At 45.6% G+C, this 55,684-nt stretch carries 52 protein-coding genes, 1 tRNA gene and 3 pseudogenes; 29 read left to right on the plus strand and 27 right to left on the minus strand.

Annotated features, from left to right (window positions below; all coding sequences use genetic code 11):
- Nucleotides 1-169 precede the first annotated feature (169 nt).
- Together QUB61_RS15170 and QUB61_RS15175 are read right to left on the minus strand one after the other, a co-directional pair.
- Nucleotides 170-256, minus strand: a tRNA-Ser gene (locus tag QUB61_RS15170).
- Between the two features lie 37 nt (nt 257-293).
- Complete coding sequence (locus QUB61_RS15175) at nt 294-1,211, minus strand: TIGR04168 family protein (protein ID WP_333129566.1); 918 nt, start codon at nt 1,209-1,211, stop codon at nt 294-296.
- Nucleotides 1,212-1,777: 566 nt separating this feature from the next.
- On the opposite strand from QUB61_RS15175, the gene nadA reads away from it, so the two are divergent.
- From nadA to QUB61_RS15240, 13 genes and pseudogenes are all read left to right on the plus strand, one after another.
- A complete protein-coding gene (gene nadA, locus QUB61_RS15180; protein ID WP_333129568.1) occupies nt 1,778-2,746 on the plus strand; it encodes a quinolinate synthase NadA in 969 nt (322 codons plus the stop codon).
- Between the two features lie 185 nt (nt 2,747-2,931).
- Entirely contained in the window at nt 2,932-3,546 is a 615-nt protein-coding gene (locus QUB61_RS15185) for a TIGR04282 family arsenosugar biosynthesis glycosyltransferase (RefSeq protein ID WP_333129570.1), read from the plus strand.
- A gap of 436 nt (nt 3,547-3,982) precedes the next feature.
- Nucleotides 3,983-4,699, plus strand: a complete 717-nt coding sequence (locus QUB61_RS15190; RefSeq protein ID WP_333129571.1) for a TIGR04283 family arsenosugar biosynthesis glycosyltransferase — start codon at nt 3,983-3,985, stop codon at nt 4,697-4,699.
- A 114-nt stretch (nt 4,700-4,813) separates the two neighbouring features.
- Nucleotides 4,814-5,323 (plus strand): photosystem I reaction center protein subunit XI, encoded by a 510-nt coding sequence (locus tag QUB61_RS15195; RefSeq protein WP_333129663.1) that lies wholly within the window; start codon nt 4,814-4,816, stop codon nt 5,321-5,323.
- A 57-nt stretch (nt 5,324-5,380) separates the two neighbouring features.
- Nucleotides 5,381-5,497 (plus strand): photosystem I reaction center subunit VIII, encoded by a 117-nt coding sequence (locus QUB61_RS15200; protein WP_333129573.1) that lies wholly within the window; start codon nt 5,381-5,383, stop codon nt 5,495-5,497.
- A 339-nt stretch (nt 5,498-5,836) separates the two neighbouring features.
- Nucleotides 5,837-6,391: a hypothetical protein gene (locus QUB61_RS15205; protein WP_333129576.1), complete on the plus strand. Its 555-nt coding sequence runs from the start codon at nt 5,837-5,839 to the stop codon at nt 6,389-6,391.
- Between the two features lie 136 nt (nt 6,392-6,527).
- Nucleotides 6,528-7,415 (plus strand): hypothetical protein, encoded by an 888-nt coding sequence (locus tag QUB61_RS15210; RefSeq protein WP_333129578.1) that lies wholly within the window; start codon nt 6,528-6,530, stop codon nt 7,413-7,415.
- A gap of 184 nt (nt 7,416-7,599) precedes the next feature.
- Nucleotides 7,600-8,316 carry a DUF2996 domain-containing protein gene (locus QUB61_RS15215; RefSeq protein WP_333129579.1) on the plus strand — a complete coding sequence of 239 codons (717 nt, stop codon included), beginning with the start codon at nt 7,600-7,602 and terminating at the stop codon, nt 8,314-8,316.
- Nucleotides 8,317-8,601: 285 nt separating this feature from the next.
- Nucleotides 8,602-8,754, plus strand: a pseudogene (locus QUB61_RS15220) (IS701 family transposase); the annotation flags it as partial.
- A 411-nt stretch (nt 8,755-9,165) separates the two neighbouring features.
- Nucleotides 9,166-9,987: a sigma-70 family RNA polymerase sigma factor gene (locus QUB61_RS15225; protein WP_333129581.1), complete on the plus strand. Its 822-nt coding sequence runs from the start codon at nt 9,166-9,168 to the stop codon at nt 9,985-9,987.
- Nucleotides 9,988-10,258: 271 nt separating this feature from the next.
- Nucleotides 10,259-10,666, plus strand: a complete 408-nt coding sequence (locus QUB61_RS15230) for a hypothetical protein (RefSeq protein ID WP_333129583.1) — start codon at nt 10,259-10,261, stop codon at nt 10,664-10,666.
- A gap of 327 nt (nt 10,667-10,993) precedes the next feature.
- Entirely contained in the window at nt 10,994-12,589 is a 1,596-nt protein-coding gene (locus QUB61_RS15235) for a tetratricopeptide repeat protein (RefSeq protein WP_333129585.1), read from the plus strand.
- Between the two features lie 993 nt (nt 12,590-13,582).
- A complete protein-coding gene (locus QUB61_RS15240) occupies nt 13,583-14,428 on the plus strand; it encodes a hypothetical protein (RefSeq protein WP_333129588.1) in 846 nt (281 codons plus the stop codon).
- A gap of 131 nt (nt 14,429-14,559) precedes the next feature.
- Here the strand turns inward: QUB61_RS15240 and QUB61_RS15245 are convergent.
- Nucleotides 14,560-15,662: pseudogene (locus QUB61_RS15245) on the minus strand (IS630 family transposase).
- 556 nt (nt 15,663-16,218) lie between these two features.
- On the opposite strand from QUB61_RS15245, the gene QUB61_RS15250 reads away from it, so the two are divergent.
- Nucleotides 16,219-16,536, plus strand: a complete 318-nt coding sequence (locus QUB61_RS15250) for a hypothetical protein (protein WP_333129590.1) — start codon at nt 16,219-16,221, stop codon at nt 16,534-16,536.
- Nucleotides 16,537-16,960: 424 nt separating this feature from the next.
- Here the strand turns inward: QUB61_RS15250 and QUB61_RS15255 are convergent, their stop codons facing one another.
- From QUB61_RS15255 to QUB61_RS39915, 4 genes are all read right to left on the minus strand, one after another.
- Nucleotides 16,961-17,581 carry a hypothetical protein gene (locus tag QUB61_RS15255; protein ID WP_333129592.1) on the minus strand — a complete coding sequence of 207 codons (621 nt, stop codon included), beginning with the start codon at nt 17,579-17,581 and terminating at the stop codon, nt 16,961-16,963.
- 208 nt (nt 17,582-17,789) lie between these two features.
- Nucleotides 17,790-18,599 (minus strand): alpha/beta hydrolase, encoded by an 810-nt coding sequence (locus tag QUB61_RS15260; RefSeq protein ID WP_333129594.1) that lies wholly within the window; start codon nt 18,597-18,599, stop codon nt 17,790-17,792.
- Nucleotides 18,600-18,768: 169 nt separating this feature from the next.
- Complete coding sequence (locus QUB61_RS15265) at nt 18,769-19,494, minus strand: lysophospholipid acyltransferase family protein (protein WP_333129596.1); 726 nt, start codon at nt 19,492-19,494, stop codon at nt 18,769-18,771.
- A 468-nt stretch (nt 19,495-19,962) separates the two neighbouring features.
- A complete protein-coding gene (locus QUB61_RS39915; RefSeq protein WP_445300202.1) occupies nt 19,963-20,190 on the minus strand; it encodes a zinc ribbon domain-containing protein in 228 nt (75 codons plus the stop codon).
- Between the two features lie 270 nt (nt 20,191-20,460).
- Between QUB61_RS39915 and QUB61_RS15275 the strand changes: the two genes are divergently transcribed.
- The 4 genes from QUB61_RS15275 to QUB61_RS15290 all read left to right on the plus strand — a co-directional run bounded on the left by QUB61_RS15275 (nt 20,461) and on the right by QUB61_RS15290 (nt 23,770).
- Nucleotides 20,461-20,775, plus strand: a complete 315-nt coding sequence (locus QUB61_RS15275) for a hypothetical protein (protein ID WP_006633212.1) — start codon at nt 20,461-20,463, stop codon at nt 20,773-20,775.
- A 129-nt stretch (nt 20,776-20,904) separates the two neighbouring features.
- Nucleotides 20,905-22,632, plus strand: a complete 1,728-nt coding sequence (locus QUB61_RS15280; RefSeq protein WP_333129598.1) for a succinate dehydrogenase/fumarate reductase flavoprotein subunit — start codon at nt 20,905-20,907, stop codon at nt 22,630-22,632.
- Between the two features lie 341 nt (nt 22,633-22,973).
- Nucleotides 22,974-23,333 carry a type II toxin-antitoxin system RelE/ParE family toxin gene (locus QUB61_RS15285; RefSeq protein WP_193971556.1) on the plus strand — a complete coding sequence of 120 codons (360 nt, stop codon included), beginning with the start codon at nt 22,974-22,976 and terminating at the stop codon, nt 23,331-23,333.
- Nucleotides 23,334-23,449: 116 nt separating this feature from the next.
- Nucleotides 23,450-23,770 (plus strand): helix-turn-helix transcriptional regulator, encoded by a 321-nt coding sequence (locus QUB61_RS15290; RefSeq protein WP_333081469.1) that lies wholly within the window; start codon nt 23,450-23,452, stop codon nt 23,768-23,770.
- A gap of 67 nt (nt 23,771-23,837) precedes the next feature.
- Here the strand turns inward: QUB61_RS15290 and QUB61_RS15295 are convergent.
- A pseudogene (locus QUB61_RS15295) lies at nt 23,838-23,945 on the minus strand (Uma2 family endonuclease); the annotation flags it as partial.
- A 441-nt stretch (nt 23,946-24,386) separates the two neighbouring features.
- Between QUB61_RS15295 and QUB61_RS15300 the strand changes: the two are divergent.
- Both QUB61_RS15300 and QUB61_RS15305 read left to right on the plus strand, forming a co-directional pair.
- Nucleotides 24,387-24,611, plus strand: coding sequence for a hypothetical protein (locus QUB61_RS15300; RefSeq protein WP_096831014.1), 225 nt, complete (start codon nt 24,387-24,389; stop codon nt 24,609-24,611).
- A complete protein-coding gene (locus tag QUB61_RS15305; RefSeq protein ID WP_333129601.1) occupies nt 24,611-24,892 on the plus strand; it encodes a type II toxin-antitoxin system mRNA interferase toxin, RelE/StbE family in 282 nt (93 codons plus the stop codon). The genes QUB61_RS15300 and QUB61_RS15305 overlap by 1 nt, the downstream gene beginning before the upstream one ends.
- Nucleotides 24,893-24,929: 37 nt before the next feature.
- Here the strand turns inward: QUB61_RS15305 and QUB61_RS15310 are convergent, their stop codons facing one another.
- The 3 genes from QUB61_RS15310 to QUB61_RS15320 all read right to left on the minus strand — a co-directional run bounded on the left by QUB61_RS15310 (nt 24,930) and on the right by QUB61_RS15320 (nt 27,728).
- Nucleotides 24,930-25,511: a hypothetical protein gene (locus tag QUB61_RS15310; RefSeq protein ID WP_333129603.1), complete on the minus strand. Its 582-nt coding sequence runs from the start codon at nt 25,509-25,511 to the stop codon at nt 24,930-24,932.
- A 181-nt stretch (nt 25,512-25,692) separates the two neighbouring features.
- On the minus strand, nt 25,693-26,562 hold the full coding sequence (locus QUB61_RS15315; protein ID WP_333129605.1) for a Uma2 family endonuclease: 870 nt from the start codon (nt 26,560-26,562) through the stop codon (nt 25,693-25,695).
- Nucleotides 26,563-26,819: 257 nt separating this feature from the next.
- Nucleotides 26,820-27,728: a tetratricopeptide repeat protein gene (locus tag QUB61_RS15320; protein WP_333129607.1), complete on the minus strand. Its 909-nt coding sequence runs from the start codon at nt 27,726-27,728 to the stop codon at nt 26,820-26,822.
- A 585-nt stretch (nt 27,729-28,313) separates the two neighbouring features.
- Between QUB61_RS15320 and QUB61_RS15325 the strand changes: the two genes are divergently transcribed.
- Nucleotides 28,314-29,561, plus strand: coding sequence for a hypothetical protein (locus tag QUB61_RS15325; protein ID WP_333129609.1), 1,248 nt, complete (start codon nt 28,314-28,316; stop codon nt 29,559-29,561).
- 59 nt (nt 29,562-29,620) lie between these two features.
- On the opposite strand, the gene QUB61_RS15330 is transcribed toward QUB61_RS15325, so the two are convergent.
- From QUB61_RS15330 to QUB61_RS15345, 4 genes are all read right to left on the minus strand, one after another.
- Nucleotides 29,621-30,745 (minus strand): DNA cytosine methyltransferase, encoded by a 1,125-nt coding sequence (locus QUB61_RS15330; protein ID WP_333129611.1) that lies wholly within the window; start codon nt 30,743-30,745, stop codon nt 29,621-29,623.
- Nucleotides 30,742-31,467, minus strand: a complete 726-nt coding sequence (locus tag QUB61_RS15335) for an MAE_28990/MAE_18760 family HEPN-like nuclease (RefSeq protein ID WP_333129613.1) — start codon at nt 31,465-31,467, stop codon at nt 30,742-30,744. The genes QUB61_RS15330 and QUB61_RS15335 overlap by 4 nt, the downstream gene beginning before the upstream one ends.
- Nucleotides 31,468-31,469: 2 nt before the next feature.
- The gene (locus QUB61_RS15340; protein WP_333129615.1) at nt 31,470-32,540 is read right to left on the minus strand and encodes a DUF262 domain-containing protein; all 1,071 of its coding nucleotides are present in this window, start codon (nt 32,538-32,540) and stop codon (nt 31,470-31,472) included.
- 61 nt (nt 32,541-32,601) lie between these two features.
- Entirely contained in the window at nt 32,602-33,777 is a 1,176-nt protein-coding gene (locus QUB61_RS15345; protein ID WP_333129617.1) for a homocysteine biosynthesis protein, read from the minus strand.
- A gap of 199 nt (nt 33,778-33,976) precedes the next feature.
- Between QUB61_RS15345 and QUB61_RS15350 the strand changes: the two genes are divergently transcribed.
- The gene (locus QUB61_RS15350; protein WP_333129620.1) at nt 33,977-34,627 is read left to right on the plus strand and encodes a Uma2 family endonuclease; all 651 of its coding nucleotides are present in this window, start codon (nt 33,977-33,979) and stop codon (nt 34,625-34,627) included.
- A gap of 97 nt (nt 34,628-34,724) precedes the next feature.
- Here QUB61_RS15350 and QUB61_RS15355 read toward each other — a convergent pair whose 3' ends face one another.
- The 4 genes from QUB61_RS15355 to QUB61_RS15370 form a co-directional block, all read right to left on the minus strand.
- Nucleotides 34,725-35,897: an AI-2E family transporter gene (locus QUB61_RS15355; RefSeq protein ID WP_333129622.1), complete on the minus strand. Its 1,173-nt coding sequence runs from the start codon at nt 35,895-35,897 to the stop codon at nt 34,725-34,727.
- A 172-nt stretch (nt 35,898-36,069) separates the two neighbouring features.
- Nucleotides 36,070-36,687, minus strand: a complete 618-nt coding sequence (locus QUB61_RS15360) for a Uma2 family endonuclease (RefSeq protein ID WP_333129625.1) — start codon at nt 36,685-36,687, stop codon at nt 36,070-36,072.
- A gap of 164 nt (nt 36,688-36,851) precedes the next feature.
- Complete coding sequence (locus QUB61_RS15365) at nt 36,852-39,005, minus strand: O-linked N-acetylglucosamine transferase family protein (RefSeq protein ID WP_333129629.1); 2,154 nt, start codon at nt 39,003-39,005, stop codon at nt 36,852-36,854.
- A 77-nt stretch (nt 39,006-39,082) separates the two neighbouring features.
- Nucleotides 39,083-39,337, minus strand: coding sequence for a hypothetical protein (locus tag QUB61_RS15370; RefSeq protein ID WP_333129631.1), 255 nt, complete (start codon nt 39,335-39,337; stop codon nt 39,083-39,085).
- 33 nt (nt 39,338-39,370) lie between these two features.
- On the opposite strand from QUB61_RS15370, the gene QUB61_RS15375 reads away from it, so the two are divergent.
- The 3 genes from QUB61_RS15375 (at nt 39,371) to QUB61_RS15385 (ending at nt 43,673) form a co-directional block, all read left to right on the plus strand.
- On the plus strand, nt 39,371-40,687 hold the full coding sequence (locus QUB61_RS15375; protein ID WP_333129633.1) for a methyltransferase domain-containing protein: 1,317 nt from the start codon (nt 39,371-39,373) through the stop codon (nt 40,685-40,687).
- 113 nt (nt 40,688-40,800) lie between these two features.
- Nucleotides 40,801-41,328, plus strand: a complete 528-nt coding sequence (locus QUB61_RS15380) for a type IV pilin-like G/H family protein (protein ID WP_333129635.1) — start codon at nt 40,801-40,803, stop codon at nt 41,326-41,328.
- Between the two features lie 101 nt (nt 41,329-41,429).
- Entirely contained in the window at nt 41,430-43,673 is a 2,244-nt protein-coding gene (locus QUB61_RS15385) for an O-linked N-acetylglucosamine transferase family protein (RefSeq protein WP_333129638.1), read from the plus strand.
- A 60-nt stretch (nt 43,674-43,733) separates the two neighbouring features.
- On the opposite strand, the gene QUB61_RS15390 is transcribed toward QUB61_RS15385, so the two are convergent.
- From QUB61_RS15390 to QUB61_RS15400, 3 genes are all read right to left on the minus strand, one after another.
- Entirely contained in the window at nt 43,734-47,177 is a 3,444-nt protein-coding gene (locus tag QUB61_RS15390; RefSeq protein ID WP_333129640.1) for a CmcI family methyltransferase, read from the minus strand.
- A 76-nt stretch (nt 47,178-47,253) separates the two neighbouring features.
- On the minus strand, nt 47,254-47,646 hold the full coding sequence (locus tag QUB61_RS15395; RefSeq protein WP_333129643.1) for a tetratricopeptide repeat protein: 393 nt from the start codon (nt 47,644-47,646) through the stop codon (nt 47,254-47,256).
- The gene (locus tag QUB61_RS15400) at nt 47,621-47,770 is read right to left on the minus strand and encodes a hypothetical protein (protein WP_333190011.1); all 150 of its coding nucleotides are present in this window, start codon (nt 47,768-47,770) and stop codon (nt 47,621-47,623) included. The genes QUB61_RS15395 and QUB61_RS15400 overlap by 26 nt, the downstream gene beginning before the upstream one ends.
- Nucleotides 47,771-47,940: 170 nt before the next feature.
- On the opposite strand from QUB61_RS15400, the gene QUB61_RS15405 reads away from it, so the two are divergent.
- Entirely contained in the window at nt 47,941-48,171 is a 231-nt protein-coding gene (locus QUB61_RS15405; protein ID WP_333129647.1) for a hypothetical protein, read from the plus strand.
- Nucleotides 48,164-48,598 (plus strand): hypothetical protein, encoded by a 435-nt coding sequence (locus QUB61_RS15410; RefSeq protein WP_333129648.1) that lies wholly within the window; start codon nt 48,164-48,166, stop codon nt 48,596-48,598. Before QUB61_RS15405 ends, QUB61_RS15410 begins: the two co-directional genes overlap by 8 nt.
- 119 nt (nt 48,599-48,717) lie before the next feature.
- Here QUB61_RS15410 and QUB61_RS15415 read toward each other — a convergent pair whose 3' ends face one another.
- The 5 genes from QUB61_RS15415 to QUB61_RS15435 all read right to left on the minus strand — a co-directional run bounded on the left by QUB61_RS15415 (nt 48,718) and on the right by QUB61_RS15435 (nt 53,313).
- Nucleotides 48,718-49,317, minus strand: coding sequence for a Uma2 family endonuclease (locus QUB61_RS15415; protein WP_333129650.1), 600 nt, complete (start codon nt 49,315-49,317; stop codon nt 48,718-48,720).
- A 124-nt stretch (nt 49,318-49,441) separates the two neighbouring features.
- Nucleotides 49,442-50,239, minus strand: a complete 798-nt coding sequence (locus tag QUB61_RS15420) for a Uma2 family endonuclease (protein ID WP_333129653.1) — start codon at nt 50,237-50,239, stop codon at nt 49,442-49,444.
- Nucleotides 50,240-50,422: 183 nt separating this feature from the next.
- Nucleotides 50,423-51,913, minus strand: coding sequence for an MlaD family protein (locus QUB61_RS15425; protein WP_333129655.1), 1,491 nt, complete (start codon nt 51,911-51,913; stop codon nt 50,423-50,425).
- 125 nt (nt 51,914-52,038) lie between these two features.
- Nucleotides 52,039-52,419 (minus strand): four helix bundle protein, encoded by a 381-nt coding sequence (locus QUB61_RS15430; protein ID WP_333129657.1) that lies wholly within the window; start codon nt 52,417-52,419, stop codon nt 52,039-52,041.
- Between the two features lie 111 nt (nt 52,420-52,530).
- Nucleotides 52,531-53,313: an ATP-binding cassette domain-containing protein gene (locus QUB61_RS15435; RefSeq protein ID WP_333129659.1), complete on the minus strand. Its 783-nt coding sequence runs from the start codon at nt 53,311-53,313 to the stop codon at nt 52,531-52,533.
- Between the two features lie 171 nt (nt 53,314-53,484).
- Here QUB61_RS15435 and QUB61_RS15440 point away from each other — a divergent pair, with 171 nt between their 5' ends.
- Together QUB61_RS15440 and tsaE are read left to right on the plus strand one after the other, a co-directional pair.
- Entirely contained in the window at nt 53,485-54,888 is a 1,404-nt protein-coding gene (locus QUB61_RS15440; RefSeq protein ID WP_333129661.1) for a gluconeogenesis factor YvcK family protein, read from the plus strand.
- A 162-nt stretch (nt 54,889-55,050) separates the two neighbouring features.
- Nucleotides 55,051-55,500: a tRNA (adenosine(37)-N6)-threonylcarbamoyltransferase complex ATPase subunit type 1 TsaE gene (gene tsaE / locus QUB61_RS15445; protein ID WP_333129665.1), complete on the plus strand. Its 450-nt coding sequence runs from the start codon at nt 55,051-55,053 to the stop codon at nt 55,498-55,500.
- The last annotated feature ends 184 nt before the right edge of the window (nt 55,501-55,684 follow it).

The following is a 55,684-nucleotide window of genomic DNA, read 5'->3' on the forward strand; positions in this document are numbered from 1 at the left end:
GGGTACGCCTCACGCGCATTCCTCCCGACACTCAACGGGGTACCGTTAGAGTGCGGGACTCCTGCTGTTTTAGTTGAGCGATCGACTCTCGGCCTTTACGGCCCTCAATTGAAATCGGGTGTGTCTGACAAAGTTGCGATCACCCAAAAATCGGGCATTTTCTCAAAAACGGAGAGGGTGGGATTTGAACCCACGGTGACATCACTGCCACACTCGATTTCAAGTCGAGCGCATTCGACCACTCTGCCACCTCTCCGGGCGCATACATTAATTTATCATACCAGCAACTGCCACTAACTACAAATAGCCGCAGATTCAGTCCGCCGATAAAGAATTTGTTCTAAGGCCACCGCGAAATCCTCTCCCAGCCACACCAGAGACACTTCGGACACTCCTCCATTTTCCAGCAGGACGATCGAGAAATTCCGCAGTTTCGAGCACTCTCTCTCGACAATTCGCGGTACGCTAGCCGCATTCAAATAAACTGTACCCTCCGCACTCACCTCCAGCGACTTCCGCAACTCATGCTTTTTGTGCCGCAGTTTGTGGTGCATATGACCAAAAGTTACCAGAGGTATGTGCTTTCCCGAACTCCGAGTTCGATCGATCGCCTCCGCAAAATCAGGGTCGCCCCAATCCCCTCCCAGCGGTTTCCAATCTCGCCCGCAGGGGTCTTCAGGAGCCTCTCCCAACCCCGTCGGGCCCGTGTGACCCAAAAAAATCACATTTTCGCAGTCCGCCAGAGCCGCAGCCCCTGCTATGCGCCGCGCCGACTCCTCAAAACTTTCTACCCCAAACCACTCCGAGTAAAAATCCCCGTACTTCCACTCCGAGCCCCCCCAAGTAAACGGGCGGCTTCCCACGACTGTTACGCCCAATTCTGGAAAATCCCGTTTCCCGTAACCGACGTGAGCTTCTCCCATTAAATCTAACTGCTGTTTCACCCAATTTTCTTGAGTGCGATCGTAAGGGCACTGACTCCGGCCCCACTCCGTCGCCGTGTACCAAGCGTCGTGGTTGCCAAACACCGCTGCTTTCGGAATGTCCAATTGGGCGATCGCCCGCACCACCTCCACCGACTCATTGCCAAAATCCCCCACAAACAGCACCAAATCAACGCCCAGATGCTTCAGGGCCTCGCCGTCTTCAGGTTCCCAGCGATCGTGAACATCCCCCACCACCGCAATTTTGATAGATTTAGCTTTGTTCATTTCATCAGAAATATGGGTTTGAAACCCCGTCCTTTTAGGACGGCTTTACATTGAGTTAAAACATACAGCGGGGTGGAGGGGTATGGTTGCCCCAGAGGTGAGGTATGGTTGCCTCAATCTCCTTTCGGAGTAAAGTTAGCTTTGTGCCTTTGTTTAGTGAGCGACCGCCGGCTAGCAGCACTGTCGAGCGTGACATACCAGACTGTTTAACCGCTAGCGACAGAGCGAGGGACTAGCTACGCATCAAGCGGTTGTCCTGACTCAAAAAACCGAGTCAATTAAGACGCTCGGCCCTAGGGGAACGGCTTGTTAGATTTCTCCTTCAAGCCTCATGCCTTCAGGCTGAGGTTCCTGACTTGTTATGTGCGATCGAGCTTTTAGGCTCCTTCTTATTATCAGCATAAGAAACAGCAACCAATTTTTGCACACTCCCCCAGGCAATTTTAGATTTTAGATTTTAGATTTTAGATGGGCTCCACTGAACAGCCAGCACTTTTTGGTGAATTCAACTATAATTCAAAATACACTTTAGCTGTCTTCGCCACCTTCCCCGGAATATTCTAACTGTGTTTACTACCGCACCAGCTCCCTACTTTACTCAAACCCGACTGCCCGACGACTTGTTTGCAGCAATTAACGCCCTCAAACAAGAGTTGAACGCCGTCATTCTCGCCCACTATTACCAAGACTCCGAGATTCAAGACATCGCAGACTTCATTGGCGACTCCCTAGAACTTGCCCGCAAAGCCGCCAACACCAGCGCAGATGTCATAGTTTTTGCCGGAGTTCATTTCATGGCAGAAACCGCAAAAATTCTCAATCCCGACAAATTAGTATTGTTGCCAGACTTAAATGCTGGGTGTTCCCTCGCCGACAGTTGCCCTCCCGAAGCCTTTGCAGCTTTCAAAGCCGATCGCCCAGGACATTTGGTAATTTCCTACATTAATTGTACCGCCGCAATTAAGGCAATGAGCGATATAATTTGCACCAGTTCTAACGCTGTTAAAATTGTCAAGCAAATTCCCGAAAATCAGCCGATAATTTTTGGGCCAGACCGCAATCTCGGCCGCTACGTCATGGAACAAACCGGTAGAAACATGGAAATCTGGCAAGGAGCCTGCATCGTCCACGAAAACTTCTCAGAAAAAAAGATAGTTCAACTCAAAATCGAAAATCCAGAAGCCGAAATAATTGCCCACCCAGAATGCGAACCTCCCGTCCTGCGCCACGCTAATTACATCGGCTCCACCACCGCTTTGCTCAAATATTCTCAAGCTAGTTCCAGCCAAGCTTTTATTGTCGCGACTGAACCGGGAATCATTCACCAAATGCAAAAGCAAGCTCCGCACAAACGCTTCATCCCCGCTCCCTCAACCAATAATAACTGCGCTTGCAACGAATGCCCGCACATGAGATTAAATACCTTGGAAAAATTGTATCTCTCCCTAAAAAATCAAACCCCTGAAATTACCATGCCTCTAGATATTCAACTAGCAGCCTTGCAGCCCATCCAGCGAATGCTAGAAATGAGCTAACCCCTGGCTATTTTTAAGTAAATACATTGTATGCTGGGTTGGGCGCGGCGATTAAATTAAGTCATCGCCTAACCCACCAACATCGATCGGCAATCCGTGAATCAGTTGTCAACTCTTTCTCTTCTCGAACTCTGCGCCTCTGTGCCTCTGCGGTTCCTTCCTTTAAAACTCCTGAACGATAAAAGATGCCCGAAAAACTGATTGTTTTCACCCGCTATCCAGAGCCGGGAACAACCAAAACTCGACTAATTCCGGTGCTGGGAAAAACAGGCGCTGCCAACCTTCACCGCTTGATGGCCCAACGGACGATCGCCTGCGCTCTCTCTCTCCAAAAATCCCGCCAATTATCGGTAGAAATTCACCGAGCCGGCGGCAGCCAACAACTGATGCAAGAGTGGTTGGGAAATGATATTATTTGTGAAAATCAAAGAGAAGGCGATTTGGGCGCTAGAATGACAGCAGCCTTTGAAAACTCTTTTAATTCCGGGGTTGAGAAAACTGCAATTATCGGCACTGATTGTCCTGGTTTGAAAGCAGAAATTATGGCACAAGCTTTTGAGGAACTGAGCCAGCACGATTTAGTTTTGGGTCCTGCAAAAGATGGAGGTTATTATCTGATCGGGCTGCGGCGATTGATACCGGAATTGTTTGGTGGCATTGACTGGGGAACCAGTGAAGTATTTGCTTGTACGCGGGCCATCGCCCAAAAGCTAGACCTCAATATTGCTTATCTTCCCACTCTTGCAGATATCGATAGACCAGAAGACCTCCTCGGTTTAGATATTAATATATTGAAATAACTAAACTCTATTTAAGGTCTCTCAATTATTAGGAATTGTCATATCTAATTAGATAAAACTACTTGATTCTGAAACCAGAAGGTCATAATATAGTAAGTGTATTTGTCTAACCAAATGCTGAATCTCAGTAGCAGTTAGACAGCGCTTGGGACAATAGTCCCAGGCGCGAGAAAAAAGCAAAAATTAGCAAATAAATTAGCAACTAACAGCTCAGCTTTGTAGGAAACCCGCCCTGCCAGATGAAAGCCCAATGTAGGCGCGCTCCCGGCGTAAAAAATGAGCGACTAAATGAGCAACTAACAGATAAGCTTTGTACAAAACTCGCCCTCCGACCTTAAGGCCCAATGTAGGGGCGCTCCCGGCGTAAAAAATTGACTCTCATAACCGATAAGCTTTGTACAAAACCCACCCTCTCTCACGGGGTGCTTAATTCTGTATGTCGCCAGAAAATCCCAATCTCAAAATTTCCATTATCATTCCCGTCTTAAACGAAGCACCTACAATTGCCCGAGTCATCTCCACCGCCCTTGAGGCTAAAAATGTCGAAATAATTGTCGCCGACGGCAGCAGCAGCGACGGTACAGCAGATATAGCAAAATCTTTGGGCGTCCGAGTTATCTCCACCGCCCCAGGCCGCGCCACCCAAATGAATGCAGGTGCCGCCGCTGCTACTGGAGATATCCTGCTGTTTCTCCACGCAGACACTCTTTTGCCTCGCGGGTACGACGATAGCGCGCGTCGGACACTAGCTAACCCGTCTGCTGTAGCGGGGGCCTTTGAACTCAAGATAGACGCCCGCAGCCTGGGCCTCCGGCTGGTAGAAACAGGGGTAAAGTGGCGATCGAACTTTCTGCAAATGCCCTACGGCGACCAAGCTATTTTCCTCAAAGCCGCTACCTTTGACAAAATTGGCGGTTTTCCCGACTTGCCCCTCATGGAAGACTTTGAATTCGTGCGGCGGTTGAAAAAACAAGGCGACATCGAAATAGTACCCCAGCCAGTGCTGACATCCGTCCGCCGCTGGCAGCAGCTTGGGGTCATCAAAACCACCGCCCTTAATCAAATAGTAATCATCGCTTATTTCTTAGGGGTGTCGCCCGATCGACTCGCTTTCTGGTATAAGGGACAAAAGAAAAATTCTTCCAAAAACTAAAGAATAGTGAACTTTTCTAAAGCTCGCTGCCAATTATGCAAATAGGAAACACCTCCCTGCGTAAAATATGACTTGAACGCCTCAACTTTTACGCACAGCGAGGAAAAAGAGAATATGGCCGATCCCAGAGATGCAGAGCTTATTAAACCCTTTAACGGCGACCCCTTCACGGGTCATCTAGCAACTCCCATCAGTGCTTCTGATTTCACAAAAGCATTCATTGGGAACTTGCCCATCTACCGCAAAGGACTCTCGCCCCTAGTTCGAGGTCTAGAAATCGGTTTGGCACACGGCTATTTCCTCGTCGGTCCGGAAATCGTCTTCGGACCCCTGCGGGATTATCCCGAAGCAGCTAATCTCGGCGGATTAATTACAGCCCTCGTCTTAGTTCTGCTCGGCACACTAGGTATGTCTGCCTACGGTTTAGTCTCTTTCAAACAAGACAACACCAGCTACCCTAGCGCTAATCCGATGACTCCCGATTCCCTCAGAAATGCTGAAGGGTGGAGCCAGTTAACCGCTGGTTTCTTCATTGGCGGGATGAGCGGCGTCTTTGCTGCTTACTTCTTACTCGAAAACTTTAAGGGCGTTGATGCCATTTTCCGGGGTTTAGTCAATAATTAGACTCCACTCCCAAATATCCCTGTTGGAACACACTAACTTTAGTTTGGAGAATTTGATATGACAGGTTCCTACGCTGCTTCTTTCTTGCCTTGGATTTTGATTCCGGTAGTTTGCTGGCTGATGCCAGTTGTGGTAATGGGTTTGTTGTTTATCTACATTGAAAGCGACGCCTGATCCTTACCCCTAAAGTAAGAGCTAAGTTGGAAAGCCGAAGTAAGACAATTGACGAACAATTGCTCTAAAATTTCTAGATAAATCTAGGGAAAATCAGCAAAAGTTGTTTTGAGATTGCTGGCTATCAGAAAACTTAGTTTCTTTACCCCCATCTCCAGAATTTATCTGTAAAGCAATCTTTCAGTTTTCTTCCTTCTGAACTCGTAATTGCCAAAAAATCCTCTGCCTGCCGGCAGAGGATTTTTTTTACACAGAAGACAAATTATCTCCTCCGGGCACACAAATTGCCAAATTCTGAGCCACAATTGTTATGGAAACCTACCTCATGAGGAGACAGCGATGCAATTTTTCCCCGCACGCCGAATCTTAGCTCCATTCCTGATCTCGGTACTGCTGCTGGTGACTTCCTGCGGTCAAACTCAAGCCCCCTCCCGCTGGGACAAAGCCCAGCAGGAAAGTACCCAAAAACCTGGTAAAGCGCAGCAGACAACTGCTGACAAATCAACTGCTAGTAATCAAAACCTGCCCAAGAAGGCAGTTGCAGGTGGTAAGTTAAATAAATACTTCCCGTCTTCTGGCGGTGGATTCGATCGCGTTTTTGCTCAAGAAAAATCCGGTTTTGCTGAAGCTAAGTTGAACAAAGACGGTAAAAATGTCGCGGTACTCTCGATTAACGACATCGCCGGCAACCCCAGCGCAGCTACAAAATTTCAGCAAAGTACCAAGCAAATCAGTGGCTATCCCGCTGTTAATCAGGGTGCTAATGGTACCGCTGTTTTAGTGGCAAATCGCTATCAGGTGAAAGTTCAATCGCGCAGTCCCTCTTTTACCGCGAGCGATCGCGAAGCTTGGCTGTCAAAATTTAACCTCGGCGGCCTCGCCCGCGTCAAGTAGCAATGTCTCTTGTCAAACTCCGCCCCCGACTCGAGTCTGGTGCTATCAAAACTAAGTTTGCCAGAAAGAGTGTGAAGTTTTTGCCATCTGCCAAAAGTAATACCTTTGATTTTCGTTCCAGCATAAGGAGTTTTTTGTGAGCAAAACAGTCTTTGAATTAGTCGATACACTGCCTCAAGACAACATGACTGTCAAAGCCCTGCGAGCGCTTGACTTTGTGGTTCCCGGCGAGTGGAACAATTTAGTTGGCTTTGAAAATACCATTCGCACCGTTACTGGCGAAACAGACGAAGAACTGATCCAGCAAATTGGCGAGCGCGCCATCTACCTCTACAACGATAAATCTGAGGGCTACCAGCGCGCTCTCTGGCTCTACCAAACTATTGACAGTGCCGACAAGGCTTTGGGCACTGCCGCCCTCGCTAACAAAGTCGCCCAAAATGTGCCGTTTTTGTCCATGCTGGGCAATCTCACTCCCAAGCCGGAAAAAGCTCAAACGATCGACCTTTCTCTGAAGTTAGTCACTGAGTTGCTCGCTTTTTGCCAAATCAACGGCATTCCCGGCGACAGCATCGGCGATTTTGCCGCTTCCTTGGGCGACTACGGCGGCGAATCCCTGATGCGGATGGCCGCTTTGGTTTGTTTTGACGGTTTGATTCCCCTGGGCCCGGACTTTATCATGGCAACTCAGTCTTGGATTCAGAGGCTCTCCCCGAACGATTTGCAATCCAATCCGTCATTTAATGCGATCGGCGGCATGATTCCTGGGGGATCTCCCGCCGGCCAGCTTGGCTTTATCGGCGAAAGCTTTAACTCGGTTTCTGGCTGGATGAGCTCTTTTGTGAGCGATCGAGGTTTGACTCCCCAAAACGTACTCGGCCACTTGCAGAATTTTGTAGACGTTTCTGCCGACAAGGTGGACTACGTGGGCGCATTCCTCGATATGACTACCAACTACTACGAACACACCGGTGTTCAAACTCTCGCCCGCCGTTTGATTGAACGAGCTGTCGCTGAGATTTAGAATAATCTAAGGAGTTGTGATGTTTGCCGACGATCGCCCTGACAGTGTTTTGAGTTCAAATTTTTTTGACTCGCAATTCTCTCAGGTTGGGTTAAGGGTAAAAAGTATGTGCGATCGATCGAGTCGATCGCCCCCACCTGCACTCACAACTCCTTTTACCGAGCACTTTTAACAGGAAGCGTTAATGTCAGAAGAACCGAAAAATCCTACCGCTGGCGAATCCGAAACTCCCAGCGCTTCGATCGAGCACGCCCCGAGTTCCGACGCACCCGAGACAACCGACTTGCCCAGCACTGACAAGCCTCAGCCGGCTGCTAAAAAACCCGCAGCCAAGAAAGAACCGAAAAATCCTACCGCTGGCGAATCGGAAACTCCCAGTGCTTCGATCGATCGCGCCCCGAGTTCCGACGCACCCGAGACAACCGACTTGCCCAGCACTGACAAGCCCCAGGCGGCTGCTAAAAAGCCTGCAGCCAAGGCCGAAGGCGACAAGCCCCCAGCTAAAGCCAAAAAGGAAAAAGCACCTGCTGTTGAAGACAAGCCCTTTGCGGAATTTATTCAACAAGATTATTTGCCCGCTTTGCAAACTGCTTTGACTAAGCAGGGGGTTAAGGATTTAGAGGTGAGTTTGGCAAAGCAAAAACTCCCGGTTGCGGGCATGAGTTCCGCCGGGGATTGCTGGCAGGTAATTGGGAAATTCCAAGAAGGTCAGCGCCAATTTAATCTGTATTTTCCTCAAGAAAATATTCAAAGTCAAAGAGCATTTTCCTGCGCTGAAAATAATACTAAAACCAGCACTTTAGAGCCTTTTTTGATAGACGAGCGCAAGGTAACACTAGACCTCATGGTGTTTGGCGTAGTCCAGCGGCTTAACGCTCAAAAATGGCTAAATCTTAATTAACCTGAGTTCGGGATAAGAAAAGGAGGAGCCGTGTAAGCTGAAATACAGCGTATTCCAGGTTTGTGAATTGTAGGGACACGGCAGTGCCGTGTCCCTACGGGGAAGCTCACGATAGGCGGGTGTACTTCATAAATGTGGAATCTGCTGTATGTTAAAGATGATTCAGTCGGCGCCTCCCATGTCTAGTCTAGAAAAAGTTTTCTGCCACATTGATGATTTCTGTTGCCACTTTGTGCGTTTACCTCAAGCACTGCTTCGGGACTTGCACGGGTATCAGCTTCGCAAGTAACTGAACTGAATGAAAAAAGATTAACGAAGATTCTCAAACAATTAAAGGGAAAGACAATTACCATAGTAATTGATGAAATAGGAGATAGAAAAAAAGTAAAAAAGACTGACTATGTAGCTAGACAATATTTGGGAAGTGTAGGTAAAGTATAGCCTTTCTCAGTAACATGAGGTACTATAGGGCATAGGGCATAGGGTATAGGGCATAGGACATACCTCACTTTCTTGAGAACCGCTATAGATAATGGAATAAGTAGGTAGGCGCAAAGAAACCTCGCTATGTAACCGAATGTAAAGCTGCCAGAACCTTAAGCCAATAGCTTCGTTTCATGCAGCTAACCTGCTACACATCTAAATTGAATACAGAGACGGGCTCTCCTGCCCGTCCCACAATAATTGTAGAAAAATTGACTGTCAAATTAGATGCACAACAGCTTATGACATACTTATGTATTTTCCCACTCATCTACTTAGTTTCAGTGAATGCGTACCGAATATATGAAAACATAACTTTTCCATGTCCCAAGCTGCTTAACCCGAACTCAGGTTATATAAAAGTAAATGGAAAGCAATAGCCATAGAACTCATAAAATCAGGTCATCTTCTCAATCAGTGGCTCCATCAATCCTATCGGATGAAACTGAAGATAAAAATACAATTTTTTGGCAAGAATGGCAGGCGCATCAAGATTATCTTTCCCATTGCTGTTTCAAGTGGATGAACTCAAACCCAATCGAGGCCGAAGAAGTATTGAGTCAGGCAATGCTTAAAGCCTGGACAGAATGGCAAAACTATGGAAGTCAAATTAAATGTCCTAAAGCTTGGTTAACTCAAGTTCTCTATAACTTCTGCATAGATTTGCATCGAAAACTAAAACGAGAAACATTAATAATTAAAAACATAGACGAGATTAAACTTGAAGATTATCCAGCACTTTATTCTAACTTAGGATTTACTGAACCTAATCTTATAGACCTGGAATTGCAGGCATATATCCACCATAAAATTGACTTCTTGCCTCCCAGACTCCGCGATACTTTTGTCTTATACCACTACCAAAATAAATCTTATCAAGATATTGCCAAGCTATTTCTCTTCTCTGAAGAAAACGTCCGCAAATGCGTGAGCAAAGCCTGCCGAATTCTGCGAAAGCATTTAACCAAATATCTTGCCGGTGAAGATGATACTCCTCTAAATTCTTCCTCGCCCGCCTTAAAGTTGGTAATTCCTTTGCCAGAAAAGTCTCAACCCCAATGCAATTGGGAATCACTAATTCCCCCAAAAAGCCAGGATGAAGAAATTAGCTATCAAGTCACCGTACTATGTCTGGAAACTTTACCCCATCATTCCTACATCTCTACTACTCTTCTAGTCTGGAGATGAAAGTGCGTTGAGTCAGCCGTTGTTTATCCCGCCTTTGGGGAAGTTGAGAGGATATTGCAGCGGTTCAACGGTAAGAGGAGCAAGGGTTATAGGGGTTGAGGGGGGATTTTTGGGGAGAAAATTTGCTCGTAACTCGAAAAATTCCCAAATAGGGGTGGGAAAACGTCTAACTAATAAATAAGCGGTCAGATAAAACCGCTTAGAGTCCAGGCATTAGTTACATCTTTCTTAACAAAAAATGAGTACATCCCGCAAAATCCAGATCGCACTCGTGGCAAGTCTCCTGTGGTCATCTACATCCATAAGCAGCTTTGCTGCTACCAACTCGATTACCTCTGAAAAGTTTCAGTCAGACACGGTAAAACTTCCTGTGGAAAGTATTCCATCTAGGCAGTTAAATTTAACACCAGATACTTATTTAATTGCTGGTCAGTTCAGGGATATGCTGAGTAGAGTACCTGGGGCATATGCCACGTTCCAAGCATTTGACGAGATATGGAAGAATCCAGCAGACAGGAAGAAAAGATTATTCGATCACTGCAACACTCAAAAAGCGTTATCAGTTAAGCAATGTTTTACAATGCTAACAGTTTGGGCAGACGATACAGGGCAATTTGCCAACCGTAAGGACTCCGATGAGCTAGACAATATATTTGATGAAGCAATAGAAATAAGGTAAAATAATCCATAATGCGTGAGAGTGAAATCTCTTTGACTTTGGGGACATTACCAACTTAGTGCTGCTCCATTTCAGTGTTCAAAAACTTGAAGAAAAAGCGATCTTGCCCACTCGACGAAGGGCGCGATCGCTTTTTTTCGCAGTGCGTAGGCAACGCCCGTCGTAGATATCGCTTTTCGTTTACGAGAGAGCCATTGATTGACGCGATCGCATTAATTTTCCTTGATAATAAGTAATCTTCTTTGGCTTGTTCAGTTTGAGTAACTAAGACATAATCCGATCGAGGTAAATTATTCTATTTCCCCTTATCTATAGCCAGTCTAAATTATGTCTGGATACTTTGCCACATCATTGGTGCAGTTCTGCCAATCTTCTGGGCTAGAGATGAATGTTCACTTTTTCTTAGAAGAAAAGCTAACTAGACAAGAGCAGAAATTGAACACTTTAAGTAAGTATGTTCAGAAATATCCCCAAGGATGGAAAAAAAGGTTAGAACTAGCTAATTTGCTTTACCAGATGGGAGACTGGCAACAAGCGGTTGCCGAATATCATCAAGTGATTGAGCGACAACTGCAATTAATGGGTGTGCGGCTGCAACTAGGGAAACTATTGCAGCTAATGAAACGAGAAAAAGAGGCAATAGAAGTCTATGAAAAAGCCTTGTCGTGTTCCGAAAACGAAGCGACTCAGCATCATATCAAGGGATTGATTGCAGTTTGTCGGGGTGAGAGTGACAAAGCAATTATTGCCTTTAATTTAGCAACTCATTTAGAACCTGAAAAAGTCGTTCACCGGCTGGCTTTGGCACAGGTGTATCAGCAGATAGAAAATCATCTTGGCGTGCTCAGTGCTGTGGAGCAAATTTTGGCAATCAACCCAGATGATCTTGTGGCGTTGATTTACAGCCATGATGCACTGCTAGCGGTGGGGGATATGAGCGCCGCAACAGAGCTGTTGAGCAAGCTGATAGCTCTATTTCCGAATGATTTTAGGGTACTGCAACGACAAATTGAGCAACGTCTTCAGATGAAATTAGTTTCTGGTGAAGAGGGGAAACTGACGAAAAAGATGATTACCTCTTTACTGCTACAAACTCCTCATGGGGCTGAGGCTCACAATTCTCTGGGCTATTATCACATTTTCCGAGGCGATTGGCGGCAAGGTGTGGAGGTGTTAGCAGAGTTTACCACCGAACACCGCAAACATCCTTATGGTTGGTATTACTATGGCTGGTGCTTATACGACACGGGAGAATATCAAAAGGCAGCACACATGATGGCGAATGCTTATCAACTGTATCCCGATGATTGTGCAATTTATCAGGTCTTGTGTGAAATTTTACCGGTTACCAAACGCTGGGAAGAATTGCGTTTTGTGGTCGAACAGATGCTGAAACGATTTCCTGAACGTTGGAGTGTTTGGGCGACTGCGGGGCGGGTGTTGGTAGAACACTTCAAAGAGATTGAACGAGGATGTAGTGTTTCTGTTCAGGCGACGAAACTTCAGCCGCAGTTAGTTGATACTTGGTTTCGTCATGGGCGGGTGTTGGCTTTGGCGCTTAAACATCAAGAAGCGGTGGAGGCGTTGGAGAAAGGATGGAAGTTGTTACCAGCGGGAATTTCTCTGCAATTGGTGCCGACGGCGCTGTGGCTGGCGGAGAGTTACCAGGTGCTGGGGGATGTTGGGGCTAGTCAGCGATGGTGGAAAGTTGCCGGTGAGGGATGTCAGGAATTGAGAGGGTTTAACGGGGCTATGGCTGACTACTGGTTAGGGAGAGCTTGTGTGGGATTGAGGGATAGGTTGGGAGCGATAGAGGCTTATGAAAGTGCTTTGAGTCAGCAGTTGTTGTATCCGGCTCGCGGGGAGGTTGAGAAGAGTTTGCTGCGGTTGAAGGGTAAGGGGAGGAAGGGTTCTAGGGGTTGAGGGTGGATTTTTGGAGAGAAAATTTGCTCCTAACTCGAAAAATTCCCAAATTGGGGTTGGGAAACGTCTAAAGATTGTGAGAGAAAAACACTTAGGCATGAATCTCAGTCTTATGCCTAATGTCACTGTTTTTAACTCACATTTTGTCTATTTGTCATCAATAAGTAAGGTGTAGACACAAATGAATTACATTAGAAATCTGATAGTCAGAGGACTACTAATATCTGCGATAGTGATAGGTGCATTTGCCCTACTATCGCCGGGGAATGCCTCCGCACAAAACGTACCAACCTGCAATCAAGGTCAAGGAACACTACTAAACGTAGGAAGAATGTGTACCTTCAAAACATCACAGAACCAGCATATGATTGAGGTTTTTGCCCCATTCTCAACAAATCAAACAGGAGCGATTACCATAACAGGTGCAAATTCCTGTGACCCAGGTACAAGCCTAACACTTAATCAAGCATCTTCACGTCAATTCGCACTCTGTAACACAGCTACCAATAAAGACATAACCGTTTCATACGATGCGGGAGGGACAATACCAGCGATAGTAGTTACTCGAACCTAATCGTATAAAGACATTGTTGAGGCTCACTTGACTGGAGGAGCAAGACTATTCACGGCATACCGTGAAATGGATAAGTACTACTCCTCTGCTTATCCAACCCCGAAAGGGGACAGCGAATAATACCAAGTTGCATTCATACGTAGCACATTGATTTTCGCCGCGTCCCCTGTCCCCCCGTCTCGGCGTCTGTCTCAACTACTATGTTTGAATGCAACTGGGTATAAATTCGCTTGCAACTTACACCCATACACAGACAAAGAAATGAGCAAGCTCCTAACAATACTCCAAATCAAACAGATTACCGGAGACCCGGTAGAAGAAATGATCGTATTGGGCGTCAGTATAGACGATGCTATAACATCAGTCTGTCATCGCCTCTCGTCGTGCAGACAGATGGAAAGAAGAGTTATTGGAATTTCATGGCAGAGTATAGATACAGGCAATCAGTAAAAGTGGACTTCTGCGTAAGGTACAAAGGAGAAAAGAAGGAATTTTCAGTAGAGTTCACCGAAGAAGGGACAAAGAGATTTGAACCTAGGTTCAAACAAATAAAAGTATTGGAGAATGAGCATCTAGAATTGCAGATAGATTACTTCATAATGCTACCGCCAACAGCCACATCAAAACTAACAAAAGTCCACATGACGCTGCAATTAGAGAGTCTAGTGGTCAGGGACACCGAAGATCTATTAGTTGATCAATTTTACCTTGTAGGAGGAGTGACAATATACGATTTGAACCAATCATTACTAAAACCGATTCACGTAACACCAATAGCGACAGACCCAGTCGATATTAAGGTAAGAAATAGCTTATCGCTCACACCCATGCCCAGGTACTTTTTATACCCCCCTTTCTTCCAAGCCGAAGTCAACAGCAACAGCTATGTTGTGATAGGACTGAAAGCAATGGAAAGTGACTCTAAGAGCAGATTCAACGCGCCATACGCGGCCTCATTAATAGGAGGAGCGTTGTCAATAGTGGGAGCACTAGCGGTGCTATCTGGACAAGGAGCTACAGCGATAGTTGTGGGAGGTATAATAGGCACAGTGACAAATGTCCTATCAGCAGCGGGGGGTACATTGGACGATGATGATGAATTGGGTCGTTATCAGGATGCGTTCTTAATTGACGATAAAAATAAGGAATTGCCTAGATCGGATGAAATAGACTGGAAATTAGTGCATCAAGGAGGATTGATAAGCGGTAATTGGGATTACACCCTCAAACTCAAATATGAGTACAAGAGTAGGTGGCTAGAATAATAGATGAAGTAGGGAAAAGACTGGGAGGCTCCCAGAAGAGCCAGAGGTAGCGTAATGGCGTCGCCTGAAGCTCACTGTGCATTGTTGCCAAGAACAAAGACCCAAATAGCTACTCCCTTCCCGCTAGAAGACTATAGAATGAGGTTATAAATATGTTGAATCGTGTTTGCAATTTGGATGGGAGCCTGCAATTGTTGGGTTTCAAAAAAGGTTTTAATTCGCATTTCAACCTGCTCGATACTTTTGTCATGTGGCAAATGATGTAGTAGTCTTAGTCGGAGCAAATGAATGAGATATTCAACTAAATTAAAATTCGGAGAATATGGTGGTGTATAAACAAATTCAACTGTTATCTGTTCCCCAATCCCTGATGTGAATAACTCCGCCCATAAATAACGGTGCAGCTTATATTTATGCGTAGAATTATTATCTAGTATGATGGTCAGATGCTTGATTCTTTCCTGAATACAGTATGAGCATAGCTCCCCAAAGTATAATGCTAAGTCTGCTGTTTTGGCAGTTGGTACTAACCGCAAGAATTCTTTTCCACTGACAGCATCTACTGCTAATAATCCATGTAACTTCTCTCTCTTTTTACTTTCATCTGATGGCACTTGAGGTCGAGTATTCTTTTCTGCCCATCCATAGTATGTACTTGGTCGGTTATATACTGCGAATTCATCAAAGAATAGAATTTTCTCCCCACGCTTTCTCTGGCGCATTTTTTTTTAGCATCTTTACAAACTCTTTTTGTTTTTCTGGTGAAGCATTCTCGTAATCTCGATGTGCTTTTTGATGTGATAGGTTCAAATTATCTAAGATTTCATAGATTCTCGATGTTTTCAAATCTACTCCCCATCTTTGCTTTATTACGAATGCTATAATTTTTCCTGTCCAGATTTCTCGCTCTATTCCATACTTAGTTGGTCTATCGTTCAATACCATTTCTTTTGTCTCTTGCTGCAGCAAGAGCATTCAGCCTCTGTCTCACTTGATGCTTGATTGGCTCCACCAGCCCCTCTAATCCCGTATCTAGATATTTACCAATCCATCTGGCTATGGTTAAATCTGTACATCCTACTAATTTGGCTACTTCCGCTCGACTTTTTCCTTCGCTTAGATATCTTATTGCTGATAGTCTTTGTCGTATATAGGCTTGCTGATTCTTGTAATATAGTCGCTGCCACTGCTTTTTATCTAGGCTTACTAATCGCAATCTTTGGCTCAGATTCATTCCTATTTTCCTCCCTTCTTTTTAACTATACCCTTTTCTGTACTCTTTGAGCGGGAAGGGAGTATGATTGCCTGATCTTGTAGTGGCATGACACAGCTAAAATGAGGTAATAAAAAATTGACTCATAAACTCCAAATTACTGATTTGCGCCCAATTTGCTAATGCACTATTTTACCTGTGTCACGCCAGTAGGGTGCGATCGCTCTCTTCGTAACGCACCTTCTCAATTGTCGGTGCGATGTCTGCGAAGCCCTCTCGCTGGAGAGCGATCGCACTTCTTAGTGATTGCACACAGGCGATCGCAAAAGCGTAGCATCCCCCAGAGAAACGCAAGGGCGTAGCTGATAGGTTGGGCGGCGCGTGGGGAAGTCGAGAAAATTTTGCAGCAGCCCAAAAGCAATCTGAGAAAGGGTTCTGGTGTTTGACGGTGGATTTTTGGAAAGAAAATTTGCTCGTAACTCGAAAAATTCCCAAATTGGGGTGGGGAAACGTCTAATAGACTAGTTGAAAAAAAAACACTAATCAACGTAAATTTCAACAAACGAGGTATTGTCGTATGAGCCTTGTCAAAAAACTACCAGCGGTTTTAATCGCTGCGGTTGGAATCTCTTTTAGTTTCGCCGGTACAGCCTTAGCAGAAACGATTTTATTAGGAGAGAAGACTCTCGGTCCTCAAGAGACATTGGACTTAAGGCTAAAAGATATGAGGAATACAACGCTTTGCTTCCAGACAACTGATAACTTAGTGGGTAACCTAAAATTGCTTTATATCACCGGCCGCGGGGGCGGAATGGACGTAAAAATAGAAGATTTACGGGCTAGCGCCAAGGAAAATGTATATCCAAAAGCATGGGTATATATCCGGCCAGGGTAATAAATATGCAAATGGATAGGCCTGAGTTTAGTCGAGCTGTTCGTGTACGTGCGACGCAGGGATAAAGAATTACGTCAGGAAGCGCACATCTAAAGGCATAGACTTGAAAAAGTCAGACTCTGACCAGACTAAGTATGTTTCACGAGTAGTAAAGCAGGGTGGATTTATTGTCAGAGGATAAGTAGGTAGGCGCAAATAAACCTTGCTGTGTAACCGAATATAAAGCTGCTAGAACCGTAAGCGAATTGCGACGTTTAACGAACAATGACATACTTATGTATTTTCCCACTCATCTACTTAAATGTATCATAGTATTTGCGATCGGGTCTGACCCGATCGCCTCTTCTATAATACCTTGCTCCTGCGACAATTAATCCACCCTGCCTTCGGGGCGGTGAGGGGGGGTCCCTGTGTCCAATTATTACTAACTCCTTTCTAGCTTTCCCAAAACAATTAAACTTTCTAAATCTTCCACAGCATCAGGCAGGCAATCTTGTACAGCCCTTCTTACCAACCGCAAAGCAGTTTCGTCAGCCCCTCCCAACATCCGCGTTAAATCCCCTATATCAATACCGCGACTAGCTTGTAGTTTCATCAAGACCAGATAAGGCAATCCGATAATTGGCAATCCATCGGGTGCTTTATTTGGATTTGTAATTGCCTCTCTTACCCAAGAATCTCTTGATTCAATTACACCCAAATAAGTACTATCAGGCAATTCCCAAGTGCTGCCACCAATGCTAAGTTCTCCCGTTCTCGTGCTACCAGCTTGCTCTAATTCTCGATAAAGATTAGCAGCATCTTGAGTTAATACTAAAATTTCCACGTCATCGGTCATTCTTTCAGGCATATAGAGCCGAGTAGCAATCCCTCGGACTACAACAAAAAGGGTTTTTTGAATGATCCTTTTAATGTTTGTCACGGGATGATTCCAAGTTCTTTTATTCAGAAAATCTTGACTGCTGCCACTACCGGGACGGCATCTACGCAGTGCAATTTCAATGTAAAGTTTTCGTCTTTGTTCGGGAAGCTTGAGATTGAGCATAATTATGCCTTATACCAAATCGGGGTATCATACCCCCTTGATTGTATGGTAGGGTGCGTCGCAGGGTAATAGTTGCCAGTAACGAGAATTGTCGGTGGCGACGCACCCTACGCATTCATAGAGGATAAAGGGGTTTTCTTCCCCGGATTTGGTATTACCACTGATTTTTGTTTAAGTCTCATGAGTTTTTGATGATGATAACTAATAACTAATGACTGCTGACTAATGACTTATTTGTTAAGAAATTCCGAGCTTGCATAATGGCATGAAGGTTAACATCTGTTTCTAACAAACAAGCATGACCGCTGTTAGCCAGCAGCACCATTTGAGCATTGGGAATTACCTTGACTAAAAGCTTCGCTTCTACTAGGGAAGGCAGCAGCCGATCGGCACCGCTAGCAATTACTAGCGTCGGCTGTTTGATGCCGCGCAACTGATTTTCGTCAACATTAAACGATCGCACTAACGCCAATCTCCACACAGAGGTATTTTGCGGTACTGCTTGCATCGCTTCTAGCAAAGCTCGCCGATCGTCGCGCCCGATCTTTCCTAAGGATGCTAATATCGGCAAGAGACCGATTACCGACAGCGGATAAAGGTTGGCCGGCAGCCACTGAGTCAGATACGATCCCCACTGCACCCAAGGCTGCTGTCGGAATGAAGAAGCTGGATTGACTAAAATTAATCGATCGCACAATTGAGGAGCTTCTAAAACAGTTTTCATCGCTAAACAGCCGCCAAATGACTCGCCGCACAGATAAACCGGCCGCTTCGGCTTTCCGGCTTGCTTTTCTGCTTCAATTAAGGCAATTGTTTCGCTAACCAGTACCTCCCAACTAGCCATGTCATCAGCCGGTACAGTTAAGCAGCGAATGTCGAAATCATTTGCTAATTTAGAAATTTGCGGCCGCAGGAGCAAACCGCTGCCATCCATACCGGGCAGAAATACAAATAAAGGGCGCTCTGGTTTCGGCGGTTTGGGGGTTAGGAAACGAACCTTGTTGTTAGCATTTGCCATGATTCAAGTCAATCGATTTTAGATTTTAGATTTTAGATTTTAGATTGGAAATCTCACACCAGCCAATAGTCAACAGTCAACAGTCAACAGTCAACAGCCAACAGCCAACAGTCAACAGTCAACAGTCAACAGCCAACAGTCAACAGCCAACCGTCAACAGTCAACAAACTTACAAACAACCTCGTTGGAGTAATTCTGTAATTTCCCCCTGACAGTGGTCTGTGAGTTCAGCAACAACAGCTTTGGCTTTTTTGCCTCGATATTGCTGCTGTCGATCGACAGTAATCCAGTAAGGCCGGCCGATTAAAACATTAACTCGCTGATAAATTATCACAGGATGCCACCCCGATCGATCGAACAGCGGTTCCGAGGGATCGAACAAACTCAACAACTTGAGCGGTACACCCGATCGTACCGACTGTTCATCAAAAGAACTAATCGCCACCGGCAAAACCGCCAAATCCCGCACCGGCGCCCGCAAAGCCAAATGAGCAAATCCCCGCTGAAACTTCCCCACAGTATTGGGCCCAGTAAGCTTCACCATCGGTTCTGCACCCTCTGGAAACACCCCCACCATCTCCCCGCCTTGCAGCAGCGCTGTCGCTTGAGAGAAAAAATGCTGCTGTCGGTGCTCCGGTGCTTCCAAAGGGAAAGCGCCGAAAGTCGTGACAATTTCTCTCATCACCGGAACTTGACCCATGTAATGATGACAAGCAAAGCGGATCGATCGACCCAAAGCAGCCGTCAGCAGCACAGGATCTAAGAAACTGCGGTGATTGCTCACCACCAGCACCGGACTCTCCTGAGGAATCCGGTCTTCGCGGTACAGAAACATCTGCGTTCCCAAACCAGCCAGGAAACAGCGCGAAATCAGCAATTTGCTCTCTGAAAACATGGGCCAAAAGACAGGTGGGACGCTATAAAGGTTGATTCTATTCTCATGCAGCTTAACATTTCTTTACCAAGTCGGGGCTCCCTCAAAAAGTAGACTTTCCCCTGATGCCTTTGTTTCCTAATCCTGGATCCACGGGCGGCGATCACCTTGGTTGTTTCGCGCGTTTCCTTCTAGTGGGCCCGCCAAAACAGTAAAAAACTCGGTTTCTAGGCCGGGCGAGTGCAGGAGCCAACTGTTTCGGCAGAATTGCCCAGTCTGAAGCAAAGATATACCAAGTGTTGTGGCAACTTAGTGAACTACCCAGCGCTGACATACAGGTACAGCGTGAGCTTCTGACTTCAACGGGGATTGCGTCAACTTGGACTTGCGTCCCAGTTTCGGGCTCACATCCCCTCCATCAGCAGAAGTCCTTCCCAGACCCATAGCATTCTGATTCCTTCTGCTCTGATATTTATTGAGGCGTTTCCATCACGATAGGGATGAGTACCACAACGCCGGACAAGTCCATGTCCTAACATCTAATGGCATTTCATTCACCTGATAGTGGCAATTTGAGCAGAGTTTCGAGCTAGGGAACCCTCGGTCAATCTCTACCAACACTTTGCCTTCGCGATCTAGCTTGTAATGCAAGAAATTGACAAATATTCCCCAACCTACATCATCCATTGCTTGAGCTAGTTTGTGATTGCGAACCATGCCCTTAACGTGAAGGTTTTCGACACCGAGTTGGCAAATTTTACGCCTGTTTGACCGGATAAAATTTGCTTGGGGTGTCCATGTATCCCAACGCTGACCCAAAGGAACGTGGGACTAATCGCTCCCCCAAACCCCCTCAAAAGTTAAAGAATGTTTACAAGAACCCCAAAACCAAGTTACTGCAGCTAAACTTAGAAATTCACAGTGGGCATTGACGCACTGTCAAAGTATTTTTGGACAAGTCGTAATAGCAATCTCGCGAGGCATCAAATGAATAACATCCAAAACTATCGCCTTAAATGTACCCTCACCTTTGGCGACATTTACGGTCAAATCATTGTTTGGCTGATAGTCATCTTCCTAAGTCTAGCGTCGGCACTCGCCTTGTGGAGTAGCGCCCGCCAAATCTTCGCCTTGGCTACCGTCGGCTTGATTTTAGTGCTGTCTCTGCCCTTCTTGCTGTTTGCTTTCGTTACAACTCTGCTAAATAACATTGAAGTGCTTGCTGTAGAACCCGGTACGGAACCTCAACCTTCTGCAACGGGAAATCAGTCGCTTCAGAACCCTGCCGAAAGCGCCGGCTAGTCCAATTTGAGATTTTAACTTTTGATTTTCCATTCAAATCAAAAGTTAAAAAACTTCCTGCTCTTGTGGTAGGAAGTTTTTTTTTGCGTCACCATAAGTTGAGCAGAACACTCAAAATAATTCAAAAAGATGCTAGAACACGACGTAATCATTGTAGGCGGCGGTTTAGCAGGTTGCCGCGCTGCAGTAGAAATTGCCCGGACTGACCCCAGTTTAAAGGTAGCTGTCGTCGCCAAAACTCACCCGATTCGATCGCACTCCGTCGCAGCCCAAGGTGGCATGGCCTCCAGCCTCCAAAATGTCGATCCCGAAGACAGTTGGAAAGCCCACGCCTTCGACACAGTAAAAGGTTCAGACTATTTAGCCGACCAAGACGCGGTAGAAATCCTCACCCGCGAAGCACCCGGTGTAGTCATAGATTTAGAACACATGGGAGTCCTCTTCTCCCGCCTCCCAGACGGCAGAATTGCCCAGCGCGCTTTCGGCGGACATTCCCACCGCCGCACCTGCTACGCCGCCGACAAAACAGGTCACGCCATCCTCCACGAATTAGTCAACAATCTGCGCCGCTGCGGAGTTCACATCTATCAGGAGTGGTATGTCACGCGCCTGATTTTGGAAGAAGGCCAAGCCAAGGGCGTAGTTATGTACCGCCTTCTAGACGGTCAAATTGAGGTTGTCCGTGCTAAGGCGGTGATGTTTGCCACGGGCGGTTACGGCCGAGTTTACAATACCACGTCGAACGATTACGCCTCGACGGGAGACGGTTTGGCAATGACGGCTTTAGCTGGATTGCCGCTGGAAGATATGGAATTCGTGCAGTTTCACCCGACTGGTTTGTATCCCGTGGGAGTGCTGATTTCCGAGGCTGTGCGGGGCGAAGGCGCTTATTTGATTAATTCAGAGGGCGATCGATTTATGGCCAATTATGCGCCGTCGCGGATGGAATTAGCGCCCAGAGATATCACTTCGCGGTCAATTTCCCTAGAAATTCGCGCCGGCCGAGGAATTAATGTTGATGGTAGTGCCGGCGGCCCCTTTATCTATATGGATTTGCGGCACATGGGACGCGAAAAAATTATGAGCAAAATTCCTTTTGCTTGGGAAGAAGCCCACCGTTTGTTAGGAATTGATGCCGTAAATCAGCCGATGCCCGTCCGCCCTACCGTTCACTATTCAATGGGGGGAATTCCTACTAATGTTAGCGGGCAAGTTCGCAGCAGTCCTGAGGGTTTGGTAGACGGTTTCTTTGCAGCGGGCGAAGCAGCTTGCGTGTCTGTTCACGGCGCCAACCGTTTGGGCAGCAATTCGCTTTTAGAATGCGTTGTTTACGGCAAAGTTACTGGCGCAACCATAGCACAATTCGTACAAAACCGCAAGTTACCATCTGTGGATGAACAGCGTTATGTTACGGAAGCAAAAGAGCAAATTCAGGCACTTTTAGAACGTCCGGGAAAATACCGCATCAATCAAATCCGGCAGCAGTATCAAGATACTATGACTGAGTATTGTGGTGTATTTCGTAGCGCCGAATTGATGCAGGAAGGTTTAAAGAAATTGGAGGATTTAGAGCGACAATATGAGGAGGTTTACTTAGACGATAAAGGCAAGTTGTGGAATACGGAAATTGTGGAAGCTTTGGAGTTGCGGAGTTTGATAATTGTCGGGAAAATGATTTTAACTTCTGCTTTGAACCGTCAGGAAAGTCGAGGAGCTCATTCGCGGGAAGATTTTACTGAGCGCGATGACAGCAATTTCTTGAAGCATACAATGGCCTATTATTCGCCGGCGGGGATTGATTTGGCTTATATGCCCGTGGCGATTACGATGTTTGAGCCGCAGGAGAGGAAGTATTAATTTGTAGGGTGGGCAGTGCCAGCCCTGTTAAGGTTGTGAAGAAATCCCTCAAACGCTTGAAATTGGGTAGCGGGCGATCGTTAAATCTGATTCTTTTAAAAGGCGATCGGTAATAAACCAGGTTTATTGCCGATCGCCACCGCCTAGAATGACGCAAATCATTCGTTAGCGCAGCCCTCGAAGAGGAGCGCACCTTGACAGGGCCCGCTGGCAATGCGTACCTTACCAATTGAGAGGAAATTCGGCAATCTTTAGTCTCTTCTACCACTTTTAGTTATCTTGCGCTATAATTATGTCAGATACGACATATTTGTAAACTTTATGACTAGACTACTTAATTTATGGAATCCCAAGGCGAGAACAAAGATGTTGTTTGGCTCATCAGAGGCTCCGTAAAAACTCCCCCTTTTTCCGCCTCAGCGCGAATTGAGGCAGGGATTTTATTAAGGATGTTACAAAATGGAGAAATTTTAGCCATGCCTGTCTCTCGGCCTATGCCAAGCATCAGCCCTCACTGCCACGAATTGCGGATCGATGATAGTGAAGCCGGTAAACAGTGGCGAATTATTTACCGGATTGACTCAGATGCTATTGTCATTGCAGAGGTGTTTCAAAAAACAACCCAGAAAACGCCTAAGCGCGCGATCGAAAACAGTCAAAAACGACTGAGATTGTACGATCGAAGCTCAGGAGAAACCTAGTTATTTCAGGACTTCCTTTAGGGTGGGCATTGCCCACCTTACAAATTGAGAGACAATTCACAATTCACAATCCTTGCTCTGTGCAATTCATATAATTAAAAGAGGTAATATTTACAATGGATGCCATTAAACGTCAACGTTTAGAAGCAGCAGGTTGGCGGGTGGGAGATGCCGCAGACTTTCTAGAACTTTCAGCCGAAGAAATTGCTTTTATTGAGATGAAGCTGTCTCTAATTAAACGCTTGAAGCAGCTTCGCATTAGTCAAAATCTTTCTCAAGAAAGTTTGGCTAAGAAAATTAAATCTAGTCAGTCACGGGTAGCTAAAATAGAAGCTGGCGATCCGTCTGTTTCTCTTGATTTGATGGTAAGGACAATGCTAGCGCTGGGAGCAACTCGCGAGGATGTGGCACTCGCTATTACTTCTTCCAAAAGCTGAGAAGCAGACAGTTTAAATTTGAGAATCTTCGAGAATTTGAAGTTAACTTTCTCCCGATAAAACTATCTCAGCCGTGATAATTGTGGCTAACTTCCTCCACAGATAAACTTAACGCCTCCGCCACTTGTTCGACACTCAAACCCATTCCCAACAATCGGGGAATAGCATCCCTTCTTGGGCAGTTCGCACCTTACTAATTGACAACTACAGGTTCGCCAAGCATAGATATGCTTAACCATATTTTGCTAGCTGTCAAAGCCGAACGTTTTTCAAACAGTCCTGGACGGCACTCGGACAAAAGAAACCGGGTTTTTTACCTTGGGTGCGGGCTGCAACGAAGTATTTTTGTAAAAAAACCCGGTTTCTGGGTCCCATGCGTCCAGGACTATCAGAAATAAAAATTGCAACCAATACCAGAGGTAAGCAAAAGCACCTCCTTGGGACGGAAATCCGCCGCCAGAAGATTATTCTTATCAACACGATGGACAACCTATCTGGTGGTCAGAAGAGTAAACACAATCTACTGAATTTGCTGTTTATTCAACTCTGGGAGATGACTGCAAACTTGGCAGTGTTATACTGCTTTTATCGGGTATCATACAGTTAAATATAATATATGAGTAAAACGACACAGACATCTCAATTCCAGCAAGCTCTTGAAGCTGTAGAAGTTTTATCATTAGAAGATCAAGCCATGCTTCTAGATATTCTTCAGAATCGTCTGCGACAACAGCGACGAAATGAATTACTCAAGGAAGTGGCAGAAGTTCGTCAAGAGTATGCTGAGGGCAATGTTAAATTTGGGTCAGTAGCCGATTTTATGGCGGAGTTGGATGATTGATGAAAATTGGTTGGACTCCCAAATCTATTCGTACTTTCAAAAAGTTAGTTCGTAAAAATCCTCAGCTTCGCCTTTTAATTGAAGCTACGCTTGAACTTTTGTCTGAAGACTGCTTTAACCCTAGCTTGCGAACTCACAAACTGACAGGAGATTTATCGGGTATCTGGTCCTGTTCAATAGATTATGATTATCGGATTTTATTTGAGTTTGTGACCCATCCAGAAGATGAGGAGGAAGCTATTTTATTGCTCAAAATGGGTTCTCATGATGAAGTCTATTAAGACCTATCGCCCTTTTCCCCAATTCTCTCTCACTATCTCACTCTCCAGCATTCTGCCTAACTTCCTCCACAGATAAACTTAACGCCTCTGCCACCTGTTCGGCACTCAATCCCATTCCCAACAAGCGGGGAATTGCATCCCTTATTGCCTGAAATCCAGCTTTTCGTGCCTGCTCTGCACTATCGTCTCGCTGTCGCAGTTCATTGGTGCGCGCTTTCCGGAGAGTGTAAGTATCAACCAGTCTAGTGACGAAAACGTTAAGCTCTTCGGGATTCCAAGGCTTAGCAATGTAATGGCATAGTTTGCCAGCCTCAATAGCTTGAAAGAAATCTTCCCTATAACTAATTAATATAATTTGGCTCGTATCGGGGTACTGTACCGCCGTCAGACGGAGGAACTCAGTCACGCTCATTTTGGGCGTCGGCTCATCGCAGATAATGACGGCAAATTCTCCTTCCCTTGCCAAGATTTCTAGGGCGGCGGGACCTGATTCTGCCCTGAATACTTGATATTTGCGACGGAACTGGCGGTAAAGCAAGTCAAGACCACTGACCGTTCCATCCTCAACGATCAGCATTTTTAGGCGAGGATTTGGTAGGTGGGGAAATTTATCCGACATAGCTATGGCCCTCTTTGTGTGGATGTGTTTCCACTATTTGTGATTTATTATTTGCACCAGTGCCGTTTGCGCAAGCAGCTAGCCATTTGATAAGCTAAAGGCGTAATGTCGCTCAACATCGGTTTCCCTGAAAAAGTTTATTGATAGCGATCGCCCTTTTCCCCAATTCTCTCTCACTATCTCACTCTCCAGCATTATCCCTAACTTCCTCCACGGATAAACTTAACGCCTCCGCCACTTGTTCGGCACTCAAACCCATTCCCAACAACCGGGGAATTGCATCCCTTCTTGCCTGAAATTCAGCTTGTCGTGCTTGTTCTGCACTCTCGGCCCTTTCCCGTTGTTGTTCCCCTCGCAATCTCTCCAATTCGGCCCTTTCATCGCCAATCAACAGCAAATTACCTTCCTCGTCCCACCACCGCAGCCAAAGCATGGTTTGATTTTGATAACTGCCTTGCCAAAGTCCCAATTCTACGCCTAAAGGTGCAATGGGAAAATGACCGCGCTGATTCAGTTCTAACAGTTGATAATATCCGTCAATCAACCGATAAACTTCTAATCTGCCATTATTAACTTGGTAGATGCCGTAATAGGGAATTCGCATCACCCGCTCGTAAACCCAAAACTTTCCAGGTTTAGTGACTACCCCTTGATCGGTGCGAGATAAAGGAGTACGATCGCGCTCTTCATCTCCGTTCCCGCTAGCAAATTCCAAAGCAATTAACGGTGCTATGTGTTCCCGCCACAGCACGTAGGAACGCCGAATTTGACCGTCAATGTTAGGAGGTACATTCGGAACGTAAAACCAATCAGGAGCTTCTGCACCTTGTTCTGCAGGTTCAGTTTCTCGCCAGTAAATGCCGCAGTCTTGACCGATCGCATATTGTCCGTCTGGATGCCGCTGCTGCAAAATCTGGCCGATCGAATCTGTTAAAATTAAACTTTGCGGGTGCTCCTGAAAGTTTTTCACAAAAGTACCGTCTGACTCTGGTAATTGAGTGTGGTCTGGAAAAGCAGGAGGTAGAACAACGCGGTTAACGCTAGCAGTCATAATTCCCTCCGAGGTCTTACCTAATTGGTAATTAGTAATTGGTAGTCGGTAACAGGACGCTTGGCCCGAGGGCTTAGAAACCCGGTTTCGACCTGTATCTGTCGTCTCTCAACCCACATTTATTGTAGAAACCGGGTTTCTTTTCCTAAGTCCTGCGTAATTAGGAAGAAAGCGAGTAGTTTTGAGTTTAAAGTATTAAGTTTTTAACTTAATACTTTTTCACTGACTACTCAAAACTCTTTTACTTAAAACTTTCCTTAAGGTTTGGGTAGCGCACCTTCAGGACTAGGAGAAGCAGCCGGTTCGGGAGTCGCCGCAGCTGCAGGAGAAGGCGAAGGAGTGCCACTAGCTAACTGATTAATTTGGTCTTTATAGTTAGGAGGAGCCAACTCAGTAGCTCGATCGAACAGCGTTTTTGCCTCATCTGTTTTTCCCTGTTCCTTCAGCACGATCGCCTTTCCTAAAGTCGGGCGAAAATCTTTGGGATTAGCCTTAGCAGATTCGTCGTAAATGGCGATCGCCTCCTCAAACCGCTTCTGCACAGCATAAACCTGTCCCAAAATCAACTGCACCGAAGTTACATCAACACTTTCCGGTTTCGCCTGATTTGCAGCCGGAGCAGCCTTCAGCGTATCTTGCAGGAGTCCGATCGCAGCTTCGGGCCGCTGTTGCACCAGCAGCAAATTCACCAACCCCTGCAAAGCCTTAATTTCCCCAGGTCTAGACACTAAAATTGACCTGTAAGCCCCAGCAGCCCCTTCGCGATCGCCCGTGCGTTCCTTAGCCTGAGCCAGCAAAATCCCGTATTCAGTAGTCTCAGGATTCAGCGAAGCCAACTTTTCCAAAGGAGCGATCGCATCCTTAATGTCCCCCACTCCTTGTCCGATCAACTCCAGCCGCACCTGCAACAATCCCCGCAGAGCCGTTACATTGTCAGGTTCCCGCTGCAAAACCAATTCGTACCCCCTCGCCTGAGCTTGCAGCAACTCTGATTGCTTGTCCCCAGACTGCGCCGTTTGAGTAGGCGTTGGAGTTGACCGACTTTGCGCTTGGCTGGCCTTGAGAATACTGTCCAAAATTGGCACAAGAGAAAATCCCAAAAAAGCGATGAGCGACAGCACCACCACCACAGTAATCAACCCACGACGCTTGTTTGCTTTTTCCATAATTCAACTATCCCAGCTTAAAATCTACTATTTTCTAAGAATTAAGGCATCACCAGGCGGCATCTGCCATGAGAGCTCGATCGGTGCAACCGTAAACGTTTTTAACTTCAAAGTCCCAACGGACAAAGCAGCCTTTTACTTGCAGCTAATATGGTAACAGACCCACAACTCCATGCTAGCTAAACAATTTTGGACACTCGGACCTGCAGCCCCAAGGACTGCGGTGTCTGTCCAATTTAGTCTGGTCAAGCTAAAAATTACCAAAAATATGGCGGATCAGCCCGTTAGGTAATTGGATTAAGTAAAATAGGCAAGCTGAATATCCTAAATGCTATTAGCCAGCAACTCCAACGATCGCGCGATCGCAGGAAAAGATCGGTCAGCAACTGCCAAAGTCCTTGCGAGCAAGGATTTTAGCAGTCAGCGAACCGATCTGCACTCGTAGCGTTGAAAGTTGGCGTTGACGGGTCACAACCAGACCTCCGGGCGCCAGCCCCAAGTCAGGTGCTAGTAGTTTTTAAAGCAGTTTCTTCAGTTTATTCCTAATTTCCCTTAAGGGATGTGTCTCCGCTGCAAGGAGTTTTTATGAACCCCTCTCCCAACCGGTCTTCCAAATCGTCCAAATCTACTTCAACTCGCAAGGCTCAGCCCAGCGAACCGGCCGTCAATCCGCCTAAAGATACAGATTCCATTCCTGAGACACCAGACGAAAGTTCGGTGCCTTCGGCGTTGGCTGCACCTGTTGACGAAAATCAACCGCCAACGCCAACAGACGCCCCAGCGTCCAAGGATAAGCTGCAACGACCGCGCTACAGTTCTGCCCTCGACAAGGACAAAACAAAGCCACAAGACCAGCCCAGCAATGCTCCTGCACCCCCGGCCCCTGCAGCGCCTTCGACACCTGTCAGCGATCCGACAGCGCAAGCAGTCGCACCGCCGGCAAACGCCGAGCCTGCTGCTAACGAAAGTCCGGCCGCTGAGGACATACCCTCGGTCATGCGCCAACATCCGATTCCCCCGCCCAGCGAACCCAGACAGTACCGAGCTGTTGGTTTGGTGCGGGGCCGCTACACGCAATCAGAAGAGCAATTCACCCGGGGTATGCTGATAGCTGCCGACGGAACTGCCATCGACGCAGTTTTGCTGGGTAGAGTCATGAGTTTAGTCAAAAATCACCTGGATCTGGAACAAGAACACCTGTGGGTGGTCTATCCCCGCACCAGGCAAGAAGACGGCAACTTGCACGCCCAGATTATGGGAGTTTGGGAGCCGGAAACGCTCAAGAAACCTCCCGAACCGTCCTCTGATGAGGAAAATCAGGAAGCAGCGGAGATTGAGGCTAGTGGCGAAGCATCGACCGCATCTTTGCCGCCCTCGGAACCTGATGTTGAAGATGGCTATTTTTCGATTAGAGGTGAGGTGATTTATCAATCCCAAGACGAAGAAAAGTATGTCATCGTCAAAATCAAGCAAGCTCCCCGCAAGAATGACGACAAGATGAAGTTTTTTAAACTGAAACTCAAGGGAGATTTAGCAACAAAAGCGATCGGGTTTTTTTGGGATTTCCACGTCAAATTGAAAGCTGACAGTCTGATGATTGAGCAGGCAAATAATATTGGTGCCCTGCCGATTAAAAAGCGGAAATTCCCCCCGGGCAGCAAGCCGCCCGGTGGCTTCAAAGGAGGAGGGAAGCGTCCGTTTACTCCTAAGCCCAGCGGTGACGGTGCTCCTGTAGGGCGTCCTAACATCAAGTCCGCAGCCGCAGCAGCACCGCGTGTGCCGAAGGAACCTCTTCCTAAGCCGGTTAAGAAGCCTAAGCCGATCGAGGAATAAAAAATAGTGAAAGTAAAAATGCAAGATTAAAGGTTAAAAAAACTTTTAATCTTGCATTTTTACTTTAGCGGCTTAGGGTACTTCTGTACATGAGCGAGTAGGCTCTGCGCTACCACCTCGCCAATTTGGACAGGAACAGCGTTTCCGATTAAACGACCCAGTTTGCTGAAACAGACACGCTCGCCAGGAGCTAAGAAGCGGTAGTTTTCGGGAAAAGTCTGAAGGATAGCGGCCTCTCTCAGAGAGATTGCACGATCCTGTTCCGGATGTCCGAACCGACCATTTCCGTAGCCGAAGCATTGGGTTGTGATGGTTGGAGCCGGGGCGTCCCACTTCATACGACCATACACGCTAGCATAAGTTTGTCCGGATTTCTTGCGATGACATGGTGCCAGCAGTGAATCATCCCAGTCATGCCATGTGCCTCCGGGTTTTGAGGCTCTGATTCGGCGGAGGTTCAGGTCACTTAGTGAGGATGCGGTATGAAGTGCGTCATTTGGATCGGAGCATCCGGCTGCTAAGGCGGGTAGATGGGAAATGGCCTCACGCACAGTTGTGCACGATCGTCTAGAAAAGATTGGAGGTACTAATTCTACTGGCCCGAATCGGGACGCTAGCAGCACAAGCCGTTTACGAGTCTGTGGAACTCCATATTGAACACAATCTACAATACTGCAACTGGTCGCATAGCCTTCGAGGTCCTTCAAAAAATCCTTGAAAACTTCATGCTCTAAAAGCTGTGGCACATTCTCCATCGTTACGAAGTCGGGTTGAGTCTCCCGTACCAACCGACCGAAGTCGGATACGAGAACCCACTTAGTGTCCTGGCGTTCCTGGCGTCCCTTACGGCTGTAAGTCGAGAATGGTTGGCAGGGCGCACAGCCGGCCAGCAAACGCAATGTCCCATCGCCAAAAATATCTGCAAGTTGGGAACCAGATAGATCACTGACATCCTGCTGGACGAAAAGGGCGTCGTTGTTGCTCTGGTATGGGAAGCGACATTGTGGCTCGATGTCGATGCCCGCAACTACCTGAATACCTCCTCGGATCAGTCCATGCGTAAGACCGCCCAAACCGCAAAACAGATCGATGCAGCTAATGGCTGTACTTTTGCGATCGATCTGAGGCTCTTTGCCACTGTGAGCGCCGACCATAGTCTCATCTGGATTCATGCCTTGGCTCATCTAGGTCGGTTCTCCGGCATTAGGAACTCATGTGCATCTATGGATAACTTGAAGCAATCTACAACCTCTCTCAGATACAATGCTGTTCGTTCAGTGAGGTCACGGAGTTCGCTAACAGTAATACCCTCGCTACTCTCTGCAAATGACATACTACCGTGCGCCAAATCGTTCCGAAGGTCTTTGATAAACGCAAGCGCACCTCGACCATTTCGGAATGGTCGTTTGATACTCTTGTAGACGTCGGAGCTGATGTGCAACGATAAGCCCAAACGTTTGCTGATGGTCTCAATCCCATTATCGTCCCAACTACCACCCCCACCCTTTTCAACTTTAAAAGTCGATATCGGGAGCGCTTGCACTAGGTGATCGCAGAGGTTCAATGCAGATTCCAGGCGATTCTCGTAGTTGAGATCAGTATGGGTGCGTGCGGTGCATCGCACCCACTCGCGGCGCAACTCAATGGACAACTCATTGGGCAGCGAGCTGTTATTAACCACTGCCTTAGATACGGCATCTACGCACCGAGTAATAGTTGACTCGACAAGATTGTAGAGCTGTAAGTAAACACTCGAATAGAGGATTTTCTGCTGTTGCGGAGTGATCGTAGCTTCCCCGATTTGTGGAGGTCCTCCCTGCACTTGTTCCTGTATGGACTCAAGCAGGTCAAGGTAAGTTTCAATTTCCTGTAAACGCTCTTCAAAAGCTTGGCTCAAATCCTCCATCCTCAATCTCCAAGTAAACGATCGCGAACGAAATGTATACGAGCCTTGAGTCTGCCTATTGCGTTCGCACCGTCGGCGCCGGTCACTTTTGTAAAGTCCCTGCTGTTCAACCATTCTTCAACTTCGATCGATTGGTTAGCTATCTCAGGCCGTTGCTGAAGTGCCAGATAGCTTCCAATGGCTATAGCTTCAAAACGCGATCGGGGTGTCGCCTTACCTTTAGGTGTTTTGCCGAAGCCCGACGGGAAGTTGCGCGATACAAAGTTTATCATGTCCATGAAGCGTTGCCGATAGGACTCAATGTCCGCTGGGTTATCTTTAAAGCGATCGTTCATCTTCTTCGTGTAGGTGAAAAGAAATGCCGACACTCTGTCTTTGTATCCCTCGAGCCCATCGCCGTATGCAAAGAATCGTGTAACGAGCTCTTCCCTCTCGCGCTCCAATAACAGCTTCTGCGATAGCGGCGCAAGTTTGACAAAGGTCGGCTCTTTGGCGAGTGATATCACAAGGTCGAGGAAAGCACCTCCTAACGCACCTCGACGCACCTCAGCCTTGTTCGCGACCTTGCTTCCTGTGTTAATTCGATCAAAAAGATCAAATCGTGCTTGCTCATCGGCGTGCTCATTGAGCACGATTCCTCTAATGGAACGGTTCTTGATTTTTCGTTGCCGAGATTCGGGGAGATCTTTGAATCGAAATCCGGTCAGTAGCGACAATTCTGCCAAGTCACCTAGGGGAAAGTCCCCAAGAACGAACTCCTCAATCGTTCTAAGGCGCTGTGAACCATCAACAATTTCAAGCTTACCTGTTGACGGGCTTTCCCAAAAGAAGAGGAAAGGGATCGGAAGCCCCATCAATACCGACTCAATGAACCGGGATTTGCGCTCTGGTTCCCATGTGAACTCGCGCTGGTAGGCCGGAATCTCGAAATCTCCATTCTGCATCTTTTGGGCCAGAAGCTCAATGGAATATTCCGTCAGATAGAACTCAATTCTCTTTGTGTGTTCAAAAATCTGTACCTCAGCAGCAGCAACCTCCTCATCAGTGAACTTAGACTGGTTCTCGTCGATCATCTTTGAATATCCTCTCGTGGTTGATTCAAGTTATAATTCGTGACTTTAGTCTAGGGACTGTCTATTCGAGCCTCACTTGAGCGCCCCACAAATCTTGCGGGAGAAATACTCTGTCCGTGGGTAGGGGAGCAACTGGCGCCGTGAGGGTAAATAGACCCGCTTCAATTTGCTGCTTCAATTCCAATGCTATTTGCCGGGAGAGAAACATACTCGCAAGGGGGGCGGCCCGCACTGGTTTGCCCTCGATGAGGATGCGACCCGTCTTTAATTGAGCGTAACTAACTAAACCGAAGGTGGGACGAACGCGCCGGGGGATAGAGAAATCTACCACCGGCGCTACTATTTTTTTGTCTGATACTGCACAGTTGGCGACGACTGTTTCGTTTAAGACGGGAAAGGGGATGCCGACTCCCAGCATCAGGGATGGGCCGTAGTTTTTGAAGTAGCAGCCGCGCACCCATTTCGAGTTCATCTGTTTCGCGTCGCCGATGAGTGCAAGGGTGGCGGCCGGGCCGATGGGGGTGCGGTTGGGCTGGCGTTTTTGCAGCGGGAAGTGCTGGGTTCCTTCCCAGGTGATGTAGCCGGTGGCGCCTCCTAGGAAGATGCGGGTGCCGATGCCGATGATTTGGAGGTCGGGGTCGTTGAGCAGGGGAGACATGGCTCCAAGGTTCGAGTAGACGGCGTTGCCGAGGTTTGGTTGCAGGGGGCCGAGGTAGGTGAACAGCGGGCGATCGCCTCCATTGACGCCAACAATAAAGTTTTGATATGCGTTCCGGGGATTGAATAAATAAAACTGGTTGATTGTATCGCGGGTAATCGTGGTTTCAAAGGAGGCGCGGGGGTAGCAGTCTGTTACTTGCCCCAAGGCTCGCAACTGCACGGGTTTGCCGGCTATTAAGTCTTCGATGACGTGTCCGCCGCCCCGTTCGCGGGATTCTTCGCCGTCTTCGGCTACTTGGGTGGCTCCCAGGTACAGGTCTACTGCCCCGAAGCCGGAGTAGGCTAAAACGCCGTCCAGCCAGCACTGGCGGATTTTTATCGGCGGGTCGGTATGGCCGAGGTTGATGATTGCACCGGAGGATTCCATCGGCTCGAAGGTGCCGGTGGTAATCACATCGACTTCTTTGGCTGCTTGGGTAATGCTGGTTTCTTGAACTCTAGTTTTGAGTTCTTCGATTGTCCAGACTGTGGCTTTGCCCTGGCTGATTTTATCGTTGATTTCGTCGATCGATCTCATATATTTTAGATTTTAGATTTTGGATTTTAGATTTTGAATTGATTGATTTTGGAGTGATTTTGATTTGGGATTGATTTTGGATTGATGAAATGTCGATCGAGCGAATGCAGTTTTGGCGATCGACATCGGTTTGAGAACCCCGCAAAATGTTATAACAGAGAGCGGGATTATATTATAAATAAAATAAGGAGCGCTCGCCATGACTCAAGCGATATTAAAACCAGTCACGTTTGATGAATTTATTGACTGGTATCCTGAAAATTCTGAAAACCGTTACGAACTGCACAATGGAGCTATTGTTCAGATGCCTAAAGCAACCGGAGAACATTCAGAAGTAGCGGGCTTCCTCTGCCTGAAGCTAGGGATTGAAATCGAGAGGCTAGGCTTGCCCTACTTCGTCCCCAAAGAATGCGTGGTCAAAGCTGATAACGAGCTATCTGGTTACGAACCGGATGCGATCGTTTTGGACAGGCAAGGGACGGACAGCGAACCGAGATGGAAAAAGGAATCTATCATTACAATGGGGAGTTCTGTCCGGCTAATTGTCGAAGTTGTCAGTACCAATTGGCGCGATGATTACGGCTACAAATTGGTTGACTACGAAGCTTTGGGCATTTCTGAATACTGGATTGCGGACTATTTGGGACTTGGCGGGCGACGCTATATTGGCAATCCTAAACAACCTACTTTTTCTGTTTACCAGTTGATTGACGGTGAGTATCAAGTCAGTCAGTTTCGGGGTAGTGATAGGGTTGTATCACCCACATTTGGGCAGTTGAATTTGAGTGTTCAACAAATTTTTAGCGCCGGCAGAGATACGGTAGAAAATGCGAGGCTTGAAGATAGTTAGTTGAGGGTGTTCGTACCACAAATTTCCTAAGTTTGTAGTGAATACTGGTGTCCTATAACTGGGAATGAATAAGAACTGAAGTCATTACAAACCTTAACTATTGATTTTCAGGAGCGTCATTTTCTACATGATCTGGGATGTCGGGTTTGTGTTCTGGCAACTTTTCGGCTCGGCTTTCGGCGACTTCTATAGATTCATATTCTTCATGGAGGGCAGAATCGATTGCTGCTAAGGTTTTAGGGCTGGCACTCCACTGGTTTAGAATATCTTTAATTAGGGCTTCCCTAATCCAAACTTGAGCTACAACGGTGAGGGGGAGAGCTAGCAGTAAGCCTAAAAATCCAAAGAAGGTGGCGAAGAATACTTGAGCTATTAATGTTACTGCTGGTAGTAGTGCTACTTGCTGCGCCATAACGTAAGGGGTGAGGAGGTTGCTTTCAAATTGTTGAATTAGAAAGTAGAGGATGAGTACAAAACCGGCTTTTAAGGGAGAGTCTAAAAGTGCGATCGTCACTGGAGGGATGACGCTCAAACCTGGTCCGATATTGGGTATTAAGTTCAGCAAACCAGCTAAAACAGCGTGGGCTAGAGCTAAGGGAACTTGCAATACTGACAAACCAATTAGGCTAAGAAAAGTGATGACGCTCATGCTAATTAAAGCACCGATTACCCATCGACCGAGGGCTATTTCGCATTCATCTAAGATCCCCTCGATTCGCCGCCGATAAAAAGAGGGAAATAGTTGGATAAATGCTTTGCGGTAAGATAAAGGTTCTGCTAATGTCATCAATGTCAAAACTATGACTAGCAAAAAGCTGAGAATAACGCCTAAGGTGTTGCCTACAAAGGCTCCTGCACCGCCGACGAGTTGATTGAATAGGGGTTGCAGTTGTTGGATAATGTCGTTAATATCAAGATTCGGTAGTCGCTGACCTATTTGTCCAGAAAAGCGAGCTTCAATCTGATCGATCCACTCATTTAATTTTGCTATTCCTTGAGGGGCTCTTTGGGTAAGTTGTTGAAACTGTTGGGCAAAGGGTGGTACAATGATTAGGAATAATCCTACGAAGATGAGGACTAGGAAGCTAACTGATAAGAGTACGGCGATCGATCTTTTGAGTCCGAATTTTTGCAAGTAGCGTGCTAGTCTGTTTAAGGCTGTGGCTAAGACGACGGCGGCAAAGAGCAGGAGTAGGGCCTGCCTGATTTGCCACAGGATGTAACAAGATGCGATGAGGGCTAATAAGCCCATCCACTGTCCTAACTTCATTAGATTTTAGATTTGAGATTTTAGATTGAGGAATAGGGTATTGGGAATTGCTGCTTGCTAATTGCTCTGCAGCGCAGAAGCGATGAATCGCATCCCTACAAGATACCTTAGATGCGCGCGATCGCATCTTTAATCAGATACCCCTACTGGGACATCAGCATAAGCAGCCTCCTCAATTCCCTTTTGCGAACACCTGCTGCGCTGTCAGCTTCAATTCTGGGAAAGTTGGGGACTCAATAGCATCGCCCCCTCTGAACAGTTTGACTTGGTATTCGCCGTCAATTAGTTGGTAAACCGAAAAAGTGGGTTGTTTGGGGTTGCCAATAAACCGTCTGCCTCCCAATCCTAGATAGTCTATAATCCAATATTCTTGAATACCCATTGACTCATAGGCCTCAAGCTTTAGGGCATAATCATCACCCCAATTAGTGCTAGTTACCACGACGATTAGGGGGACTGATGAACCCATTGTGATAATTGATGATTTCTCCCATCGCGGCTCGTTTCCAATGGTTTGTTCGTTAAGTACAATGATATCTGGCTCGTATCCTGATTCCTCGCGCATGGGTTTGATGACGCATTCTTTGGGGATGAAGTAGGGTAGGTTTAAGCGTTCAATTTCGAGAAATAACCAGCCGCTGGTAAAACCGGTCACTTTAGAATGTTTACCTGTTGCTTTTGGCATCTCAACAATTTCTCCATTGTGCAGTTCGTAGTGGTGTTCTGAGTTTTCAGGATACCAGTCAATGAATTGATCGAATGTTACTAATTCAGGTATGATTTGAATCATGGTGAGTGCCTCAACTTTGGTTTTGATAAGCTGTACGGGGCCGGAATTGATAGGGGAGATTAACTTGTTGTTAGTATCCTTTTCACATTAAAAGTGTTGGCAGTCTTCTGGAGAGATATTTTATTAATCGGAAAATTTAAATTTAATCTATAATATTAAAACAATTATTTAAGTCTTTCTAGAACAATTTGTTGATAAAAACCCTCTAAAGCAGTCACGCAAACTTTATCGTCAAACAGAGCATCTTGTCGCTGACTCATGCGTTGTGCAATGTCTCGCCGCCACTGTGAGTCTAGACCTAACTTGACAGCAATGTGAATATATTCCTCTTCATTTTGTGCAATTGTGTCTGTTACTCCCAGCATTTTTAGAAAGCTATAAGCGTGAAGTCCCCGCATAAATTCTCCCGGACAGGTGACTATGGGTAAATTGCAAGCGATCGCCTCTAAAGATGTATTCCCCCCCGACCAAGTGAAAGTATCTAAGAAAACATCGGAAAGAAAGTTAATTGCTATGTAATCTTGTCGAGTTAGAATCCTTCGGAATAGACAGTAATCTTCGCTATCGAGATTAACAGCAGCAAAAGCAAACTTTAGCCGTTCCCGCAGCAGTTCGCCGCGAGGAAAGATAAACTGAGCTTGCGGAACGCGGCGGGCAATTTCTGCTAAAACGAAATCATATTGCGGTAAGTATTTGAAAGGGGCTTGGCAGCATAAATAAATTACTGCATCTTCTCTGAGGTCAAAATCTAAGCGACTGTGGTTTAATTTACCGACGGTTGGTTTTGGGTAGGCAACGCCAATATTCGGCAACTTAATTAAGGTTTCTGAGTAGTGCAGTTGTGCATTTTCCGGTTCCATCAATTCACTAGAAATAAAATAATCAATCGTCGGTAAACCCGACGTGACAGGATGTCCCCACGCCGAACATTGCACGGGGGCAAGGCGCAAAGCTGCTATTTGTATAGTTGGTGCGTCCATGCCAATTTCTGGGAAGACAAGAATATGCAATTTATCATCAATAATTTGTTGGCATACGCCTTCTAGGTTGTGAGGAATGTGGCGAAATCGATCGCTGTATTGGCGAAATTGTTCTGTAATTGGATCGGGATCGTTCCCCGTATAGTAACAGTAAATTTCAAATTGTTGGTGGTTGCAATAACGCAGCCAGCCAGTTAACCATAAAGTGCCGCTGTAAGAATGCAAATAACTAGAAATATAACCGACTCTAATTTTGCCATTTTCCAGCAGTGGAGGCATTGATTGCGGTTGCACCCACTGCGAATAGTTGGCGACCATAACTTGATGCACTAAATTAGCATACTTTGATTGCGATTCCACAACATTGTAAGCCTGATATGCTAGGTAAAAATTAGTGAAACTACTAAAACCCCGGAAAGCATTTATTTTGTCTTCTGGAGTTTTTATGGATGTTTGCTGAATTAATTTTTCTAATTCTAGGACAAATCTTTCCCTGTAAAATTGTATTTCATCTGATGTATTATAAACAATCGGCAATGTTAAGTGTTTAAATAGTTGAAAAACATATTCCTTGGGCAGTATTTCCGTTGCTCTTTCTGCACTTGATATAGCTAACTTAGTGCGTCCGTTCTGCTGGTAAATTTTGACTATTTCAAAGTGCAGTTTTCCTGCTGTAGGGTAATGGCGGATGCCTTCCTCAAGGCTCGCGATCGCTTCTTCGATTCTGTTGAGGTTTCTTAAACACTCGCTTAAGTTACCATACAGTTCTATATCTCCTGTCTGGGATACTAAAAACCTTTGATAGTGCTTAATGGCTGCTTCGTATCTTCCTTGACGGTAGAGTTTGTTGCCAATTTCTATCAATATTAATGCTTGGGAGTCAAGGGTGATATCGCTAAGTTGTTCCTGTTCCAGTAATGGAATTTGTGCGGTTCCAGATTCGGCTATTGCTTGGTGATTTTCCGCATTCAGCTTAATTCGATATTGAATCTGTGGCAAAATATCCAGCCACTGGCTGCGATTGAGGTTTTCTAATAAAATAATTTCTGGTTCTCCGTTAATATCTAAATCTTCTTCCATCAAAAGATTCATCACAATCCCAGATACAATTAAACTTGCATCTAAATCGGATTTTTCTAAAGTTTCGCTCACATCTATTAAAAGAGTTAGGAAATCGCGCTCGGGATGACTTACCAGACTCCTAATAATTAGTTCTAACTCTAAATAAAGAGATTCTTCTGGTTGGTTCCAATCAGGAAAAATTAGCAAATTTAAGGGTTTCAGATTTAAGGTGGCTAGATCCATGTGATTGTCTGTCTCATCTATATTGCTTGGCATCGAGGGGTTTTAGTGTGAGTGTTCGATCGCCCCTAGTTTAATTTAACTCGTCTTTGGGCGATCTCGCCCTCCATCCCCTATCTTGGCTGTTGGCGCGATCGCCAGCCGAGGATGGCAGCTAGGATGATACTGGGGGTAAAGACGGCGATTAGGGCGTTGATGTCGGTAGAGGGTATGGATAAGGTGGGGCCTGCGTACTTAATGGCAAGGGAGAGGGCGGCGGAGAAGGAGAATACTTTGAGGATGGGGCTGATGTTTGTGTTCATGAAAGGGGTGGTTGGGCGATCGCTTAGGGAGGAAATGCCTTTCCATTTTATAATAGGAAGTGCCACCGAACAATTTAGCAGCATCAAGATTAATTCATAATGGAAAATCAAGAATCTGATTTAATAGACCAAATTCGCCAGCAATTTGACGATGCCCCTTATCCGAGAATTCCTCTCGAAAAATCTCCTGAGTCTGAGTATGAGTTGCTTTACCTTCATAACCTTGTAACTGCTTACTACTTTAGAAATCGGAAAGTTGTCAATACTCAAGGCAAACTGATTCTGGATGCGGGATGCGGTAGCGGCTACAAATCCTTAATTTTGGCGACAGCTAATCCGGGAGCTAAAATTGTGGGCATTGATTTATCAGAAGAATCTGTTAAGTTAGCCCGCCACCGCTTGCAATATCACGGTTTTGAGAATGCGGAATTTTATGTGATGAAAATAGAAGAATTACCCAGTTTAGGTTGGCAGTTCGACTACATTAATGCTGACGAAGTGCTTTATTTATTGCCCGACGCTGTTGTAGGATTGCAGGCGATGAAATCGGTTCTTAAACCAGACGGTATTATTAGGACTAACCTGCACAGTTCCATTGGTAGAACGGGAATGTTTCGCGCTCAAGCTGCTTTTAGAGCAATGGGATTAATGAATGGAGTACCAGGTGAGTTGGAGGTTGAAATAGTCCGGGAAACTATGGACGCGCTACAAGATGCAATATGGCTCAAAGTAGTTACTTGGAATGCCGATCGCGCGAAGGATGATCACTGGATTTTGGCCAACCATTTATTGCTGGGTGACAAAGGCTGTAGCGTGCCTGAACTGTTTGGACTTTTGAGAGCAGCCGATCTAGATTTTATCAGCATGGTGGCGTGGAGCCGCTGGGACTTGATGGATGTGTTCAAAGATCCAGATGATTTGCCTCCGTTTTTGGCGATGAGTCTGCCAGAAACTTCTGTGGAAGAGAGGCTGCATTTATTTGAACTGTTTCATCCCCTACACCGATTGTTTGATTTCTGGTGCGGCAATCCCGGCACTCAGGCTTGTGTGCCTGTTGCGGAATGGACGGAGGCTGACTGGCAGTCGGCGCGGGTGCATTTGCATCCTCAACTCAGGAATTCCCAGGCGAGGGAAGACTTGAGTAATTGCATTGCCAGCGAGACGCCGTTTGAGATTAGTCGTTATATTACTGTGGCAACTCTAGCACCCGTGGAGATCGAGAGTACGATCGCTGCTTGCTTATTACCTCTGTGGGATGGGCCGCAGTCTGCGGTGTCGCTAGTCGAGAAATGGCTGCAGAGCAGAGCAGAGCCTGCTTCTAATCTAGAACCCGCAGCCCAGGAGACGGCCTTTGATGAAGTCAAGGAACTGTTGACTAGGCTGGAAGTCTCTCTGTACGTGCTTTTGGAGCGTTAGCCACCTGACATAAAAAAAAATGGGACGAGATGATAGCAAAGCGGGGGAAACTGGGTAAGTTACATATAAGAGTTAGAAATCGAGCATTTCACCCCCTCAAGGAGAAACAAATTATGAAGACTGAATTTAAAGCCAAGTTCCTGCAACACATCAACAAAAGAAGACAGGATCAAGGTTTCACCCTGATTGAACTGCTGGTTGTTATCATCATCATCGGTATTTTGTCTGCAATCGCTTTGCCCGCGTTCCTCAACCAAGCAAACAAGGCCAAGCAATCTGAAGCTAAGCAGTATGTCAGTTCAATGAACAAGGGTCAGCAGGCTTTTTACGCAGAGAATAGCAAATTTTCGGTCGATCCCACTGGTACTGAATTGGGTCTTGGTATCAAAACTCAAACCACTAACTACTCGTATGACTTGAGCCAAGGTAATACGGGCACTGGAGGAGTTGCTAATGCTAAACCACTGGTTACTTCTCTCAAAGGATATGGGGGAAGCGTGGCTTTAGTAACAGCTGGAGAGGCAAAAACAACTACCAGCATCATCTGTCAAGAAGGAGGTTCAAATACAGGTAATGCAGGTGATTTAGCCGCAGGTGCTACTGCATGTGGTGGAACGGTCCCCGACCCTGTTACTAAGTAGTTTCTGAGTTTTATTACTCTGGCTGGTTGATAATCCTGCATCAGCGGGTAGCATATAGTGCTACCCGCTTTAAAATTTTCATAAAAATTCCTTTAAAGTTTATGATTTCTACTTCTTCATCCGTTGCCGGATGGCAGCAGCAAGCTGAAAAATATTTTTTTTCAGATAACTATTATCAAGCAGCGAAAATTTACGAAGAGGCAATTTTTCAGGAGCCTAATGTTAACTCCTACTACTGGCACTTAGGTTTGATTTTTCTCTTGCAGGGTCAAGAAAGTGAAGCTCAGACAACATGGCTCATAGGAATGGCAGATGGAGAGCCAGAAGACATAGAAAAGTGGACAAAAGAACTAATTGAGGTATTGGAAACAGAAGCAGAGCGACGACGATTACAGGGAACAAGAGAAGAGGACTATTGTATAGCGTGGGCAATCCGGCAGCATATACGGGAAATTAACCCAGAAGGAGTTAATAACTTGTTACATTTAATCGGGCTGTCTACTTTGCTCAAAACATACAAAGGAGAAATATTGAAGGAGCTGCATATCCTTGAACTGCTCAATTCGGAAGTAGTAGAAGTCGATAAAGAGCTATTAATACAAGTATTGAAAAATGTTTTAGATGGGGCACCATTTGACCTTTTATCTCTCGCTTTTACAGAAAGTGCTTTAGTATATATTAAAGATCATACCTCAATTTTAGAGCAATTGTTACTCCCCTTTGTCTATAAACTTTGTTACTCATTTAAACGAGCTGATGTTGCAGCCAGTTTTACCGAACTCGGTTTAAAGTTCCTTCCTCAACATCCAGAACTTTTATATGCGTTGGCTTCTTTTTATCAAGATAGCCGTCAATATACGAAGGGAATAGAAGCAGCTAAATTATACTATTCACTTCAAGAAAAGTTACTCAATAAAATTTATGGTAACTTGCTAATTATGCGTGGGTTGATGGGTGCAGGTGGCTACTGGAATGAAGTTTGCTTGGCTTTTGAATTGCAGAAGTCCCTGCTTGCTTCTTTGATCGATGAACAAAACAATGATGAGCTATGGGGGACATCAGCTCTGGGATTATTTAATTCTATTTTTTTCTTTCCTTATTTGCAAGATCGAATTGAGGAAAATTTAAAAATTCGTAGTCAAATAGCTCGTTTAGCACAATTAAAAATAGAAACGTCTCTGAAGGAAAAGGTAAATCTGTGTCGCCAGTGGAAATCTAGGTTGAGAAAAACCGATGTTTCTACAAAGCGTTTAAAAATTGGATATATCTCCCACTGCTTCTGGACTCATTCTGTCGGTTGGTTGTCACGATGGGTATTTCAGTACCACGATCGAGATCGCTTTGAGATTAATGGTTACTTTATGGGCTATCAAGGAAATTATAATTCATTACAAGAATGGTTTGTGGGTCAGGTTTCCAAGGCTTGCAAATTAGAACTCAGTGGTCAAGAAGCTGCTGAAAAAATTTATGAAGATGAAATTGATATTTTGATAGACCTTGATAGTTTAACGCTAACTAACACTTGCGAGGCAATAGCAATGAAACCAGCACCAATACAAGTAACCTGGTTAGGTTGGGATGCCTCGGAGATTCCTGCTGTTGATTATTTTATTGCTGATCCTTATGTTTTACCGGAATCTGCTCAGGATTACTACACAGAAAAAATCTGGCGTTTGCCTCAAACCTATATAGCTGTAGATGGTTTTGAAGTTGGTGTACCTACTCTCCGGCGCGATCAATTAGATATTCCTACTGATGCTGTTATTTATTTTACTGGTCAGAAGGGATACAAATATCACCCCGATACAGCAAGGCTGCAAATGCAAATTATTAAAGGAGTTCCCAACAGCTATTTTTTAGTAAAAGGGGTGGCCAATCAAGAATCTCTAAAAAATTTCTTTATTGAGATTGCAGAATGTGAGGGAGTAGGGGCAGAACGCCTAAGATTTTTACCATCCGCTCCTTCAGAGGAAGTGCACCGCGCTAATTTAGGCATAGCTGATGTAGTATTAGATACTTACCCCTACAACGGAGCTACAACTACAATGGAGACGCTGTGGATGGGTGTTCCTATAGTAACCCGTGTAGGGCAGCAATTTGCTAGCCGCAACAGCTACACGATGATGATGAATGCAGGTATTTCGGAAGGGATTGCTTGGACTGATGAAGAGTATGTAGAATGGGGAATTCGTTTAGGAAAAGATCCTGTTTTGCGGCAGCAAATATCTTGGAAATTGCGGCAATCACGACAAACTGCACCCCTGTGGAATGGCAAGCAATTTACGCGAGAGATGGAAAAAGCTTACGAGCAAATGTGGCAAATATATGTTGACAAAAATCATTGATGGTGGTATTCCCAGTGAGTAGTTGGTGCGGTAACTCGCTGCACAAACTAGCTAGATTAATCAGAGACTCTCCTGCATAAAACGGTCTAGTTCAAATGAGGAAATGTTCTCGGCTTTGGCCTGAGCGATCGCCTCTCTATTCTCATTTTCCAAAACAATCCGAGCGTGAAGGTTAGAAATGAGAATTTCCCTCTGAAGTTCGCTCAACTGTCCTAGAAGTGAAATTTCTGGCCCTTCGGAAACGTCTAAATCCTCTTCCATCAAAAGATTCATCGCTACGCCAGACAAAGCGAGACTGGCATCTTCGTCAGAAATGTTGCTGCTGTCTACCAGCAAAGTCATTTTACTTTTGTCCGGGTGAGTTGCGATCGCTCTGATTGCTCTCACTAAATCCTGAGATATTAATTCTTCCGATTGACTCCAATCTGGAAAAATAATTAGGTTGATATCTTTTAACCCGAGGCAGTTGCTGAGATCGTCTATATGATATTTTCGGATGAGTTCTTGGAATAAGGCTCCCATTTGAGCAGAGTAAGAACGGCTGTCCAGAAATCGTGGTTTGCTCAGCATTTTTTGCTGGATATGTTCACTTTTTTGCTGGCGTAATTCTCGGTCAGTACCGAGTGCGATCGCTATCTGGATGTAAGACTCTTCACTGCTGCCAACTAAATCAGGCATAGCCAGTTCTTGTACAAGTGCTGCTCCCATCGCAGAGCGGAAGCAAGTACCCTGTCTGGCTACTACAGGCAAACCAACTTCCAATGGGTCTATCACAGAGGTTGTTCCGGCAAAAGGATATGAATCCAGATATATATCCGCTAGCTTTAAGTATTCCTTGATATCATCCCGGTTTGGTATAGGATGGGGGTCTAAAATTAGTAACCTATCTAACTCGACACCGTGCTGAGCAAAAGTTTTATTTAGGTGGGCTTTAAAAGCCTCCTTCGCATAATTTTTTGACCAATTTGGGCCAAATGGGTAGAGAACTAAAACTGAATTTGGAAGCGCAGCTATTATTTTTGCCCAACTATTACTCAACTCAGGAGTAATTTTAAACAGGTTAGCACCGCAGATAAAAACTACCGCTGATTCAGCTATCCCAAGGCTTTCTCGACTTACTTTTATCGTAGCAGTATTTTGTTCAGACCCATAACTAAAGCAGTGGGCAGAACCATCAAGTTTTAACAATTTTTCCTGATAATGTTGTTCTGCATCGTCACACCAATCAGTCAACTTACCAGATATATAGTAATCCATATGACGTATACCTGTTGTGACAACTGAGGAAACGCTGGTAACTTGAATCCTCGCTAGTCGGTGCATTGACAGTAAGCAAATTTGGTTGGTTCCGGCTGTAATATTTGTGGCAACAAATAAAATATCCAGGTCATCACTGCGAATCAAATTCACCTGATTGGTTAAATCATTTGGTAGCAGCTTAAAGGAATTAGCGCAGCTTTGACAATATTGCTCTAGTCGATGTCCCGTGTTACTAAGAGAATATAAGATAACTTCAAAATCTCTACTGAGATACTCATAAACTGGTAGAGATGCAAATGTTTCTGCTGCTGGCGTAAAATGTGACGCAAGGATACCTATTCGTTTTTTTCTGTACTTGGCAGATGAATCGAAAAAATTATAATCAATCTCATGCCCGTTGAGCTTCAGTGCATACTCTAATATCTCCGCTCGCTTTACATAAATATCTTTCAAATTGGCTTCATTAAAATAAATAGGAATGAAATTAGCTACTTGTAAAAAAATCCTAGCCACATTTTTCCAAAACAAGGAATCTAGATTGGAAAAAATAGATGAGTGTATATAATCCACCCATTCTCGCATATACTTATAGTAACTATCTGCTTCTTCTACTTCCTGAAAGTAGGGTACATAATTAAGTACAAATTTTAAATAGTCATTGATAAACCACTGGGGGATGGGATAAAGGTTGTGAGATAACGGCAAATTATCAGCACGACTGTACAGCATTGCTGCTAACAGGTAATTAACAGCCTCTGGCTCATCCAATCCTTTAGTAATTTTGGCTGATAAAGCATCTATGAAATTTTTTTCTTCCTGTGTTATGGGTTCCTTCTTTAACATACTGTTGGTCAGCGAGCGATGTACTTCACCCAACGCCCCTAGATAATTTTCTTCAAGCTGGTCTGGCGATAAATTAAGCCATCTGTCAGCAATCAGTTTTCGATATTGACGGATATTTGCTATTACATCAGGTTCCTGCGAGTTATTTTCATACTGCTCTATACATTTACCAACGGCTAGGAAAAAGGACTCGATGCCGGGTTTTTCTTCCAGTATCTGGCTCGCTTTAACCTCCTGTTTATCCTTGATTACAACTAATTCAGCTTTAACGTGAATGACGTTATGCGAGGATTCTTCGTGTTCTAACCTGACAGCTTTAAATGCACCTTTAAATCCATATTTTCTACAAAGGTCTATATAATTAGGAAAATCTATACAATAGTACAGAAAAGAATTAATATTCCAAAAGCTGACATGAGTAGGATCTTGAAAAGCACCTCGACCGTCAGTAGAAGGAACTAGAATATCAACTTTTGCTCCTGGCTTACAAATTCTCCAAATTTCATTCATTGTATGAATTCTATCTACCAAGTGTGCTATAGTGTCGTAGGCTCTAAGTTCATCGACACTGTTATCTGGAAAGGGAAATCGCTGATTAAGATCGGCAACAATGTCTACTCCTAAACCAGGACACACATCTACTCCCACAAAATTATCAGGTTTGCGATCGCCACATCCTATATCTACACGCACCATCTCAGATTTTGGAAAAGATTCTCGATTGCCTTTGCTTAATTGTTTAACACTTTCCGAACTAATACTTCTCTTCAAGTATCCAGATGGGTTAAAAGTTAAAAATAATTTTTCGCAATCTGTAGATACGGAGAAAGAAGAATTTTCCCTCAGAAACGCTTGTACTGCTTCCATTGGGCCCGGACCAAAATCCGGAAAAACAGGATGACCATTAATATTCGTATCTTCAACAATGACATAACTTCCCGGTGTCACCAATGGGCTATAGAGGCGTAATTCTTGAATTACATGATTAGCGCTGTGGTCAGAATCCAAAATCACCAAAACGGGACTTCGACCGGATACTTTTTGCCTGACCCGTTCTATCATTTGTTCAGAAATTGATGAGCCGACCCAGTAAGATATCCGAGAATGTTGAGGTCGTCCGCTGCGTTCTTCAATATCAATACTGACAATTTCGCCATGTCTGATGATGTCGCAGAGATGGGCTAAAAATAGAGCACTGCCCCCATCAAATGTTCCGCATTCAATAATTATTTCAGGCTTAATTTCAAAAATAATTTCTTGGTAAATCCATAGGTCAAGGGGACATTTAAGAATTGGCACTCCCATCCAACGAGTATTTCGCCAAGTGGCACCGTCTTGCCCCCGGTCGTAGTAAAGTTTATGAAACCCCGTTATAACGTCTTGTTCTGCATTATTTAACATAATTAACTTTCCTGAGTTGCTCTTACCTAGCTAAACTTTTCTCTTTATCTGACTAACAGCTTTATCAGCGATCGCCCTACTTCTCCTTCGCCTGCCCCAACAGCGCCTTATAATCAGCCCGATCGGGATTTAGCTTCACCAACTTCTCCAAAGGCTCGATCGCCCCTTTCCCATTATTCATCTGCAACCGCACTTTTGCCAATCCCTCCAGAGCCGTCTGATTCTGCGGTTCCCGCTGCAAAACCGTCTCATATCCCCGTTCCTGCGCCGCCAGCAAAGATTCCTGAGAAACAGCTACCGGAGCAGATTTTTGCTGGTGCTGGCTGCTCAAACCGCTACTGAACAGACTCACAACACCAAAAATCGCAGAACCACCAAACGAAACCATTGATACTAACGCAAAAATCTGCTTAATTCGATCGCTCCTGTGAACCCGACTATCACTAGATTTTTTCTGTGTACTTTCCATTGCTAACTCTTGGCGTCGCTGTTTTCCAGGCACTCGCACTCGCACCTATCTCTAGAATGCCCAAGTTCGATCGCCAAACGATCGCCCCTCCCAATTTAAAATTTTCGCTAAAAACTAACCACATAAAATGATAATTGTCAAGCAACTTCAACCAATTCTCTGGTTCAGAAGCGGGCCGAGCTTGTAACAATTATCCTATAATTTTACAAAGACGCGCCCGGACGCAGTACCGCAAATACCGAGTCCAGACGACTTCTCCAAGGTTGTCAACCCAACACAGGGAGCAATACAATTATGCCAAACAATCCAAACTGGTTGCGTTACGATCCAGATGAAGACAAGTCTCGACATGGAGCGGCAGATCCAGATTGTTGTGAAGAGATGGAAGAAAAGTATGGTTGGAAGCTGATTGAGATTGAGAAAATTGACGGCCCTATTCTAAAAGTTGATTGTGTTTTTCAAGGCAAAACCGAGTTTCCAGACTGGTACAAAGAACTAGAAAGCAAAGAGGATGAAGATGCGTAAATGGATTGTCTTTAGAGCAGACAAGCGCCAACCTGGTTGGGAAAAACGCAAGTTTCAACACACCCAATCATTAACAAAGATTTTGGCAGAACACTTTGACTCTTCTGACGGGCCAATTCCTGAAGTTGGCTATCGTCCCCCAGAGTTTGTTCGTGTGGAAACAGAACACGATCCAGATAGGCACGGTTACAGCACTCATTACCGCACAGGTGATTGGGAAGTTGCGCGGGTTGAGACTTATACTCCCGATATTCCGATCGGTGAATTTGATATGGTAGTAATCTGCTATTGCCAATATTCCCCTATTGATGCTCCCCTCAAACCTATGCCAGAACGTCAAGTTTCTGTCGATTCCTTTAGAGGTGATAAGGAAGCTTATCAACGTTGGTTAGAGTCTCAAAAAGGCAAAGAATACACTGAAGTTTAGGAGTTCCAGCTCTTGGGACACGGCCCAGGGTAACTACGGGGAGCGATCGGGGTGTACTTCATCAATGACGTTGGATCGTTGCTAGATACCCGACTTCTTTAAGAAGTCCGGGATATGTATTATCTATGTTTGACTACAAATCCCGATCGATCCCTTTTGAATTCCTTAATTGCCTCAACATGACTCGGCATATTAACACACCTGACGAGTAAACCTATATCGAGCTCTGGGAGCAATTGGGAACTCGCAATCTCTTCGTATGCTTGCTGTCTGAGAGCATACAGAGACAGTCGGCTGTTTTCCCAAAACCAGACTTCAGGGATTTGCAGCCGTTTGTAAGCCTCTAGCTTATCAATTCCGCCGCTAGTGACGACTACTTCGATCGCTAAATCTGGACGTTCTCTGTCAGTACCCAATTCGTAAGACTTGTCTGCTTCACACTTCACCAGTCGCGATTCATTTTCTAATGTCAGAGACTCCGTAGGGGTGAAATCGATTCCTGCCGCCATCATGTAAGTTTCTACCAACGCACCGATACGTCCCTTGGCTGTTTCGTGTTTTCTTCCAGGCATTTTCTGAATCTCCAGTATCCCATCTAAAAATGACAGCCGAACCCCTGGAATATCGAGCATCGGTTCTAAGGTTTTGAATTGTTCCCAGGTTAACCCTGGAAATAGCAACGGCCGATCTAATTTTTCTTCTAATGTTGTTGCAGTCATGGCGCTCCTTAATTCTCAATCGAAAATCTCAACTCTAAAATCGCTCGCTCTGGCTCCTTGATTCCCAATTATTCAATCGAAAATCTAAAATCTAAAATCTAAAATCGATCGACCTCCCACACCTTCAAATGCCATCAGGATCGATACCCTGACGAATCAAGTATGCCATTAGTCGATCGGCCCTCTGGCGTTCCTCTTCTGCCCTCTGGCGTTCCTCTTCGGCGCGCTGGCGTTCCTCTTCGGCGCGCTGGCGTTCCTGTTCCACCCGTTCGGCGCCCCACAGCAGCAAATTGCCATTCTCATCCCACCAGCGCAACCAATAACCCGTTCTCTGAGATTTTTCACCTTCCCAAACCCCCAGAAATAAACCCATTGATTCTATCCAGAATCGCTGATTAGCATCCGGTTCTTGCAATTCGTATTCTCCCGAGGTCGAGAGTCTGTACACTTCCAATACTCCCGATTTCGGTTCAAAAATTACATAAATCGGTACTTGCAAAATTCGCTCATAAAACCGCCATTTTCCGTAAGGATATGTCGGTTTATTTGAATATTCACTGCCGTCTGTATCCGATAAAAATTCCATCACTACTGCGGGTATTTCTCCCTCAGCATTGCGCGTATAACTGCGGCGAACTTCTCCTGGTTCTGCTGGCAATACCGAGGGAACGTACACCCAATCTGGGGCTTTTACTACTATTTTGTCGTTGACTTTGGCACACAGTCCAAAATTGGAAGCTATTAGCATTGAAGCTAGGATAAATCCTGCGAGTTCCAAAGCTTCTCGCAAGGCGGCGGCTAAAAGTGGTTGGTCGATGTTTTCCACGGGATCGTCGGGTAATTTAAAGTCATCTGGCAATTTTTCCCAAGTTACAGTATACTGGGTTTTGGTTTCGGCCGGTTTCGATAATGTTTGCGTCATTGGTTTTCCTTGTTTTGAGTGAAAGAGTTTTTTGTTAATAGGATTTGGACAATAACTTTAAGGCATGGCTGCGAAAGGCGCACCTTATTAACTAGCTGTAATCGGGGTGCGAAAGGCGCACCTTACTAACTAAAGCAACTCGCGAATCTTGCAATAATTGCGGTTATTCAATGATACCCTGTTTTAAGGGGTGTTTTCGGGAGTAACTGGTTCTGCTGACGTTGGAGTTTGAGAAGGTATAACAGGCAATTTTTGCTGTTTGTCCAAGCTGGAATATCCAGGCTCTACTGATTGATTTTTGGCTGTTGTACTAGCATTTACTTTCTCAGAAAGTGGAGCTAATGTTTGAGCGACTTTAACTTGCTGTCGCAGTTGTTCTGTCGAACCCAACAAGCCTCCTAATCCGTTGAACAACCTGCGAATGTTGTTGCGGAAAGCCGGATCTCCCGTCAAATCATCCACGTCGGAAGTAATTTTCTGCACGTTCTGAAATGTAGCTCGTGCGGAATCTAGAGTTTGCTGCAATAATAGCAAAGTGGCGGGATTGTTTACTTGGCTGGATAAATCTCGCAAATTACTAGAAGCTTGGGCTGCATTCGCTGATAAAACTTCTAAATTGTTCAGCAATTGTCCTTGGTTGATTCGATTAATTGTCGGACTCAAACTGCTGACAGCTACCCGCAGTTCCTGACTGCTTTGATTGATGTTATTCAGAGTTGAGACTAAACTGCCGCGGTTGGTGGCTACTAAAGAATTGACTTGGTTGGCTGTTAATGTAATTTGATTGGCTGCTTGAGTTACTGAATTAGCAGAATTTATCGCAGCGGCAGATACGGCTTTTGTGGAAGTGTCCGCCGTAGCTGCTACTTTAGAAACATCAGCGGCGACTGCTGATATTTCCCCTTTTAGCGATTGATTTAAGCTGCTAGCTTCTACCTTTAATGATTGATTTAAACTGCTCGCTTCCCCTTTTAATGATTGATTTAAACTTGCTATTTCGGTTTTTACCGATTGATTTAAGCTGCCAATGTCTCCCCTAACAGATTGATTCAAAGTTTTTATTTCGGCTTTGGCAGTTTGAGTTAAATTAGACAAATCCTGAGTGAGTTTAGCTGCACCTTTAGCTGTGTTGGCTGTATTCTCTGTCAGGGATTTAATATTGTTGAACAGCGCGGGGTCGGTGTAGAAATTAGCTAGGCGGACTGTGGATCGAATTAGTTCGTCGATAGTGACTCCAGTTTGACCTTTTAAGCGCGAATTTTTGCAGATAATCTCAGGGGGACAGTCGGCACTAACGGGATTGGCGGTAAGTAAGGATTCTGGCAAAATCGAGTTGGGGGTAATGTCGATCGACGATTCGCCAATTAAACCGGATTTATTCGCTTCGATCGTAACATCCCGGGGAATCACTAAAGTACCGGGGGCAATCTCCAGCGTCACGTCTACGCCGTTGGAACCCGCTTTAAGGGCGGTAATTTTACCGACTGCAACCCCACGATACCTGATGGGCGTGCCTATTTGCATTCCTTGGGCGCTGGCAAATTCTACGGCGAATTTGTAGCTGCGGTTGCCTAGCTGCACGCCCCGCAGCCAGAGCACTAAGCCGCCAAATAAACCGATTCCGACTAAAATTAAGAACCCGACAGAACCTTCTCTTACAGTTCGCGATTGCATATTACCTCATTAGTCATTAGTCATTAGTCATTAGTCATTAGTCATTAGTCATTAGTTGTTAGTCATTAGTTGTTAGTTATTAGTCATTAGTTATTAGTCATTAGTCATTAGTTATTATTTGTGAGTTATTGGTCGTGATTTTTAGGGGATGATCCGATAGATTGTAGGTAGGAGTTTAATTGCGGAGCTAAGTCATTAATGATTGCTGTGAATATATTGACTTGTTCAACAGTTAAAAGGTTTCGAGTGTAAGCTCGTCTCAACCAGTGTTGAGTTTCATATAAAGAACCTCTAGCTATCTTGACAAAACGTTTATTGTCTTGATAGCTGCCTCGTCCGACTCCTTCTGCTATGTTAGCACCGACGCTATCGGCTGAACGGACAATTTGTTGGCCGATCGTATTTTTGGCAAATGGCTCCCAAGTGTTAACAGCTTTCCAAATTTCATCAGCTCGTCGTTCTGATAATTTATAAACCCGCAATTCCTGAAAACTTTTTGTAGCCATATTACCCTCGACTTTAATAACTAATGACTAATAACTAATGACTAATAACTAATGATTAATGATTAATGACTAATGACTAATGACTAATAACTAATGACTGATGACAATTGACTATCCAATCACCTGAATTGGCCCAGTAACGCTGCCGCTAAAAAATTGTTTAATTAACAAATTATCTGTCGATGCAATATCGCTGACAGTTCCCTCCCACTGCACTTTGCCTCGATAGAGAAACACGATGCGATCGGCAGTGCGGCGGATGGTACTGTCTTGGTGAGTGACGATCGCATAAGTGCTGCAAACACCTTGGGCCGCCTGCAAGTCGCGGATTAAATCTTCAATTACCGTCGAAGCGATCGGATCTAAACCCGCTGTCGGTTCATCGTACAGCAAAACCTCTGGATTATCCCTGGCATTATCGGGATTCGCCATGATGGCGCGGGCAAAACTTACTCGCTTCCGCATTCCCCCAGACAACTGCGCCGGATAGCGTTCGCCAATTCTCGGCAAACCCACCATCTCCAACTTTTCGTCCACCAATTCCCGAATGCGGCGGCGCGGCAGCTTAGAATGCTGGTAAAGTAAAAAACCGACATTCTCCTCCACCGTCAGCGAATCAAACAAAGCCGCTTGCTGAAACACCATCCCAATTCCGATCGGATCTGCCACGTCGTCCACCCATCCGACCCTGCGCTGTCCCTGAACGAAAACCTCCCCGGCATCCGGGGCCAACAAACCCGCAATTATCCGCAAAATCGTAGATTTCCCCGTCCCGGAAGGGCCAATAATTGCCAGGGCCTCTCCCCGATAAATCCTCAGATCGACTCGATCGAGGATCGGGTTCTGACCGAAGGACTTACTTACCCCCTTGAGTTCGATTAGTGGCTCAGCCATAGGATGTTATCAATAAGTTATCAGTCCTCAGTCATCAGTCTAGCTAATGACTCATGACTCATGACTAATGAGTCATGACTAATGACTAAAATTGACTGCCAGAATCAAAACTCTCTTGTATTGTAAATTTGTCAGCTTGAGCTGTTCCCATACCCTTAAGACTAATTAACCATGTCAATTAGTTCACTTCCTAAAGCCCTTCGCGTCTTAGCTAAAGCCAAGCAGGTTTTTGGCCGCTCCAGAAATCCTTACCCCCCTTCTTTGCGGAACGGGCGAGTTTACCAGTGGTTTAAGTGGTTGGCCCCCGGACTGTTGGTGAAACGGTGGCTGCTCATCAGTGCTAGCGGTGTGGTACTTGCCAGTTTGGGTTTAGCGATTTGGACTGGGATGACTCCGATTTTTTTCTTCTTGCAATTGTTGAGAAATTTTTTGGCGTGGATTGCGGAAGTTATTCCCAATTACGTGTCGGGCCCGCTGATCGTTGCTGGCGGGATTTTGTTAATTCTGTGGGGGCAAACTCGCAGTTTGAACTCTATTACTCAAGTGCTGATGCCCGAAGGGAATGAGGAATTGGTCGATCGACTCCTCAACCACCGCCGCTTGAACCGCGGCCCGAAAATTGTGGCAATTGGGGGCGGTACGGGCCTTTCTAATTTGCTCAGGGGATTGAAGGATTACAGCGCCAAAATCACTGCGATTGTCACGGTGGCGGATGATGGCGGGTCTTCCGGGCGGCTGCGCAGGGAAATTGGCGTATTGCCGCCGGGAGACATTCGCAATTGTTTGGCGGCTTTGGCAGATGAGGAAAAGTTATTGACTGAGTTATTTCAATATCGCTTTCAGGCCGGTGACGGTTTGATGGGTCACAGTTTTGGGAATTTGTTTTTGACCGCGATGAGCGATATTGCTGGAGATTTGGAACAGGCGATCGCCGCGAGTTCTAAAGTTTTAGCCGTTAGGGGAGAGGTGCTGCCGGCTACTCTGAGCGACGTTTCTTTGTGGGCAGAACTGGCTGACGGCCGGAGAATTGAGGGGGAGTCCAGCATTACAAAAGCTAACGGGAAAATCCTCAAGATAGGCTGCACTCCTGCTAATCCTCCGGCGTTGCCCAGGGTGGCGATCGCACTGAGGGAAGCGGATTTTATGATTATTGGGCCCGGGAGTCTTTATACGAGTGTCATTCCGAATTTGTTGGTGCCGGAAATTGCTGATGCGATCGCCAACACCGAAGTTCCGCGCATTTATGTGTGCAATATTATGACTCAGCCGGGGGAAACTGACGGATACAGTGTTGCAGACCACATTCGGGCGATCGACCGCGCTTGTGGCCGGCCGCTGTTCGATGCTGTAGTAGTTCAGGGAAAAGTCCCTTCTGCAAAAGCTTTGATCCGCTATTCTCAGGAGAATTCTTATCCGGTTGTGCTCGATCGAGAAGCCGTAACGCAATTGGGGCGGCGAATTGTCATCGCAAATGTGATGGATGAAGATGAAAATACGGGTTTAATTCGCCACAATTCTCAAAGGTTGGCGGGGATGTTGCTGCGTTGGTACGGCCGCGCCCAGAACATTTACTGATGCCTGTGAGGGGAAAGTGGGAAAGGAATAGTTTTGAGTTTTGAGTTGGGGAGAGGGTTTATTTAATTCTGCCTTCTACCTTCGGCCTTCGAGAGAGTGGGAGAATATTACTTCTTCCTCATCTAATGACTAATGACTAATGACTAATGACTAATGACTAAAATGAAAACTTTGCTTCCCGATTGTGAGGCTACGCGCAAGTTTGGTAAGGCGTTAGGTCGAGCGCTCCCCCCAGGCACCATAATCTTATTACAAGGAGATTTAGGTGCTGGCAAAACTACCTTAGTTCAAGGTATCGCTGAAGGTTTAGGAATCTCAGACTCGATCGAAAGTCCTACTTTCACCCTGATTAACGAGTATTTTGCAGGGCGACTTCCGCTTTATCATCTAGATTTGTATCGGCTGGAACCCGAAGAAGCCGAGGCTTTGCACTTAGAAAGTTATTGGGACGGATTAGAAAGGGATTTGGGAATTGTGGCGATCGAATGGGGGGAAAGATTGCAGTACAAACCCGAGAATTATTTGCAAATTTCTTTAAGTTATCTAGATAACGGGCGGCAAATTGAAGTAATTGGTAATGGCGACTTATTGGATTGGCAATGGGAAATTTAAGAAAAGCCGATCGAACTTACTGCGGCGGGCGGTTGACTCGAATCAATTTACCTCTCAAAGTTTCCTCACCAGCAATAGCATCATTAATGCGTGTTGCTAACCTTTCTACCCACATTCCGCAGTTCTGGCTTTAATGACTAAGGATTATCATACATTCAGTGTAGGAAAAATATCTGTGCCTACC

The sequence above is a fragment of the Microcoleus sp. C2D2 genome (assembly GCF_036702495.1).
Classification (GTDB): Bacteria; Cyanobacteriota; Cyanobacteriia; order Cyanobacteriales; family Microcoleaceae; genus Microcoleus.

What these genes read in the sequence shown, in the direction of transcription:
- QUB61_RS15175 (WP_333129566.1), bottom strand. Translation starts at nt 1,211, where the DNA reads ATGAACAAAGCTAAATCTATCAAAATTGCGGTGGTGGGGGATGTTCAC.
- QUB61_RS15185 (WP_333129570.1), top strand. Translation starts at nt 2,932, where the DNA reads ATGCCCGAAAAACTGATTGTTTTCACCCGCTATCCAGAGCCGGGAACA.
- QUB61_RS15190 (WP_333129571.1), top strand. Translation starts at nt 3,983, where the DNA reads ATGTCGCCAGAAAATCCCAATCTCAAAATTTCCATTATCATTCCCGTC.
- QUB61_RS15195 (WP_333129663.1), top strand. Translation starts at nt 4,814, where the DNA reads ATGGCCGATCCCAGAGATGCAGAGCTTATTAAACCCTTTAACGGCGAC.
- QUB61_RS15200 (WP_333129573.1), top strand. Translation starts at nt 5,381, where the DNA reads ATGACAGGTTCCTACGCTGCTTCTTTCTTGCCTTGGATTTTGATTCCG.
- QUB61_RS15205 (WP_333129576.1), top strand. Translation starts at nt 5,837, where the DNA reads ATGCAATTTTTCCCCGCACGCCGAATCTTAGCTCCATTCCTGATCTCG.
- QUB61_RS15215 (WP_333129579.1), top strand. Translation starts at nt 7,600, where the DNA reads ATGTCAGAAGAACCGAAAAATCCTACCGCTGGCGAATCCGAAACTCCC.
- QUB61_RS15225 (WP_333129581.1), top strand. Translation starts at nt 9,166, where the DNA reads ATGGAAAGCAATAGCCATAGAACTCATAAAATCAGGTCATCTTCTCAA.
- QUB61_RS15235 (WP_333129585.1), top strand. Translation starts at nt 10,994, where the DNA reads ATGTCTGGATACTTTGCCACATCATTGGTGCAGTTCTGCCAATCTTCT.
- QUB61_RS15240 (WP_333129588.1), top strand. Translation starts at nt 13,583, where the DNA reads ATGGCAGAGTATAGATACAGGCAATCAGTAAAAGTGGACTTCTGCGTA.
- QUB61_RS15250 (WP_333129590.1), top strand. Translation starts at nt 16,219, where the DNA reads ATGAGCCTTGTCAAAAAACTACCAGCGGTTTTAATCGCTGCGGTTGGA.
- QUB61_RS15255 (WP_333129592.1), bottom strand. Translation starts at nt 17,581, where the DNA reads ATGCTCAATCTCAAGCTTCCCGAACAAAGACGAAAACTTTACATTGAA.
- QUB61_RS15260 (WP_333129594.1), bottom strand. Translation starts at nt 18,599, where the DNA reads ATGGCAAATGCTAACAACAAGGTTCGTTTCCTAACCCCCAAACCGCCG.
- QUB61_RS15265 (WP_333129596.1), bottom strand. Translation starts at nt 19,494, where the DNA reads ATGTTTTCAGAGAGCAAATTGCTGATTTCGCGCTGTTTCCTGGCTGGT.
- QUB61_RS39915 (WP_445300202.1), bottom strand. Translation starts at nt 20,190, where the DNA reads ATGGTTCGCAATCACAAACTAGCTCAAGCAATGGATGATGTAGGTTGG.
- QUB61_RS15275 (WP_006633212.1), top strand. Translation starts at nt 20,461, where the DNA reads ATGAATAACATCCAAAACTATCGCCTTAAATGTACCCTCACCTTTGGC.
- QUB61_RS15280 (WP_333129598.1), top strand. Translation starts at nt 20,905, where the DNA reads ATGCTAGAACACGACGTAATCATTGTAGGCGGCGGTTTAGCAGGTTGC.
- QUB61_RS15285 (WP_193971556.1), top strand. Translation starts at nt 22,974, where the DNA reads ATGGAATCCCAAGGCGAGAACAAAGATGTTGTTTGGCTCATCAGAGGC.
- QUB61_RS15290 (WP_333081469.1), top strand. Translation starts at nt 23,450, where the DNA reads ATGGATGCCATTAAACGTCAACGTTTAGAAGCAGCAGGTTGGCGGGTG.
- QUB61_RS15300 (WP_096831014.1), top strand. Translation starts at nt 24,387, where the DNA reads ATGAGTAAAACGACACAGACATCTCAATTCCAGCAAGCTCTTGAAGCT.
- QUB61_RS15305 (WP_333129601.1), top strand. Translation starts at nt 24,611, where the DNA reads ATGAAAATTGGTTGGACTCCCAAATCTATTCGTACTTTCAAAAAGTTA.
- QUB61_RS15310 (WP_333129603.1), bottom strand. Translation starts at nt 25,511, where the DNA reads ATGTCGGATAAATTTCCCCACCTACCAAATCCTCGCCTAAAAATGCTG.
- QUB61_RS15315 (WP_333129605.1), bottom strand. Translation starts at nt 26,562, where the DNA reads ATGACTGCTAGCGTTAACCGCGTTGTTCTACCTCCTGCTTTTCCAGAC.
- QUB61_RS15320 (WP_333129607.1), bottom strand. Translation starts at nt 27,728, where the DNA reads ATGGAAAAAGCAAACAAGCGTCGTGGGTTGATTACTGTGGTGGTGGTG.
- QUB61_RS15325 (WP_333129609.1), top strand. Translation starts at nt 28,314, where the DNA reads ATGAACCCCTCTCCCAACCGGTCTTCCAAATCGTCCAAATCTACTTCA.
- QUB61_RS15330 (WP_333129611.1), bottom strand. Translation starts at nt 30,745, where the DNA reads ATGAGCCAAGGCATGAATCCAGATGAGACTATGGTCGGCGCTCACAGT.
- QUB61_RS15335 (WP_333129613.1), bottom strand. Translation starts at nt 31,467, where the DNA reads ATGGAGGATTTGAGCCAAGCTTTTGAAGAGCGTTTACAGGAAATTGAA.
- QUB61_RS15340 (WP_333129615.1), bottom strand. Translation starts at nt 32,540, where the DNA reads ATGATCGACGAGAACCAGTCTAAGTTCACTGATGAGGAGGTTGCTGCT.
- QUB61_RS15345 (WP_333129617.1), bottom strand. Translation starts at nt 33,777, where the DNA reads ATGAGATCGATCGACGAAATCAACGATAAAATCAGCCAGGGCAAAGCC.
- QUB61_RS15350 (WP_333129620.1), top strand. Translation starts at nt 33,977, where the DNA reads ATGACTCAAGCGATATTAAAACCAGTCACGTTTGATGAATTTATTGAC.
- QUB61_RS15355 (WP_333129622.1), bottom strand. Translation starts at nt 35,897, where the DNA reads ATGAAGTTAGGACAGTGGATGGGCTTATTAGCCCTCATCGCATCTTGT.
- QUB61_RS15360 (WP_333129625.1), bottom strand. Translation starts at nt 36,687, where the DNA reads ATGATTCAAATCATACCTGAATTAGTAACATTCGATCAATTCATTGAC.
- QUB61_RS15365 (WP_333129629.1), bottom strand. Translation starts at nt 39,005, where the DNA reads ATGCCAAGCAATATAGATGAGACAGACAATCACATGGATCTAGCCACC.
- QUB61_RS15375 (WP_333129633.1), top strand. Translation starts at nt 39,371, where the DNA reads ATGGAAAATCAAGAATCTGATTTAATAGACCAAATTCGCCAGCAATTT.
- QUB61_RS15380 (WP_333129635.1), top strand. Translation starts at nt 40,801, where the DNA reads ATGAAGACTGAATTTAAAGCCAAGTTCCTGCAACACATCAACAAAAGA.
- QUB61_RS15385 (WP_333129638.1), top strand. Translation starts at nt 41,430, where the DNA reads ATGATTTCTACTTCTTCATCCGTTGCCGGATGGCAGCAGCAAGCTGAA.
- QUB61_RS15390 (WP_333129640.1), bottom strand. Translation starts at nt 47,177, where the DNA reads ATGTTAAATAATGCAGAACAAGACGTTATAACGGGGTTTCATAAACTT.
- QUB61_RS15395 (WP_333129643.1), bottom strand. Translation starts at nt 47,646, where the DNA reads ATGGAAAGTACACAGAAAAAATCTAGTGATAGTCGGGTTCACAGGAGC.
- QUB61_RS15400 (WP_333190011.1), bottom strand. Translation starts at nt 47,770, where the DNA reads ATGTGGTTAGTTTTTAGCGAAAATTTTAAATTGGGAGGGGCGATCGTT.
- QUB61_RS15405 (WP_333129647.1), top strand. Translation starts at nt 47,941, where the DNA reads ATGCCAAACAATCCAAACTGGTTGCGTTACGATCCAGATGAAGACAAG.
- QUB61_RS15410 (WP_333129648.1), top strand. Translation starts at nt 48,164, where the DNA reads ATGCGTAAATGGATTGTCTTTAGAGCAGACAAGCGCCAACCTGGTTGG.
- QUB61_RS15415 (WP_333129650.1), bottom strand. Translation starts at nt 49,317, where the DNA reads ATGACTGCAACAACATTAGAAGAAAAATTAGATCGGCCGTTGCTATTT.
- QUB61_RS15420 (WP_333129653.1), bottom strand. Translation starts at nt 50,239, where the DNA reads ATGACGCAAACATTATCGAAACCGGCCGAAACCAAAACCCAGTATACT.
- QUB61_RS15425 (WP_333129655.1), bottom strand. Translation starts at nt 51,913, where the DNA reads ATGCAATCGCGAACTGTAAGAGAAGGTTCTGTCGGGTTCTTAATTTTA.
- QUB61_RS15430 (WP_333129657.1), bottom strand. Translation starts at nt 52,419, where the DNA reads ATGGCTACAAAAAGTTTTCAGGAATTGCGGGTTTATAAATTATCAGAA.
- QUB61_RS15435 (WP_333129659.1), bottom strand. Translation starts at nt 53,313, where the DNA reads ATGGCTGAGCCACTAATCGAACTCAAGGGGGTAAGTAAGTCCTTCGGT.
- QUB61_RS15440 (WP_333129661.1), top strand. Translation starts at nt 53,485, where the DNA reads ATGTCAATTAGTTCACTTCCTAAAGCCCTTCGCGTCTTAGCTAAAGCC.
- tsaE (WP_333129665.1), top strand. Translation starts at nt 55,051, where the DNA reads ATGAAAACTTTGCTTCCCGATTGTGAGGCTACGCGCAAGTTTGGTAAG.